This is a genomic window from Escherichia marmotae (assembly GCF_002900365.1).
GTDB classification, from domain to species: domain Bacteria; phylum Pseudomonadota; class Gammaproteobacteria; order Enterobacterales; family Enterobacteriaceae; genus Escherichia; species Escherichia marmotae.
In genome coordinates this window covers 56,857-114,346 of record NZ_CP025979.1, presented here as the reverse complement: position 1 = coordinate 114,346, position 57,490 = coordinate 56,857, and the positions used below count along the sequence as shown (strand labels likewise).

At 51.5% G+C, this 57,490-nt stretch carries 55 protein-coding genes (2 of these 55 running past the window's edge); 19 read left to right on the top strand and 36 right to left on the bottom strand.

Translation table 11 applies throughout. The annotated features are described in order from the left end of the window. The 6 genes in view from arnC to arnF are tightly spaced (at most 2 nt apart) and all read left to right on the top strand, a layout consistent with a single transcriptional unit that may run on beyond the window. A protein-coding gene (gene arnC / locus C1192_RS00615; protein WP_000459655.1) for an undecaprenyl-phosphate 4-deoxy-4-formamido-L-arabinose transferase crosses the window boundary here: on the top strand, window positions 1–219 show its 3' end. 750 nt of this gene lie to the left of the window's left edge; 219 of the gene's 969 nt are visible here — the last part of the coding sequence; its start codon lies beyond the left edge, outside the window; its stop codon occupies window positions 217–219. Next, window positions 219–2,195 carry a bifunctional UDP-4-amino-4-deoxy-L-arabinose formyltransferase/UDP-glucuronic acid oxidase ArnA gene (gene arnA, locus C1192_RS00610; protein ID WP_016262179.1) on the top strand — a complete coding sequence of 659 codons (1,977 nt, stop codon included), beginning with the start codon at window positions 219–221 and terminating at the stop codon, window positions 2,193–2,195. The genes arnC and arnA overlap by 1 nt, the downstream gene beginning before the upstream one ends. A 2-nt stretch (window positions 2,196–2,197) precedes the next feature. After that, window positions 2,198–3,091 carry a 4-deoxy-4-formamido-L-arabinose-phosphoundecaprenol deformylase gene (gene arnD / locus C1192_RS00605; protein ID WP_038355048.1) on the top strand — a complete coding sequence of 298 codons (894 nt, stop codon included), beginning with the start codon at window positions 2,198–2,200 and terminating at the stop codon, window positions 3,089–3,091. Further along, window positions 3,088–4,740: a lipid IV(A) 4-amino-4-deoxy-L-arabinosyltransferase gene (arnT, locus tag C1192_RS00600; RefSeq protein WP_038355047.1), complete on the top strand. Its 1,653-nt coding sequence runs from the start codon at window positions 3,088–3,090 to the stop codon at window positions 4,738–4,740. The genes arnD and arnT overlap by 4 nt, the downstream gene beginning before the upstream one ends. Next, window positions 4,737–5,072, top strand: a complete 336-nt coding sequence (arnE, locus tag C1192_RS00595) for a 4-amino-4-deoxy-L-arabinose-phosphoundecaprenol flippase subunit ArnE (protein ID WP_038355046.1) — start codon at window positions 4,737–4,739, stop codon at window positions 5,070–5,072. The genes arnT and arnE overlap by 4 nt, the downstream gene beginning before the upstream one ends. Further along, a complete protein-coding gene (arnF, locus tag C1192_RS00590; protein ID WP_016262180.1) occupies window positions 5,072–5,458 on the top strand; it encodes a 4-amino-4-deoxy-L-arabinose-phosphoundecaprenol flippase subunit ArnF in 387 nt (128 codons plus the stop codon). Before arnE ends, arnF begins: the two co-directional genes overlap by 1 nt. Here arnF and pmrD read toward each other — a convergent pair. From pmrD to C1192_RS00545, 9 genes are all read right to left on the bottom strand, one after another. Further along, the gene (pmrD, locus tag C1192_RS00585) at window positions 5,452–5,718 is read right to left on the bottom strand and encodes a signal transduction protein PmrD (protein ID WP_038355045.1); all 267 of its coding nucleotides are present in this window, start codon (window positions 5,716–5,718) and stop codon (window positions 5,452–5,454) included. The two genes, arnF and pmrD, sit on opposite strands and share 7 nt — an antisense overlap. Window positions 5,719–5,827: 109 nt before the next feature. Next, on the bottom strand, window positions 5,828–7,183 hold the full coding sequence (gene menE, locus C1192_RS00580) for an o-succinylbenzoate--CoA ligase (RefSeq protein WP_038355044.1): 1,356 nt from the start codon (window positions 7,181–7,183) through the stop codon (window positions 5,828–5,830). Next, window positions 7,180–8,142, bottom strand: coding sequence for an o-succinylbenzoate synthase (menC, locus tag C1192_RS00575; RefSeq protein WP_038355043.1), 963 nt, complete (start codon window positions 8,140–8,142; stop codon window positions 7,180–7,182). Before menC ends, menE begins: the two co-directional genes overlap by 4 nt. Next, the gene (gene menB / locus C1192_RS00570; protein ID WP_038355042.1) at window positions 8,142–8,999 is read right to left on the bottom strand and encodes a 1,4-dihydroxy-2-naphthoyl-CoA synthase; all 858 of its coding nucleotides are present in this window, start codon (window positions 8,997–8,999) and stop codon (window positions 8,142–8,144) included. The genes menC and menB overlap by 1 nt, the downstream gene beginning before the upstream one ends. Before the next feature lie 14 nt (window positions 9,000–9,013). Next, window positions 9,014–9,772 (bottom strand): 2-succinyl-6-hydroxy-2,4-cyclohexadiene-1-carboxylate synthase, encoded by a 759-nt coding sequence (menH, locus tag C1192_RS00565; protein WP_001516772.1) that lies wholly within the window; start codon window positions 9,770–9,772, stop codon window positions 9,014–9,016. Beyond that, entirely contained in the window at window positions 9,769–11,439 is a 1,671-nt protein-coding gene (gene menD / locus C1192_RS00560; RefSeq protein ID WP_038355041.1) for a 2-succinyl-5-enolpyruvyl-6-hydroxy-3-cyclohexene-1-carboxylic-acid synthase, read from the bottom strand. The genes menH and menD overlap by 4 nt, the downstream gene beginning before the upstream one ends. Before the next feature lie 88 nt (window positions 11,440–11,527). Beyond that, window positions 11,528–12,823, bottom strand: a complete 1,296-nt coding sequence (menF, locus tag C1192_RS00555) for an isochorismate synthase MenF (RefSeq protein WP_038355040.1) — start codon at window positions 12,821–12,823, stop codon at window positions 11,528–11,530. A gap of 78 nt (window positions 12,824–12,901) precedes the next feature. Then, window positions 12,902–13,207: a stress response protein ElaB gene (gene elaB, locus C1192_RS00550; RefSeq protein WP_000070671.1), complete on the bottom strand. Its 306-nt coding sequence runs from the start codon at window positions 13,205–13,207 to the stop codon at window positions 12,902–12,904. A 54-nt stretch (window positions 13,208–13,261) separates the two neighbouring features. Next, a complete protein-coding gene (locus C1192_RS00545; RefSeq protein ID WP_000568147.1) occupies window positions 13,262–13,723 on the bottom strand; it encodes a GNAT family N-acetyltransferase in 462 nt (153 codons plus the stop codon). Between the two features lie 64 nt (window positions 13,724–13,787). Between C1192_RS00545 and rbn the strand changes: the two genes are divergently transcribed. Then, a complete protein-coding gene (gene rbn, locus C1192_RS00540; RefSeq protein ID WP_000420121.1) occupies window positions 13,788–14,705 on the top strand; it encodes a ribonuclease BN in 918 nt (305 codons plus the stop codon). Window positions 14,706–14,826: 121 nt separating this feature from the next. On the opposite strand, the gene C1192_RS00535 is transcribed toward rbn, so the two are convergent. Beyond that, window positions 14,827–16,590 (bottom strand): vWA domain-containing protein, encoded by a 1,764-nt coding sequence (locus C1192_RS00535; protein WP_038355039.1) that lies wholly within the window; start codon window positions 16,588–16,590, stop codon window positions 14,827–14,829. A gap of 137 nt (window positions 16,591–16,727) precedes the next feature. Here C1192_RS00535 and C1192_RS00530 point away from each other — a divergent pair, with 137 nt between their 5' ends. Further along, window positions 16,728–17,699, top strand: coding sequence for a M28 family metallopeptidase (locus C1192_RS00530; RefSeq protein WP_001516775.1), 972 nt, complete (start codon window positions 16,728–16,730; stop codon window positions 17,697–17,699). 101 nt (window positions 17,700–17,800) lie between these two features. Continuing rightward, window positions 17,801–18,304, top strand: a complete 504-nt coding sequence (locus C1192_RS00525) for a YfbM family protein (RefSeq protein WP_000525379.1) — start codon at window positions 17,801–17,803, stop codon at window positions 18,302–18,304. Window positions 18,305–18,372: 68 nt separating this feature from the next. Here C1192_RS00525 and nuoN read toward each other — a convergent pair whose 3' ends face one another. The 14 genes from nuoN to lrhA form a co-directional block, all read right to left on the bottom strand. Then, on the bottom strand, window positions 18,373–19,830 hold the full coding sequence (gene nuoN / locus C1192_RS00520; RefSeq protein ID WP_038355038.1) for an NADH-quinone oxidoreductase subunit NuoN: 1,458 nt from the start codon (window positions 19,828–19,830) through the stop codon (window positions 18,373–18,375). A 6-nt stretch (window positions 19,831–19,836) separates the two neighbouring features. Then, window positions 19,837–21,366, bottom strand: coding sequence for an NADH-quinone oxidoreductase subunit M (nuoM, locus tag C1192_RS00515; protein ID WP_001516777.1), 1,530 nt, complete (start codon window positions 21,364–21,366; stop codon window positions 19,837–19,839). A gap of 163 nt (window positions 21,367–21,529) precedes the next feature. Next, window positions 21,530–23,371 carry an NADH-quinone oxidoreductase subunit L gene (gene nuoL / locus C1192_RS00510; RefSeq protein WP_001516778.1) on the bottom strand — a complete coding sequence of 614 codons (1,842 nt, stop codon included), beginning with the start codon at window positions 23,369–23,371 and terminating at the stop codon, window positions 21,530–21,532. Continuing rightward, the gene (nuoK, locus tag C1192_RS00505) at window positions 23,368–23,670 is read right to left on the bottom strand and encodes an NADH-quinone oxidoreductase subunit NuoK (protein ID WP_000612644.1); all 303 of its coding nucleotides are present in this window, start codon (window positions 23,668–23,670) and stop codon (window positions 23,368–23,370) included. The genes nuoL and nuoK overlap by 4 nt, the downstream gene beginning before the upstream one ends. After that, entirely contained in the window at window positions 23,667–24,221 is a 555-nt protein-coding gene (gene nuoJ / locus C1192_RS00500) for an NADH-quinone oxidoreductase subunit J (RefSeq protein WP_000393511.1), read from the bottom strand. The genes nuoK and nuoJ overlap by 4 nt, the downstream gene beginning before the upstream one ends. 11 nt (window positions 24,222–24,232) lie before the next feature. Continuing rightward, window positions 24,233–24,775, bottom strand: coding sequence for an NADH-quinone oxidoreductase subunit NuoI (gene nuoI / locus C1192_RS00495; RefSeq protein WP_000172749.1), 543 nt, complete (start codon window positions 24,773–24,775; stop codon window positions 24,233–24,235). Between the two features lie 14 nt (window positions 24,776–24,789). Continuing rightward, on the bottom strand, window positions 24,790–25,767 hold the full coding sequence (gene nuoH, locus C1192_RS00490; RefSeq protein WP_000220077.1) for an NADH-quinone oxidoreductase subunit NuoH: 978 nt from the start codon (window positions 25,765–25,767) through the stop codon (window positions 24,790–24,792). Beyond that, window positions 25,764–28,490 carry an NADH-quinone oxidoreductase subunit NuoG gene (gene nuoG / locus C1192_RS00485; RefSeq protein WP_001516779.1) on the bottom strand — a complete coding sequence of 909 codons (2,727 nt, stop codon included), beginning with the start codon at window positions 28,488–28,490 and terminating at the stop codon, window positions 25,764–25,766. Before nuoG ends, nuoH begins: the two co-directional genes overlap by 4 nt. 52 nt (window positions 28,491–28,542) lie before the next feature. Further along, complete coding sequence (nuoF, locus tag C1192_RS00480; protein ID WP_000789507.1) at window positions 28,543–29,880, bottom strand: NADH-quinone oxidoreductase subunit NuoF; 1,338 nt, start codon at window positions 29,878–29,880, stop codon at window positions 28,543–28,545. Continuing rightward, window positions 29,877–30,377: an NADH-quinone oxidoreductase subunit NuoE gene (gene nuoE / locus C1192_RS00475; protein ID WP_038355037.1), complete on the bottom strand. Its 501-nt coding sequence runs from the start codon at window positions 30,375–30,377 to the stop codon at window positions 29,877–29,879. Before nuoE ends, nuoF begins: the two co-directional genes overlap by 4 nt. Window positions 30,378–30,379: 2 nt before the next feature. Further along, window positions 30,380–32,182 carry an NADH-quinone oxidoreductase subunit C/D gene (gene nuoC / locus C1192_RS00470; RefSeq protein ID WP_016249005.1) on the bottom strand — a complete coding sequence of 601 codons (1,803 nt, stop codon included), beginning with the start codon at window positions 32,180–32,182 and terminating at the stop codon, window positions 30,380–30,382. Window positions 32,183–32,275: 93 nt separating this feature from the next. After that, on the bottom strand, window positions 32,276–32,938 hold the full coding sequence (gene nuoB, locus C1192_RS00465; RefSeq protein WP_000386733.1) for an NADH-quinone oxidoreductase subunit NuoB: 663 nt from the start codon (window positions 32,936–32,938) through the stop codon (window positions 32,276–32,278). A 15-nt stretch (window positions 32,939–32,953) separates the two neighbouring features. Beyond that, the gene (gene nuoA / locus C1192_RS00460; RefSeq protein ID WP_000062991.1) at window positions 32,954–33,397 is read right to left on the bottom strand and encodes an NADH-quinone oxidoreductase subunit NuoA; all 444 of its coding nucleotides are present in this window, start codon (window positions 33,395–33,397) and stop codon (window positions 32,954–32,956) included. 614 nt (window positions 33,398–34,011) lie between these two features. Then, entirely contained in the window at window positions 34,012–34,950 is a 939-nt protein-coding gene (gene lrhA, locus C1192_RS00455; protein ID WP_001516780.1) for a transcriptional regulator LrhA, read from the bottom strand. A gap of 922 nt (window positions 34,951–35,872) precedes the next feature. Between lrhA and alaA the strand changes: the two genes are divergently transcribed. Together alaA and yfbR are read left to right on the top strand one after the other, a co-directional pair. Further along, window positions 35,873–37,090 (top strand): alanine transaminase AlaA, encoded by a 1,218-nt coding sequence (gene alaA, locus C1192_RS00450; RefSeq protein WP_000074519.1) that lies wholly within the window; start codon window positions 35,873–35,875, stop codon window positions 37,088–37,090. An 83-nt stretch (window positions 37,091–37,173) separates the two neighbouring features. Beyond that, window positions 37,174–37,773 (top strand): 5'-deoxynucleotidase, encoded by a 600-nt coding sequence (gene yfbR / locus C1192_RS00445; protein WP_000813873.1) that lies wholly within the window; start codon window positions 37,174–37,176, stop codon window positions 37,771–37,773. Between the two features lie 70 nt (window positions 37,774–37,843). On the opposite strand, the gene C1192_RS00440 is transcribed toward yfbR, so the two are convergent. The 3 genes from C1192_RS00440 to C1192_RS00430 all read right to left on the bottom strand — a co-directional run bounded on the left by C1192_RS00440 (window position 37,844) and on the right by C1192_RS00430 (window position 40,918). Continuing rightward, window positions 37,844–39,676, bottom strand: a complete 1,833-nt coding sequence (locus C1192_RS00440; protein WP_001012850.1) for an SLC13 family permease — start codon at window positions 39,674–39,676, stop codon at window positions 37,844–37,846. Window positions 39,677–39,762: 86 nt separating this feature from the next. Then, window positions 39,763–40,413, bottom strand: a complete 651-nt coding sequence (hxpA, locus tag C1192_RS00435) for a hexitol phosphatase HxpA (protein WP_038355036.1) — start codon at window positions 40,411–40,413, stop codon at window positions 39,763–39,765. Window positions 40,414–40,423: 10 nt separating this feature from the next. Continuing rightward, window positions 40,424–40,918, bottom strand: coding sequence for a YfbU family protein (locus C1192_RS00430; RefSeq protein WP_000426118.1), 495 nt, complete (start codon window positions 40,916–40,918; stop codon window positions 40,424–40,426). A gap of 137 nt (window positions 40,919–41,055) precedes the next feature. Between C1192_RS00430 and C1192_RS00425 the strand changes: the two genes are divergently transcribed. Further along, on the top strand, window positions 41,056–42,384 hold the full coding sequence (locus tag C1192_RS00425; protein WP_103194760.1) for an IS4-like element IS4 family transposase: 1,329 nt from the start codon (window positions 41,056–41,058) through the stop codon (window positions 42,382–42,384). Window positions 42,385–42,439: 55 nt separating this feature from the next. On the opposite strand, the gene yfbV is transcribed toward C1192_RS00425, so the two are convergent. Continuing rightward, window positions 42,440–42,895 (bottom strand): terminus macrodomain insulation protein YfbV, encoded by a 456-nt coding sequence (yfbV, locus tag C1192_RS00420; RefSeq protein ID WP_000106629.1) that lies wholly within the window; start codon window positions 42,893–42,895, stop codon window positions 42,440–42,442. A 337-nt stretch (window positions 42,896–43,232) separates the two neighbouring features. Here yfbV and ackA point away from each other — a divergent pair, with 337 nt between their 5' ends. From ackA to yfcC, 3 genes are all read left to right on the top strand, one after another. Continuing rightward, window positions 43,233–44,435 (top strand): acetate kinase, encoded by a 1,203-nt coding sequence (gene ackA / locus C1192_RS00415; RefSeq protein WP_000095712.1) that lies wholly within the window; start codon window positions 43,233–43,235, stop codon window positions 44,433–44,435. A 74-nt stretch (window positions 44,436–44,509) separates the two neighbouring features. Next, window positions 44,510–46,654, top strand: a complete 2,145-nt coding sequence (gene pta, locus C1192_RS00410; protein ID WP_038354606.1) for a phosphate acetyltransferase — start codon at window positions 44,510–44,512, stop codon at window positions 46,652–46,654. A 176-nt stretch (window positions 46,655–46,830) separates the two neighbouring features. Beyond that, window positions 46,831–48,351 carry a putative basic amino acid antiporter YfcC gene (gene yfcC, locus C1192_RS00405; RefSeq protein ID WP_038354605.1) on the top strand — a complete coding sequence of 507 codons (1,521 nt, stop codon included), beginning with the start codon at window positions 46,831–46,833 and terminating at the stop codon, window positions 48,349–48,351. Between the two features lie 40 nt (window positions 48,352–48,391). Here yfcC and C1192_RS00400 read toward each other — a convergent pair whose 3' ends face one another. From C1192_RS00400 to C1192_RS00380, 5 genes are all read right to left on the bottom strand, one after another. Then, window positions 48,392–49,345 carry a transketolase family protein gene (locus tag C1192_RS00400; protein WP_000593041.1) on the bottom strand — a complete coding sequence of 318 codons (954 nt, stop codon included), beginning with the start codon at window positions 49,343–49,345 and terminating at the stop codon, window positions 48,392–48,394. Next, on the bottom strand, window positions 49,338–50,168 hold the full coding sequence (locus C1192_RS00395) for a transketolase (protein ID WP_038354604.1): 831 nt from the start codon (window positions 50,166–50,168) through the stop codon (window positions 49,338–49,340). The genes C1192_RS00400 and C1192_RS00395 overlap by 8 nt, the downstream gene beginning before the upstream one ends. Continuing rightward, window positions 50,165–51,553, bottom strand: a complete 1,389-nt coding sequence (locus tag C1192_RS00390; protein ID WP_001516785.1) for a PTS ascorbate transporter subunit IIC — start codon at window positions 51,551–51,553, stop codon at window positions 50,165–50,167. Before C1192_RS00390 ends, C1192_RS00395 begins: the two co-directional genes overlap by 4 nt. Before the next feature lie 22 nt (window positions 51,554–51,575). After that, the gene (locus tag C1192_RS00385) at window positions 51,576–51,848 is read right to left on the bottom strand and encodes a PTS sugar transporter subunit IIB (protein WP_000699821.1); all 273 of its coding nucleotides are present in this window, start codon (window positions 51,846–51,848) and stop codon (window positions 51,576–51,578) included. 79 nt (window positions 51,849–51,927) lie between these two features. After that, window positions 51,928–52,371 (bottom strand): PTS sugar transporter subunit IIA, encoded by a 444-nt coding sequence (locus tag C1192_RS00380; protein ID WP_000935564.1) that lies wholly within the window; start codon window positions 52,369–52,371, stop codon window positions 51,928–51,930. 251 nt (window positions 52,372–52,622) lie between these two features. Between C1192_RS00380 and C1192_RS00375 the strand changes: the two genes are divergently transcribed. Beyond that, complete coding sequence (locus C1192_RS00375; RefSeq protein ID WP_001516786.1) at window positions 52,623–53,642, top strand: LacI family DNA-binding transcriptional regulator; 1,020 nt, start codon at window positions 52,623–52,625, stop codon at window positions 53,640–53,642. A 6-nt stretch (window positions 53,643–53,648) separates the two neighbouring features. Here the strand turns inward: C1192_RS00375 and yfcD are convergent, their stop codons facing one another. From yfcD to yfcF, 3 genes are read right to left on the bottom strand one after another with little or no spacing between them, the layout of a single operon-like run. Continuing rightward, on the bottom strand, window positions 53,649–54,197 hold the full coding sequence (gene yfcD / locus C1192_RS00370) for an NUDIX hydrolase YfcD (RefSeq protein WP_000437936.1): 549 nt from the start codon (window positions 54,195–54,197) through the stop codon (window positions 53,649–53,651). 58 nt (window positions 54,198–54,255) lie between these two features. Beyond that, complete coding sequence (gene yfcE / locus C1192_RS00365) at window positions 54,256–54,807, bottom strand: phosphodiesterase (RefSeq protein ID WP_038354603.1); 552 nt, start codon at window positions 54,805–54,807, stop codon at window positions 54,256–54,258. Window positions 54,808–54,862: 55 nt separating this feature from the next. Then, the gene (gene yfcF, locus C1192_RS00360; RefSeq protein WP_000042426.1) at window positions 54,863–55,507 is read right to left on the bottom strand and encodes a glutathione transferase; all 645 of its coding nucleotides are present in this window, start codon (window positions 55,505–55,507) and stop codon (window positions 54,863–54,865) included. 134 nt (window positions 55,508–55,641) lie between these two features. On the opposite strand from yfcF, the gene yfcG reads away from it, so the two are divergent. The 3 genes in view from yfcG to C1192_RS00345 are tightly spaced (at most 56 nt apart) and all read left to right on the top strand, a layout consistent with a single transcriptional unit that may run on beyond the window. Further along, entirely contained in the window at window positions 55,642–56,289 is a 648-nt protein-coding gene (gene yfcG, locus C1192_RS00355) for a GSH-dependent disulfide bond oxidoreductase (RefSeq protein ID WP_038354602.1), read from the top strand. Window positions 56,290–56,345: 56 nt separating this feature from the next. After that, the gene (gene folX, locus C1192_RS00350) at window positions 56,346–56,708 is read left to right on the top strand and encodes a dihydroneopterin triphosphate 2'-epimerase (RefSeq protein WP_016249014.1); all 363 of its coding nucleotides are present in this window, start codon (window positions 56,346–56,348) and stop codon (window positions 56,706–56,708) included. Window positions 56,709–56,728: 20 nt separating this feature from the next. Continuing rightward, a protein-coding gene (locus tag C1192_RS00345) for a TIGR01777 family oxidoreductase (protein WP_001028302.1) crosses the window boundary here: on the top strand, window positions 56,729–57,490 show its 5' portion. 132 nt of this gene lie beyond the right edge of the window; the window shows 762 of its 894 coding nt (coding positions 1–762); the start codon lies at window positions 56,729–56,731; its stop codon lies beyond the right edge, outside the window.

Sequence of the window (57,490 nt, the reverse complement as noted above, 5' to 3'; positions counted from 1 at the left end):
GCGGTACTACTGGTGATTTTACGCCTGACGTTCGGACCGCAGTGGGCGGCAGAAGGCGTCTTTATGCTGTTTGCCGTACTGTTTACCTTTATTGGCGCTCAGTTTATCGGCATGGGATTACTCGGTGAATATATTGGCCGGATCTACACCGATGTCCGCGCCCGCCCCCGCTATTTTGTGCAGCAAGTTATCCGTCCATCCAGCAAGGAAAATGAATAATGAAAGCCGTCGTTTTTGCCTATCACGATATGGGTTGCCTGGGTATTGAAGCCTTGCTGGCTGCCGGTTACGAAATTAGCGCCATTTTTACTCATACCGATAATCCTGGCGAAAAAGCATTTTATGGTTCGGTCGCTCGCCTGGCGGCGGAAAGAGGGATTTCGGTTTACGCGCCGGATAACGTTAATCATCCTCTGTGGGTGGAACGCATTGCCCAACTGTCACCTGATGTGATTTTCTCTTTTTATTATCGCCATTTGATCAGCGACGAGATTTTGCAACTTGCCCCCACTGGCGCGTTTAATCTGCATGGTTCGCTGTTACCGAAATATCGCGGCCGCGCGCCACTGAACTGGGTACTGGTGAACGGTGAAACGGAAACTGGCGTTACGTTGCATCGGATGGTGAAACGTGCCGATGCCGGAGCCATTGTTGCCCAGCTACGCGTTGCCATTGCACCGGACGATATCGCCATTACGCTGCATCATAAATTGTGCTACGCCGCGCGTCAGTTGCTGGAACAGACGTTACCCGCCATTAAACACGGTAATATTCTGGAAATCGCCCAGCGCGAGAACGAAGCCACCTGTTTTGGTCGCAGAACGCCAGATGACAGCGTCCTTGAGTGGCACAAACCGGCATCCGTACTGCATAACATGGTGCGTGCCGTTGCCGATCCGTGGCCTGGCGCCTTCAGCTATGTAGGCAATCAGAAATTCACCGTCTGGTCGTCACGCGTGCATTCTCATGCGTCCACAGCACAACCGGGGAGCGTGATTTCTGCTGCACCGCTGTTAATTGCCTGTGGCGATGGTGCGCTGGAAATTGTCACCGGACAGGCGGGCGATGGAATTACTATGCAAGGTTCGCAATTAGCCCAGACGCTAGGGCTGGTTGAAGGTTCAAGACTTAACAGTCAACCTGTTTGCACCGCCCGACGCCGTACCCGGGTGTTGATCCTCGGGGTGAATGGCTTTATTGGCAACCATCTGACAGAACGCCTGCTGCGCGAAGATCATTATGAAGTCTACGGGTTGGATATCGGCAGCGACGCCATTAGTCGTTTCCTTAATCATCCGCATTTTCACTTTGTCGAAGGTGATATCAGCATTCATTCTGAATGGATTGAGTACCACGTCAAAAAATGTGATGTCGTATTGCCGCTGGTGGCGATTGCCACACCGATTGAGTATACCCGCAACCCGCTGCGCGTATTTGAACTCGATTTTGAAGAGAATCTGCGCATTATCCGTTACTGCGTGAAGTACCGTAAGCGAATTATCTTCCCGTCGACCTCGGAAGTTTACGGGATGTGTAATGATAAATATTTCGACGAAGACCATTCTAATTTGATCGTCGGGCCGGTGAATAAACCGCGCTGGATTTATTCGGTATCAAAACAATTGCTTGACCGGGTGATTTGGGCGTACGGCGAAAAAGAAGGATTGCAGTTTACCCTCTTCCGGCCGTTTAACTGGATGGGGCCACGGCTGGATAACCTTAATGCAGCGCGAATTGGCAGTTCGCGCGCCATTACACAACTCATTCTAAACCTGGTAGAAGGATCGCCAATTAAGCTGATTGATGGCGGAAAACAAAAACGCTGCTTTACTGATATTCGGGACGGCATCGAAGCACTGTTTCGCATTATCGAAAACACGGGAAATCGCTGTGATGGCGAGATTATTAATATCGGCAACCCCGATAACGAAGCGAGCATTGAAGAACTGGGCCAGATGCTACTGGCAAGCTTTGAAAAACATCCTCTACGCCATCACTTCCCACCGTTTGCAGGCTTTCGCATCGTCGAAAGTAGCAGCTACTACGGTAAAGGATATCAGGACGTGGCACATCGTAAGCCTGGCATCCGCAATGCCCGCCGCTGCCTGGATTGGGAACCGAAAATTGATATGCAGGAAACCATCGATGAGACGCTGGATTTCTTCCTGCGCACTGTCGATCTTACGGATAAATAATCATGATCAAAGTGGGCTTACGCATTGATGTTGATACCTTTCGCGGCACCCGCGAAGGCGTGCCGCGTCTGCTGGAAATCTTGAGTCAGCATAATATTCAGGCCAGCATTTTTTTCAGCGTCGGCCCCGACAATATGGGCCGTCATCTCTGGCGGCTGGTGAAGCCGCAGTTTTTGATGAAGATGTTGCGATCAAACGCAGCGTCGCTTTATGGCTGGGATATTCTGCTGGCAGGCACTGCATGGCCAGGAAAAGAGATTGGCCACGCCAATGCCGACATCATTCGTGAAGCGGCTAAACACCACGAAGTTGGCCTGCACGCCTGGGATCACCACGCCTGGCAAGCCCATAGCGGTAGCTGGGATCGGCAAACGATGGTGAACGATATCGCGCGTGGTCTTCACACACTGGAAGAGATTATTGGCCAACCGATAACCTGTTCCGCCGCCGCTGGCTGGCGAGCCGATCAACAGGTGATTGAGGCAAAAGAAGCGTTCCATTTGCGCTACAACAGCGATTGTCGCGGAGTAATGCCGTTTCGTCCGTTGCTCGAATCAGGAAAACCGGGTACAGCACAAATCCCGGTGACGTTACCCACCTGGGATGAAGTCATTGGCCGGGATGTGAAAGCGGAAGATTTTAACGGCTGGCTGCTCAACCGCATCCTGCGAGAGAAAGGGACGCCGGTTTATACCATTCATGCAGAAGTCGAAGGCTGCACTTATCAGCATTATTTTGTCGATCTTCTGAAACGTGCCACCTGTGCAGGTATTACGTTTTGCCCTTTAAGCGAGTTGTTATCAGAGACTTTGCCACTCGGGCAAGTTGTCCGCGGAAGTATTGCCGGACGTGAAGGCTGGCTCGGTTGCCAACAAGCTGCGGGAACTCGTCCATGAAATCTGTTCGCTATTACGCAGCATTCTTTGCGTTTATCACTGTCTATTATCTCTTGCCGATTAATTATCGTCTGCTCTGGCAACCCGATGAAACGCGTTATGCGGAAATCAGTCGGGAAATGTTGGCCTCCGGCGACTGGATTGTGCCCCATCTGTTAGGGCTACGCTATTTCGAAAAAACCATTGCCGGATACTGGATCAACAGTATTGGGCAATGGCTGTTTGGCGCGAATAACGTTGGTGTGCGGGCAGGCGTTATCTTTGCGACCCTGTTAACCGCCGCGCTGGTGGCCTGGTTTTCTCTGCGTTTATGGCACGATAAGCGTCTGGCACTACTCGCCGCAGTGGTTTATCTCTCGCTGTTTATTGTCTACGCCATCGGCACTTATGCGGTGCTCGACCCATTCATTGCATTCTGGCTGGTGGCGGGAATGTGCAGCTTCTGGCTGGCAATGGACGCGCAAACCTGGAAAGGCAAAAGCGCGGGATTTTTACTGCTGGGGTTAACCTGCGGCATGGGGGTGATGACTAAAGGTTTTCTCGCCCTCGCCGTACCGGTATTGAGCGTGCTGCCGTGGGTAGCCATGCAAAAACGCTGGAAAGATCTCCTTATTTACGGCGGGCTGGCTGTTGCCAGTTGCGTACTGACTGTTCTTCCCTGGGGGCTGGCAATAGCACAACGGGAGCCTGACCTCTGGCATTACTTTTTCTGGGTTGAACATGTTCAACGCTTTGCGATGGATGATGCCCAACATAAAGCCCCGTTCTGGTACTACTTGCCTGTCATCATTGCCGGTAGTCTGCCGTGGCTGGGATTGCTCCCCGGCGCGCTGCGCGCAAGCTGGAAAAACCGTCGTCATTCCGCAACCGTCTATCTCTTGAGCTGGGCGGTGATGCCGCTGCTGTTTTTCTCTGTCGCCAAAGGTAAATTACCGACCTATATTCTCTCCTGCTTTGCGCCTCTGGCAATGCTGATGGTGCATTACGCTTTGCTGGCAGCAAAAAATAATCCTCTGGCGCTGCGGATTAATGGCTGGATTAACATCGCTTTTGGCGTCACTGGCATTATTGCCACGTTTGTTGTTTCGCCCTGGGGACCAATGGGCACGCCTGTCTGGCAGACTTTCGAAATCTATAAGGTCTTTTGTTCCTGGTCGATTTTTTCGCTGTGGGCATTTTTCGGTTGGTACACCTTAACGAATGTGGAAAAAAACTGGCCCTTTGCGGCGCTTTGTCCGTTGGGGCTGGCGTTGCTCGTGGGATTTGCGATCCCCGACAGAGTCATGGAAGGGAAACACCCGCAGTTTTTTGTTGAGATGACGCAAGAGTCACTCCAGCCGAGCCGCTATATTCTTACTGATAGCGTCGGTGTTGCCGCTGGTCTGGCATGGAGCCTGCAACGCGACGACATCATCATGTATCGCCAGACGGGTGAATTGAAATATGGTCTTAATTACCCGGATGCGAAAAGCAGATTTGTCAGCGGCGATGATTTTGCCAAATGGCTAAATCAGCATCGACAGGAGGGGATTATTACACTCGTGCTTTCGGTTGACCGCGATGAGGATATCAACCGTCTCGCCATTCCACCTGCAGATGCCGTCGATCATCAGGGGCGTCTGGTACTCATTCAGTATCGCCCCAAATGATCTGGCTGATTTTAGTCTTTGCCAGCCTGCTTAGCATAGCCGGGCAACTCTGCCAGAAACAGGCAACTCGCTTTGTGGCGGTAAGTAAACGGCGCAAACATATTGCACTGTGGCTGACGCTGGCATTGGTGTGCCTCGGGCTGGCAATGGCACTCTGGCTACTGGTATTACAGAACGTGCCGGTAGGCATTGCCTACCCGATGTTGAGCCTGAATTTTGTCTGGGTGACGCTGGCAGCAGTAAAACTGTGGCACGAACCGGTGCCTTTTCGCCACTGGTGTGGGGTGGCATTCATTATTGGCGGCATTGTGATCCTGGGGAGTACGGTGTAATGGGTCTGATGTGGGGATTATTCAGCGTCATTATTGCTTCCGCTGCACAATTAAGTCTGGGTTATGCAGCGAGTCATCTGCCGCCGATGACGCAATTATGGGATTTTATCGCAGCGTTTTTTACTTTTGATTTCGGTGCCCGAATGCTGGTTGTCGGCCTGGTTGGTTATCTGATCTCCGTTTTTTGCTGGTATAAAGCGTTACATCAACTGGCACTCAGCAAAGCCTACGCCTTACTGAGTGTAAGTTATGTACTGGTATGGATTGCATCAATGATACTTCCCGGCTGGGAAGGAACTTTTTCGCTGAAGGCTATGCTGGGCGTAGCCTGTATTATGTGCGGATTAACGCTGATTTTCATGCCGATTGCAAAACAACGTTACTGATGTTTTTCACCAGATTTACACTGTCGTTCCCACTCATCAGGACTATAACTGCTTGCCGAGAGGACTTTCACCGTGTGCTGCTTTTCCCGGTTAATGCAATAAAGCGCATCCTGTAGAGGAGAAAGCAGGTCACCTGATTTAACGCTAAAGTCAGTTTGCACTTCAGCAATCATTTTTATCGTGCCGCCAGCATCACAAAGCTTCAGTATGTGTCTGTTATCTTGCTTATCACTGCACGATTTTTTGACCAGCCATTCCATTACACCATCCTGTTTAATAAGAACTTTCACATTAATTTACAGATTAACAGATAAACTCTTTATCAACGGCAATGGAATGGCAAAAATGAGGAGTGAAACGGATGCTCCATTACTGCTGGCGTTGCACCCACGCTTTTAACGCCTGGCGTGAAATTTTAATGCCGCCGTTTTTCAACTCTGGCGGCAGCATAAGCCAACGCACTGGTTGCTGAAAACGCGCCAGCTTGTCTTTCACCCATTCGCTAAGATCAACACTTTGCTGGTCATACTCCACAACGGCTACCGGTCGATGACCAAACTCCTTGTCTGCAACGGGAACGATAAATACCTGCAAAACCGCCGGATGCGCAGCAATAACCCGCTCCACCTCTTCTGGCTGAATACCTTCGCCGCCGCTAAAGAACAGGTTGTCTAAGCGCCCGACAATAGTCAGCTTGCCATTATGCAGCTCACCACGATCGCGGGTAGCGTACCAGCCTTCGTCATTGACCAGCGGCACCAGTTGTCCGTTCCGCCAGTAACCCTCCGCCATGCTGGCTGCCCGTAGCCATACTTCATCCTTGACGATTTTGACTTCCCGCCCCGGCAACGGAAAACCGACATCAGCTAAACCGTCGGCTTCTTTCGCACACACCGTAGAGGCGAACTCTGTCAGGCCATAGCCGCAAAAGCAACGAATGCCCTGCCCGCGTGCCTGCTCCGTCAGTTCGACCGGAATTGCCGCGCCGCCAAGCAACACCGCTTTCAGGGAAACTGAACTGCGATTTACCAGCAATCGCCAGAGCTGCGTCGGCACCAGCGAGGCGTGAGTACAGCCTGCCAGCATTTGTTCCAGCGGTTGTTTGTCGCGTACCGTCATCCGCGCGCCAGCGTATAACCAGCGCCACAAAATCCCCTGACCGGAAACATGAAACAGCGGCAAAGAGAGCAACCAGTCATCGTGCTCACCAAAGGGGATCAGCGATAACACACCTTGCGCACTGGCAAGGTGTGCCTGGCAGGTATGGACAGCGGCTTTCGGCAAACCGGTGGAACCAGAAGTTAAGGTCATGGAGCACAAACGCTGCGGCTGCCACGAGGCAACGTATGCGCCTTCTCCTACCTGAATTTGCAGCGAAGTTAACGCTGGAAACGTGTTTTCTCCTTCCGGCACCAACGCGAATTGCAGAGTAAGATTGGGCAACAATTCCTCAAGCAACGGTTGCGGAAGCTGTGGGTTTACGGGCAAAACTCGCGCCCCACATTGTAGTAGCGCCAGCCAGACGAGCAGCGTTTGCGGTGTATTCCATGCCCGCAACATCACCCCGCTGCCTGCAACCACACCCTGCGCCACAAAACCCGAAGCCAACTCATCGACGCGACTACAAAGCTCGCGCCAGTTGAGTTGCTCGTTATTGAGACGCAAGGCAATGGCTTCTCCCCGCACTTGCCGCCAGTGACGCCACGGCCAGTCAGAGAAGATCATAGCAGCCGCTCCAGTGCATCCACTTCCACTAACGGCAGCGGGCTACCCGGCCAGCGACGAACCTGCTGCGCCTGCATCAGATCCAGCGTATCCAGCCCCGGAATAGTGTCGGGCGTTAACCAGGCGGCAACCCGCGCCAGTTGCGTTAAACCTAAACTCGACTCGATGGAAGAACTGATCACCGCCGTCAGCCCCAGCGCGTGGGCTGCCTGCACCTGTTCACGCACTTTCTCCAGGCTACCGGTTAGCGTGGGCTTGATAACCACAGCCCGAACCCCTTCTTCTGCCACAAAGGCAAAATCCGCCTCACGCAGACTTTCATCCCAGGCAATAGCGATGCCGGTTTCACGGGCAAACGCGCGCGAATCATCACGGGTTTTGCACGGTTCTTCAAGGAAGGCGATGCGGTCGCGGTAATCAGGGTTGACGTATTTCGCAAACTGCTGACCCTTCAGCGGAGTCCAGGCGCGATTTGCGTCAAGACGCAAATGCAGATCCGGAACCGCTTCCAGCAACAGATTCACCACCATGCCGTCGCGCACCGCTTCGTACAATCCCACTTTGACCTTCGCCACTTTCTCGCCAGGCATATCGGTAAGTTTGAGGAGCAGGTCGTCGGGATCGCCATTACACAGCGGCGCTGCACGGTAATTGGCTGCCTGCGGCAACGCATCAGTAAGCTCCGCCAGCGCACAGCTCACACCAAAGGCGACGGAAGGCATCTGCGGTAGCTCGCAATCACCTGCCAGCCAGTTATTTACCCAGGAAAGCAGCACGCTCTGCGCTTCTTCCCAGGTTTCCTGACTGAAACCCGGCAGTGGGGAGATCTCTCCCCACCCTTCACGCTCGCCCTCACGCAGGCAAACATACAGCCCGTCGCGGGTTTTTAACCGCCTGTCGCGCAGAACCACCCCCGCGTCCATGGGGATCTGCCAGCGGTATACCTGCGCGCTACGCATTACGGATTCCGTTTGAATTTGCTGAAATCAGGCTGACGTTTCTGGTTGAAAGCGTTACGACCTTCCTGACCTTCTTCCGTCATGTAGAACAGCATGGTGGCGTTACCTGCCAGCTCCTGCAGCCCCGCCTGACCATCACAGTCAGCATTCAGCGCGGCTTTCAGGCAGCGCAGTGCCATTGGGCTGTTTTGCAGCATTTCGCGACACCAGCGGACGGTTTCTTTTTCCAGATCCGCCAGCGGTACAACGGTGTTCACAAGGCCCATATCCAGCGCCTGTTTGGCGTCGAACTGACGGCACAGGAACCAGATTTCACGCGCTTTTTTCTGCCCGACAATGCGAGCCATATAAGAAGCGCCCCAGCCACCGTCGAAGGAACCAACTTTCGGACCAGTCTGACCGAAAATAGCGTTTTCAGCCGCAATGGTCAGGTCGCACATCATATGTAGAACATGACCGCCGCCGATGGAGTAACCTGCAACCATCGCGACAACCGGTTTCGGACAGGTACGGATCTGACGCTGGAAGTCCAGCACGTTCAGGTGATGTACGCCGGAGTCATCTTTATAGCCGCCGTAGTCGCCGCGCACTTTCTGATCGCCGCCAGAGCAGAATGCTTTATCGCCTGCGCCAGTCAGAATAATTACGCCGATGTTATCGTCATAACGCGCATCCGCCAGCGCCTGGATCATCTCTTTTACCGTCAGAGGACGGAAGGCATTGCGCACCTGCGGACGATTAATGGTGATTTTTGCGATACCGTCGGTGGATTTTTCATAACGAATGTCCTCGAAACCTTCGGAACAGTCGTGCCATTCAACCGGTGCGTAAAGCATTGCTTCATCAGGATAAATCATATTGTGTCCTTTAGTCAGAAACGCAAGATCTGCGCCAGACTTGCGATTACGCCAGCGGGATTTTCCCGGTGCGCGTTATGTCCGGCGCGAGGAATGACATGGCAGTCGGCAGCCAGTTCCGCTGCCAGAGCGCGGAATTTGCTGTCACGTTCACCACATAAATAATAAAACGTAAATGTGCGGGCGCTAAGGTTAGCACGTAAATCAGGCTGGACGGCGAGAGAAGTAGCCTCCAGCATGGCGGCAAGAGTTACACCGTTATTGTTGCTGCGCAGTGCCACCAGCTCCCGGCGTTGCTCATCGTTGAGCGAGGCAAAAACAGGTTGTTGATACCAGTCGGTAAATACCGCGGTTAACGGTTCTGAGCGAAAACGCTGCGCCCAGCGGTGATCGGAAAGCTGACGTTCTGCACGTTGTTCAGCACTTTGCAGCCCTGGATGCCCGCCTTCAACAATCACCCCACCAATCCCCGGCATCCCCTGACAAGCCGCCATCATCGCCACGCGTCCACCGAGGGAGTATCCCACCAGCCAGTAATTTAGTATGTTGTAACTAATAAGGGTGTTATGCAGCAAATCGGTGACATCAGCAAAACCATCAACGCTGATAGCCATTGAACCGCCGTGTCCGGGGAGATCCACATACAATCGCGAGTAGTCCGTAAACGCCTCGCCCACTTCCTGCCATTCGCGGCAATCTCCGGAAAAACCGTGCAGAAAAACCAGCCAGGGTAAACCTGGCTTGCCGTGTTTTGCCTGCGCATGCAGGATCATAAATGGCTTACCTGCGCCAGCAACTGCTGGAGTGTTTGCGCACCATCAGTATCGTTAACGACCATTTCAATCACGGTGGTGGTCGGGGTGCGCCATGCGCCAGCCAGAGCCGATTCAAACTCATCCCAGTTTTGCGGGCGATGATATTTCAGTTCGAACATAGCGGCAGCGTGCTCAAAATGAACGTTCTGTGGCATTAAATAAAAACGCTCACGCTCGCTTTTTGGTGTGGGAAGTAGCGAGAAGATTTGCCCGCCGTTATTGTTCACCACAATTAATACCAGCGGCGCGGAAACCTGGCGCAGCAAGGCCAGCGCGTTCAGGTCGTAAAGCGCCGAGAGATCGCCAACAATCGCCAGTGTCGGTTTACCGCTCGCCCGCTGAACGCCAGCGGCGGTCGAGATCAGACCGTCAATACCGCTGGCTCCACGGTTGCTGTAAACCGGGTAACCTGCCGGAAGTTGTGAGAGTGCGTCGATCAAACGCACCACCAGGCTGTTACCGACAAACAGTTGCCCCTGTTCCGGTAGGTATTCGCTGATGCGGTGCGCCAGTTGCGCTTCGCCAAATGCATCGCGACGGGTAACAACTGCCTGCATCGCCTGTTCAGCCAGACGCGGGATCTCCACGCACCAGGGCTGACGTTTTTCAGCCGGATGCAACTCCAGCCAGTCAGTAATATTGGCAATCAGCCGACGTCCACGGTGATGCGCCGGGTCGAGTCGCCCTTCGATGTTATCAACAATCCAGTATTCTTCCGGTTCACAATTCGCCTGCCATTGCAGTAACCGTTTTCCGGTCAGGCTACTACCCATCTGGATCACAATCTGCGCCTGCTGTAACTCGCCAATCGCTTTAGCATTACCTAACCACAAGTCGGCACACGGCAGCGGTTGCCCGGTTTGCGACAGCACGTCGCCAATCAGCGGCCAGCCAAGAGTTTGCGCCCACTGGGCAACTTTTTTGCCCTCTTCCGCACTCATGCGCCCCGCAACCACCACGCCGCGCTTTTGCCGCCAGAAGAACCAGTCGCGCTGTTTTTCGCTCTCCAGCCGAGGAGCTTCACGCAGCCACGGTTTATCGTCCTGCCACCAGTCGCCCAGCCGTTGTTGCCACGCCAGCCCCGTGTCGTCCATCTCGCCATACAGCGGTTCGGCAAACGGGCAGTTGATATGGACTCCCCCCGTATGCAGCGTACCTAAAGCGTGATCGATGGTGGAAACCAGCCAACGCGCAGGAATATCCTGGGTCGGGCGTGGTAGTGAAATGCTATGCGTGGGATGAGAAGCGAACATACCCGGCTGGCGAATCGCCTGATTCGCACCGCAATCAATCAGTTCCGGAGGACGATCGGCGGTTAACAGGATCAGTTTTTCTCCAGTTAACCCAGCCTCAATCAGCGCCGGATAGAGATTCGCTACCGCCGTGCCGGAGGTCACAATCACCGCCACCGGCTGTTTGCTGACCTTCGCCAGCCCCAGCGCCAGATGTCCCAGCCCACGCTCATCAAAATGGGTGTGATGAATGAATGCGGAATTTTCCGCTGCCGCCAGAGTTAATGGCGTAGAACGAGAGCCAGGGGCAATGCAGACGTGTCTGACGCCGTGACGTGTTAATGCTTCCAGAATGACCGCCGCCCAGCGTCGGTTAAATGCGCTTACTGACATGAGTTTGTCCGGTATCAATATTGCGGCTAAGTATAGAGAGCTACAAAATTAGATTATTGATATGAATCGATAATGATGCGACTCATTACTATTCCATTTGTAATAAAGTCCGCAGTCCTGCCGCTTTGTTGTCGATTTCCTGCCACTCTTGCTCGGGATCTGAGCCACGGACAATACCTGCTCCGGCATACAGACGCACTACATTGTCACTGATTTTTGCCGAGCGCAGGGAAACGCAGAATTCACTTTGTTGTAGAGAAAGATAACCCGCAGAGCCAGCGTACCATTCACGGGTAAACGGTTCGTGTTGCGCGATAAACTGCCGCGCCAGATCGCGCGGTAAGCCTGCTACGGCTGCCGTTGGCTGCAACTGATGCAAGCAAACCTCGTCGTCTGCTTTATTGAGTGAAGTCCAGATGCAGCGACGCAGATGTTGTACTTTTCGCAGGCGAAGTACCTGCGGCGGCAAAACATCCAGTGTCTGGGTATCAGACTGTAATCGCTGGCAGATATCTTCCACCACCAGCATGTTTTCACGTTGGTTTTTATCATCCGCCATCAGCCACTCGGCCAACCGCTGCGCCTGTTTATCGTCGGGGTCATTTGCCACCGTTCCGGCAAGGGCTTCAGTGCGCAGCGCTTTGTCACGCCGCCGCCATAGTCGCTCAGGCGTTGAGCCGAGAAATGCGCTTTCGCCATCAAAGCCCATGTAGAAATGGTAACAGTTAAGATTCAGTCGACGGCTGGCAGCCATCATTGCCGCCGCATTGACCGGACTTGCAAAATGCAGATCTGTCGCCCGCGCCAGTACGACTTTATCCAGCTCACCTTCCGCAATGGTGTCGGTCGCCAGTTTAATTAACCGCGTCCAGCCCGATTTGTCTGGCCAGTGGTTTTCTTGTGGAGTGGTTAAATGCAACGCGGGCAACGGTTTGGTATTCGCCAGTGTAGTAATGAATTCTTTTGCCTGATTTGCGTCATTCTGAAGGGACGTTTCGCTGAAAAGGGTCAGGCGAAAGCTCGCTTTTCCCGCACAGCGCCGCCATTCCAGACGCGGCAAAAGTAAATGACCTTGTGACGGGTCAAACGCATTCAGCCCCCAAATGCGTAAGTCGGGATGTTCCGGGTACTGACGAAGAAAACGTTGTGCCTGGTCCAACGACGTAAAGCTGGCAATCGCGCCCAGCACCGCGGCCTCTTCATCACCATTACGTTGTTGCCAGTAGAATTGCGGATACGTTTGCTGACTGGCCAACCAGCTTAAAGCATCAAAAGCGTCATTAAGGGGGAAAGGAACATCGAAAACCCGAATGCCGGGTGTCGCCGGAATCTCTTGCGACAAATGGCGCAGTAGATTTCCCAGCGCCGTAGTAAGTGATTGCACGCGGACCTCTCCCTGTTAAAAGCCTCACATTATACGGGGTACTGCACAAAAAATGCAGTACCCCAGTGTAGGGAGGTTTTAACGGCGTGCCAGCAACAGTCCTAATACCAGTCCAACGGCCGCGCCCACACCAATCCCCTGCCAGGGTTTTTCATGGACGTAGTCATCGGCACGATATACCGCCTGCTTCGCCCGATAGTAATAGCTGTCGGAAGCCTGACTTACCCTTTTTTTCACATCATCCAGCGCCTTTTCTGCCCGCGCCTTTAGCTCAACATATTTTTGATCGGCGGGATCGCCAGAGGAGCGTAGCACCTCTTCCAGTGTTTCACTCAGTAACGTCAGGTCGTCATCGATACGTGTATCACTAAATTGATTAGACATTCTCGTTCTCCATTTACGTAAAACCTGCCACTAACTATAGACAACTGTTATCAATCACGCCTGATTAACCTCGCGCGCCATCCCGATATGCGGAATACCATCTTCCTCATAAATATCGGTCACTGGAATGAAACCAAATTGCTCATAAAAGTTTTGTAAGTGCGCCTGCGCCCCCAGATAAATCGCCTTGTCCGGCCAGTGGCGCGTACATGATTCCAGCGCCTTGCTCATCAATTGCTGACCGATTTTTTCGCCGCGTAAGGCTTCGCTGACAATCACCCGACCAATCACCACCGGTTCGAGATCATCATCACTTTTCAGGATCCTCGCATACGCCACCAGTGTCCCGTGATGCCAGCCGAGAAGATGGCGATTTTCTCCTACCAAATCATCACCGTCGATATCCTGATAAGGGCAGTTTTGCTCCACCACAAATACCGCGCAGCGTAGTTGTAATAAGGCATAAAGCTGAGAAACAGATAAATCAGAATGATGCAGATCTTGCCAGTCGATCATGGAAGGCTCCTTTGTTCTGTTTGCTTTATACTAGCTGGAATATTTTCAGCAGCGTGATGAACTCATGGAATTAATTTTTTTAGGTACTTCAGCGGGGGTTCCGACCCGAACACGGAATGTCACGGCAATATTGCTTAATCTGCAACATCCAACGCGAGCCGGGCTTTGGTTATTTGACTGCGGTGAAGGTACACAACACCAGATGTTGCACACAGCATTTAACCCCGGAAAACTGGACAGGATTTTTATAAGCCATTTACATGGCGATCATCTCTTTGGCTTGCCTGGGTTGCTATGCAGTCGTTCCATGTCAGGCATTGTGCAACCCTTAACCATTTATGGTCCGCAAGGTATCCGTGAATTTGTTGAGACAGCGTTACGCATTAGTGGCTCGTGGACTGATTATCCACTGGAGATTATTGAAATTAGTGCAGGCGAAATTCTTGATGATGGCTTGCGTAAAGTGACAGCTTATCCGATGGAACATCCGCTGGAATGTTACGGCTATCGTATTGAAGAACATGATAAACCTGGCGCGCTGAACGCCCGGGCGTTAAAAGATGCCGGTGTACAACCCGGTCCGTTGTTTCAGGATTTGAAAAAAGGCAAAACAGTCACGCTGGAAGACGGTCGGCAGATTAACGGCGCTGATTATTTAGACGCGCCTACACCGGGTAAATCAATCGCCATTTTCGGTGATACCGGCCCTTGCGATGCCGCAATCGACCTTGCTAAAGGTGTCGACATAATGGTTCACGAAGCGACGCTGGATATGGCGATGGAGGCCAAAGCCAACAGTCGCGGCCACAGCTCCACACGCCAGGCGGCGGCACTGGCCCGTGAAGCTGGTGTCGGTAAACTAATCATTACCCATGTTAGTTCGCGCTATGATGATAAAGGCTGTCAGCACTTGTTACACGAATGTCGGTCGATTTTCCCGGCAACCGAACTGGCGAGCGATTTCGCGGTGTTTAGCATTTAAGTCGAAAGCGGTGGTTAGTTGGCAGATTAATTTAATGATGCCAACGCACTTATTTGACGTATTTTTCATCTGTTTGCCGAATACGCTTGATGTCGATATCCGGCAAACAGATTTATCATTTTTAGTTTTGTGAATTGTCCAGACCTTCCGCCAGCCCAATCAGGCGAATAAATTCCGCTCTGTAGCCTTGTTGATCCGGTCCTTTCGCTTGCCGCGCCCACTGTTCGATCTGCTGCCAGGATGTATTATTCAGGTATTCAGAACCGCGCAATTTTTGCCCAAACGCAGCGACTGCTGCGCGAAAACGCATATCTTCTGAAGGTGCGTTTATTGTGGGTGCCAACGGGAATTCAACTAACTGACTTTCTTTTCCCTGCGGGTATTTCCAACGAATCTTTAACCAGGCCAGTTCTTTCGCTTTATCTGATTTCGCTGATTTGTTATCCGGGGCATAGCGTAACTTATCAATTGATGCTTTTTGCCCATTCAGCGTTAATTCGAATAACAACGTTATATGTTTACCTGCGCCAATATCCCCCGCATCAACGTTGTCGTTATTAAAATCCTCCGCCCGAAGTTGGCGCTTTTCATAACCAATCTGACGGTATTCCGTTACCCACGCGGGGTTAAACTCTATTTGCGCTTTGACATCTTTTGCTACGGTAATCAACGTCTGCCGCATTTCACTGTTCAACACTTTCTGCGCTTCAGAGAGGGTATCAATGTAGCTGTAGTTGCCGTTACCAACATCGGCAATTCGCACCATCATTGCCTCGTTGTAATTGTCATCCCCCACGCCAAGCGTCGAAAGAGTAACACCGGACTCCCGCTGTTTTTTGACCATTGATTCAATCGATTTTGGATCGTCAATACCAACGTTAAAGTCACCGTCAGTGGCCAATAAAATGCGATTGATGCCGCCCTTAATAAACCCCTTCGCCGCCTGCTGATAAGCCAGTTCCAGCCCGGCACCGCCATTGGTACTGCCTTCCGCATCCAGCGAATCAATCGCGGCATTAATTTCTGACTTGTGATTCCCTGAGGTAGAAGGCAACGCAATACGGGAGTCGCCAGCGTAGGTTACGATGGCAATGTTATCCTGCTCACGAAGTTCTTTGACCAATAATTTCAACGAAGACTGAATAAGTGGCAAACGTTCACTAGAAATCATTGAACCAGAAGTGTCGATAAGAAAGACCAGATTAGAAGCTGGTAACTCTTCACTTTTGCGATCTTTCGCCAGGATATCAACTTTCAGCAATGTTCGCTGCTCATTCCAGGGCGCAGATGCCAGTTCGTAGCGCATAGCGAAAGGTATTGGCTTAGTGGCGGGAACAGGCTCTTTATTATTGCTTTTATCATTAATAACCCAGTCTGACGGAAAATAATTGACCATCTCCTCCACTCGCACAGAGTCTGGCGGAGGTAACAGCCCTTGATTGAGGAAACGCCGTACATTTGCATAGCTGCCGGTGTCGACGTCAAGGCTAAACGTCGCCAACGGGTTTTGCGCTACCTGCTTAACCGGATTATCATCGAACTGCTGGTAGCGAGCTGTTCCTGGATTTGCGATACGTGTAGCTTTTGCTTTAGCCGCTCTTTCAAATGTTGGCGCTTCCTGCAATCGCCCCTGCAAAGCCTGTTTGTCTGAGGATTGTTGCGCTTCATGCTGGGCTAAGGTTTTTGCTTTCGCGTCTGCAGCGGCTTTAGCGGCGGCGGCTCTTTGCTCCGCCACTTTTGTTGCCGCTTGTTGCGCGGCAAGTACTTGCTGGTCTGTGGGTGTAGTAGATTGTTGTTGCTGACTTTCCTTATCATCAGATTCCGGCCCACATCCTGACAAAATCAAACTACTAATAAGCAACATGATTATATTTTTATTTCGCATATAAAATCCTTTTAAATAAACTCAGCTACCAGACATAAAATAGACTCTTTGTATAATCCGACCAATCTTAATAAAATACAATCCCGAAACCCATAACAAATAATGATTCAACAACAAAAACCATTAATAATTTGTATATGAAAAAAATAACTTTTCCCTTTTTTATATTGTTCTTGCTTTCACTTCCTCTAATTGTTTTTTATCAACCTTGGGTCAATGCATTACCGCCAACTCCCCGGCACGCAAGTCCCGAGCAATTAGAAAAAACAGTTCGTTACTTTACACAAACTGTGCATCCACGTAGTGCTGACAATATTGATAATCTGAATAGATCCGCAGAGTATATAAAAGAGGTCTTTGTCAGTAGCGGTGCCAGAGTTACCGTGCAGGACGTCCCCATTACTGGTGGCCCCTACAAAAACATTGTTGCTGATTACGGTCCTGCCGATGGATCGCTGATTATTATTGGGGCGCACTATGATTCCGCAACCAGTTATGAAAACGACCAATTAATCTATACGCCAGGCGCGGATGATAACGCCAGCGGCGTCGCCGGACTACTGGAGCTGGCACGTTTGTTACAGCAGCAAGCGCCGAAAACAGGCGTTCAACTAGTCGCCTATGCGTCGGAAGAACCGCCCTTCTTTCGTAGCGATGAAATGGGGAGCGCGGTACACGCCGCTTCGCTTGAGCGTCCGGTGAAATTAATGATAGCGCTGGAGATGATTGGTTATTACGACTCCGCATCCGGGAGTCAGGATTACCCTTACTCTGTCATGTCCTGGCTTTATCCCGACCGTGGTGATTTTATTGCAGTGGTTGGCAGAATGCAGGATATCAGCGCTGTGCGTCAGGTAAAATCTGCGTTGTTATCAGCAACAGAGTTGCCTGTTTATTCTATTAACGCACCGGGATTTATTCCCGGTATCGATTTCTCCGACCATCTCAATTACTGGCAGCAAGATATTCCTGCCGTCATGATTACAGACACTGCGTTTTATCGAAATAAACAATATCACCAGTCTGGCGATACTGCAGACAGACTCAATTACCAGAAAATGGCGCAGGTAATTGATGGCGTTATTAGTTTGTTGCATAACAGTAAATAATAAAAATTTCTCGAGGCAGCTCCAGAAAAATGACTGCTGTAATTTTATTTTGTGGCATCTGATTTAAGATGCGAAAAATGAAATTCAACGGAGGAAAACAAATGGGAATGATTGGTTATTTTGCGGAAATTAATTCAGAAAAGGTTAACCAACTGCTTGAGTCTACTGAAAAACCTTTGATGGACAATATTCACGACACGCTTTCAGGTTTACGCCGACTGGATATTGATAAGCGCTGGGATTTTTTACATTTTGGCCTGACAGGTACCTCTGCTTTTGATCCCGCGAAGAATGACCCGCTAAGTCGTGCCGTGCTTGGTGAACACAGCCTCGAAGATGGCATAGATGGTTTCCTGGGATTGACCTGGAATCAGGAGTTAGCCGCGACAATCGACCGCCTGGAAGCTCTGGATCGAAGTGAGCTGCGTAAACAGTTTTCCATTAAGCGACTCAATGAAATGGAGATTTATCCGGGAGTGACCTTTTCAGAAGAGTTAGAGGGGCAACTCTTTGCGTCGATCATGCTTGATATGGAGAAGTTGATTAGCGCGTATCGACGTATGCTGCGACAAGGGAATCATGCGCTGACGGTTATTGTTGGGTGATGGTGTCAAAGGCACCATAAAAAAACCGCCGAACATGTCGGCGGCTTTCTGACTTACGAACTGACTGCTTACATCAGCGGCATTGCCAAACGTACAATGCTAATCAGCGGTTGCGGCCATACACCCAGCACCAGTACCAACAGTGCGGAGATCAGAACCACGATGCCGCCTGCCGTGTACTGCCAGTCTGACGGTGCATCACGGTTTGGCTGTTCTGAACCATGAAGGTACAGGCTCACCGCCACGCGCAGGTAGTAGTAGAGGCCGATTGCCGAACCGACAACCACAGCGCCCACCAGCCACCACAGGTGCGCCTGAACACCAACCGTCAGCACGTAGAACTTACCGATAAAGCCCAGCGTCATCGGGATACCGGCCAGTGACAGCATCATCACCGTCATCACCGCCGCGAGGATCGGACGATGCCAGAACAGTCCGCGGTAAGAGAACAGGGAATCAGCATCCGGGCCACGATACGGGCTGGACATCAGGCTGACCACACCGAACGCGCCGAGGCTGCTGAACAGATAACCGGCGAGGTAAACCCCTACCGCTTCCATCGACATCTCGCCGGTTTGCAGCGCAATCAGTGCCACCAACAGATAACCGAGGTGAGAGATAGACGAGTAACCGAGCAGACGTTTGATATTGGTCTGGCTCAGCGCCATCAGGTTACCGAAGATGATGGAGGCAAAGGCGATAATCGCCAGCACCACGCGAATCGCTTCGCTGTCGCCCACCGGTGCGTAAAGGAACAGACGCATCACCACGCCGAAGATAGCGATTTTGCTCGCCGTCGCCAGGAAGGTGGAAACCGGCGCAGGCGCGCCCTGGTATACGTCTGGTGTCCACAGGTGGAACGGCACCAGAGAAAGTTTGAAGCCGAGGCCGACAATCATCAGGCCAAAACCCGCCAGTAACAGCGGCTCGTTGAGCATACCATCACCGAGGTTTTTACCCAGCGCGACGAACGACAGGTCGCCAGACTGCGCGTACACCAGCGCCATACCGAACAGCAAGAAAGAAGACGCTGCGGCAGAAAGAATGGTGTATTTGATACTGGCTTCCAGCGAACGTTTCTGGCGGAAAGCGTAACCGACCAGGCCAAACAACGGCAGAGAGATCAGTTCGATACCGAGGAACAGAGACGCCAGATGGTTGGCATTCGCCAGCAAGATCCCACCCAAGGCGGCAATTAACACCAACAGGTAGAACTCGTCCTTATTGTCGTTATAACCTTCAAGCCACGGGTAGGCAAAAGTACAGGTGGCGAGGCTCGCCAGAAGTACCAGCCCGGTGTAGAGCATGGCGAAACCATCAACACGCATCAGCGGCGTGACGTCCATAGCGCCCGCCTGGCCAACAAACCAGAGCGAAACCAGTGCCGCGTTAAGCCCAATGACCGACAGCGTGGCGTTGAGGAAGTGATTGCGTCGCCACGCAATGGACAGCATCACAACCACCACCGTCAAGCCGACGATCAGCAACGGTAGCAGTGCGATCAGGTTTTGTGGAGTTATTGTCATGGCGATTTACGGCCTTGTAGTAGTAACGGAATTAACAAACCACTGCTGGATATTGCCAATCGCGGAGTGCGAGGTATCCAGAATCGGCTGCGGCCAGAAGCCCAGCAGTACCAGCAGCACCACCAGCAACAGGATCATAAACAACTCACGCAGCGACATCCCTGGCAGTTCCTGGCTGGCAATCTCGCTTTTCGCCTTACCGAAGTAAGCGCGATGCAGCATTGCCAGCGAATAAACAGACGCAAAGACCAGCCCAAAAGTAGAGATAACGGTAATGACCGGGACGACCTGGAAGCTGCCGAACAGAATCATAAATTCACCGACGAAGTTACCAGTGCCCGGCATCCCAAGCGTTGCCACAGCAAAGAACAGCGACAGTGCTGGCAGCCATTTCATTTTGCTCCACAGACCGCCCATCATGCGCATGTCACGGGTGTGGATACGTTCATAGAGCTGACCGCAGAGAATAAACAGACCCGCCGCCGACAAGCCGTGCGCAATCATCTGAATAACCGCGCCCTGATAGGCCAACTGGCTGCCGGTATAGATAGCAATCAGCACGAAGCCCATGTGGGAAACCGAGGTGTAGGCGATCAGACGTTTGATATCAGTCTGGGCAAAGGCCATCCACGCACCGTAGAAGATGCCGATAACACCCAGCCACATCGCGATTGGCGCAAACTCTGCCGACGCGTTCGGGAACAACGGCAGGGAGAAACGCAGCAGACCGTAAGCGGCGGTTTTCAGCAAGATCCCCGCGAGGTCAACGGAACCGGCAGTCGGTGCCTGGGAGTGGGCATCTGGCAACCAACCGTGCAGTGGAACCACCGGCATTTTCACCGCAAAGGCGATGAAGAAGCCCAGCATCAACAGATATTCCACACCGCTGGACATTGGCGTATTCAGCAGCTCTTCATAGTTGAAGGTCCAGACACCAGTCGCATTGTAGTGAACGAAGACCAGCGCCAGGATAGCGATCAACATCACCAGACCACTCGCCTGGGTGTAGATGAAGAATTTGGTTGCCGCCGTGATACGCGTTTTACCGTCAGAAGCTTTATGCCCCCACAGTGCGATCAGGAAGTACATCGGCACCAGCATCATTTCCCAGAAGAAGAAGAACAGGAACATGTCGATGGCAAGGAACACGCCGATAACACCGCCCAGGATCCACATCAGGTTGAGGTGGAAGAAGCCCTGATATTTTTCGATCTCATTCCACGAGCAAAGTACCGCCAGCACGCCGAGCAGACCTGTCAGCACGACCATCAGCAACGACAGACCATCAATGGCGAGGTGAATAGAGATTCCAAAACGCGGGATCCACGGCATGTCGAATTCAGACTGCCACTGCGGAATTCCGGCGGATTGCGTCAGTGAATAACCGCCCTGCAACCACAGTTGCAGCGACAGCGCCAGCGTCAATCCCATGGTGATTAGCGCGATCCAGCGCGGCACCTTTACGCCAAAGCGTTCGGTCTGCCAGCACAGGAAGCCGCCAATAAAGGGAATTAATATTAGCCAGGGTAGTAACATGGCGATCTTTATTCCTTGTAAAAGTCCCGTCAGGACCGGATTTTCAACGAATTCTCACGACAGAAAATTCACTTCGGATTGGGGGAGTGTCGGATGCGCCGCTGTAGTGGCTTATCCGACCTACGTTCTTATATGCCCGAGGGCAAATCCCACAATCCTTAACTCAACGCAGTACCATCAACAGTGCCAGCACCACGACCGCACCGATGCTCATGGATGCCACATACCAGCGCAGGTAGCCGTTCTCACTGAGCAACAGACCTTTACCCGCAAAGCGCGAGAGGATCGCCGGGATGTTCATCATTGAGTTCAGCGGATCGCGTTTCAGCAACCAGGCGATCCCCAGGAACGGTTTGACGAACACTTTGTCGTACAGCCAGTCAAAGCCCCAGGCGTTGTACCACCAGGTCCCCAGCAGACGACCCGGTGCACTGTTGGCGATAGAAGTCACCAGAGTACGTTTACCCAGCCACAGCCAGGCTGCCAGCAAAATGCCAACAACCGCAACCACGCCAGAGGTAATTTCCAGGGTCAACATACTGCCGTGTGCCAGCTCCGTGGTTTGCGGAAGCACGCCCTGCAGCGGCGGTACAATCAGTGCGCCAACGAAGGTGGAAAGGATCAGCAGCACAATCAGCGGCAGGCTGTGGGTGATCCCTTTCACGGCGTGAGCGTGAATTTGTTCTTTTCCGTGGAAGACGATGAAAATCATACGGAAGGTGTAGAGCGAGGTCATAAACGCACCGACCAGACCAGCCACCATCAGATTGATATGACCATTCGCCATCGCACCCGCGAGGATCTCATCCTTACTGAAGAAGCCCGCAGTGACCAGCGGCAGTGCCGACAGCGCCGCGCCGCCCACCAGGAAGCAGAGATAAACCAGCGGAATAGATTTACGCAGACCGCCCATCTTGAAGATGTTCTGTTCGTGATGACAGGCCAGAATGACAGAACCGGATGCCAGGAACAGCAGCGCTTTAAAGAATGCGTGGGTCATCAAGTGGAAAATCGCCGCATCCCATGCCTGCACGCCAAGCGCGAGGAACATGTAGCCAATCTGACTCATGGTGGAGTAAGCGAGAACACGTTTGATGTCGGTCTGTACCAGCGCAGCAAAACCAGCCAGCAGCAAGGTAACCGCCCCGACAATACCCACCAGATGCAGAACTTCCGGGGTCATCAGGAACAGGCCGTGGGTACGGGCGATCAGGTAAACACCTGCGGTTACCATGGTTGCGGCGTGGATCAGCGCAGAGACAGGCGTCGGGCCAGCCATCGCGTCGGCAAGCCATGTCTGCAACGGCAACTGCGCAGATTTACCAACCGCACCACCCAGCAGCATCAGCGTCGCCCACATCAGCATGTTATTGCCGTCTGCAAAGTGCGCCGGTGCCAGTTCCACCATTTCGCGGAAGTTCAGCGTGCCCAGTTCGTTGTAGAGAATGAACAGCGCGAAAGCGAGGAACACGTCACCGACACGGGTCACGACAAACGCTTTCATTGCCGCGGCACCATTCTTCGGATCGGTGTAATAGAAACCGATCAGCAGATAGGAGCACAGGCCCACGCCTTCCCAGCCGAGGTACATCAGCAGCAGGTTGTCGGCCAGAACCAGAACCACCATGCTGGCAATGAACAGGTTGGTGTAAGCGAAGAAGCGAGAGTAGCCCTCTTCACCACGCATATACCAGGAGGCGTACATGTGGATCAGGAAACCCACACCGGTGACCACTGAGAGCATGGTCAGTGACAGGCCGTCCAGCACCAGGTTGAAACCGATGTTAAAGTCGCCTACCGACATCCACGTCCACAGCGGCTGGCTGTAAGCCTGCTCACCGTTAGCGAAGAAATCGACGCCGATAAAAGCAGTCACCAGCGCAGCCAGGCCCACAGAGCCAACGCCAACGATCGCTGAGACATTTTCAGACCAGCGTCCGCGAGAGAACGCCAGCAGAATGAAGCCAATTAATGGCAAAATAATGGTTAAGGCAAGCATGTTCATCCGCGCATCTCACTTACTGAATCGATGTTCAGGTTCTGGCGACGACGGTGAAGTTGCAGCAGCAGCGCAAGACCGATACTCGCTTCCGCCGCCGCGAGGCTGATGGCAAGAATGTACATCACCTGACCGTCGGTCTGGCCCCAGTAGCTCCCGGCGACCACAAAGGCCAGCGCGGAGGCGTTAATCATGATTTCCAGACCAATCAGCATAAACAGCAGATTGCGACGGATAACCAGACCGGTTAAGCCAAGAACGAACAAGATTGCCGCGAGGATCAGTCCATGTTGTAAGGGGATCATGCGTGCTCCTCCGTTTTTCTTTTCGCGCTGTCGTCTTTGCGATTGCTCAGCACTTCACCCGCACGCTCTTCGCGACCGACGTGGAAGGCCACAACCAGACCGGCCAGCAGCAGCATAGAGGCCAGTTCAACCGCCAGCACGTAAGGCCCAAACAGCGTAATACCCACTGCTTTGGCGCTGATTGGCGTACCATCGATACCCTGATCGTTAACACCGAGAATGGCGTAAACAATCACCACCAGCATGATGGCCGACAAAATTGCCGGACCAATCCACACCTGCGGTTTCAGCCACTGGCGTTCCTGTTCGATTTCCGAACCGCCCAGGTTGAGCATCATCACCACGAACACGAACAGCACCATAATGGCACCCGCGTAGACAATAATTTCCAGCGCACCGGCAAAGTAAGCGCCCAATGAGAAGAACACCCCGGAAATCGCCAGCAGCGAAATAATCAGGTACAGCAGTGCGTGTACCGGATTGGTATGGGTGATCACTCGCAAGGTCGCAAGTATGGCTATCAGGCCACAGATATAAAAAGCGAACTCCATTGCCCCTCTCCTTACGGTAACAGGCTCTTGACGTCGATAGGCTTGGCTTCGTTCTCTGCTTCGCCCTTATCTTTGCCGTCGATTGCCATACCTGCCATCCGGTAGAAGTTATATTCCGGGTATTTGCCCGGACCGGAGATCAGCAGATCCTCTTTCTCGTAAACCAGATCCTGGCGTTTGTATTCCCCCATCTCGAAATCCGGGGTTAACTGAATCGCCGTGGTCGGACAGGCTTCTTCGCACAGACCACAGAAAATGCAGCGTGAGAAGTTGATGCGGAAAAATTCCGGATACCAGCGACCGTCTTTGGTTTCTGCTTTTTGCAGCGAGATACAGCCGACCGGGCAGGCTACTGCGCAGAGGTTACAGGCTACGCAACGCTCTTCGCCGTCCGGATCGCGGGTCAGAACGATACGACCACGATAACGGGGCGGCAGATAGACCGGCTCTTCCGGGTACATTCGCGTTTCGCGCTTGGCGAACGCGTGCAGGCCGATCATCCAGATACTACGAACCTGGGTGCCGAAACCTACTAACAATTCTTTTAAGGTCATGGTCTTAGTGCCCCTTATTGCGCCTGCCAGAGAATGACAGCCGCCGTTACCAGCAAGTTGATCAGCGTCAGCGGCAGGCAGATTTTCCAGCCGAAGGACATTACCTGGTCATAACGCGGACGCGGCAACGACGCACGAATCAAAATGAACATCATCATAAAGAACGCAGTTTTCAGCGCGAACCAGATGAATGGCGGTAACAACGGGCCTTGCCAGCCACCGAAGAACAACGTCACCATCAGTGCGGAGATGGTCACAATCCCGATGTATTCACCCACGAAGAACAGGCCGAATTTCATCCCGGAATATTCAATGTGGTAACCATCCGCCAGTTCCTGCTCGGCTTCCGGCTGGTCAAACGGGTGACGGTGACATACCGCCACGCCCGCGATGGCAAAGGTAATAAAACCAAAGAATTGCGGGATGACGTTCCATACATGCGCCTGGCTGTTAACGATGTCGGTCATGTTGAATGAACCGGCCTGCGCCACCACGCCCATCAGGGAAAGCCCGAGGAACACTTCGTAGCTTAGGGTCTGCGCAGAAGCACGCATCGCACCCAGCAGCGAGTATTTGTTGTTACTTGACCAGCCCGCAAACAGCACTGCGTAAACCGCCAGACCTGCCATCATCAGGAAGAACAAAATCCCGATGTTCAGGTCGGCAACCACCCAACCCGGACTGACTGGCACAATCGCAAAGGCCAGCAGCAACGAGGTAAAGGCGATCATCGGCGCAAGGGTAAAGATGACGCGATCCGAGAATTTCGGGATCCAGTCTTCTTTAAAGAACATTTTGATCATGTCCGCGACCAACTGAAGCGAACCGCCCCAGCCAACACGGTTAGGTCCGTAACGGTTCTGGAACAGCCCCAGCAGACGACGTTCACCAAAGCTCATGAATGCCCCGCAGGTGACAACCACCAGCAAGATCACCACCGCTTTGAGGATGGTCAGCAGGATCTCAATCAGTTCCGGTGATAACCAGGTCATTGTTGTGCCTCCTTGAGATCCTCAAGATGCGCGCCAGCCAGCACCGGGGCAATGCCGGACATGCCCATCGGCAAGCCCACCTGCCCTGCCGTCAGCCCTTCTGCGATTTCAACCGGTAGCGTGACCGTGTTGCCATCGTAACTAAAGGAGACGCGAGTACCCGCATTCACGCCCAACTTCGCGGCATCTGCCGGGTTGAGTTTGATATACGGCTGCGGCATACGGCTCTGGAATACCGGAGCACGCTGTGACAGTTCATCGCTGCCAAACAGATGGTAGTACGGCGCGATACGCCATTTCCCTTCCTGCGGCTGGAAGCGTGCCGGTACGCTGGTGAAGTAATCCAGACCGTTTTCGCTGGCTTCAAACAAACGCACGCCCGGATCGCCAAAGCGCAATTTGCCACCCACTTCGTCCTGGAATTTGTTCCACGCCTGCGGGGAGTTCCAGCCCGGTGCCCAGGCAAACGGCACTTGCGAACGGTGCGCGGTCGGCTGGTTGTTACCTTCCATCGAGAAGGTGAACATGGTGTCGATATCCTGCGGCTGACGCGGTTCATGAACGCTGATATTGGCGCGCATGGCGGTACGACCACTGTAACGGTGCGGCTCACGAGCCAGTTTCTGACCACGAATGCGGAATGTCGCATCCGGCGCGGCATCTTTGATGCCAGCAAGTTCCGGGATCTTCGCCACGACGGCGTCAATCACATGGTCGAGCTGCGTCCAGTCCACTTCTCGACTCAGCAGCGTACTGTGCAGCGAGTGCAACCAGCGCCAGCTTTCCAGCATCACCGTTTTGCTGTCGTAGTAAGACGGATCGTAAACCTGGAAGAAACGTTGAGCACGACCTTCGTTGTTGATCACCGTACCGTCGCTTTCAGCAAAGCTGGCAGCGGAAAGCACCAGATGGGCGTTTTCCATAATCGCCGTGCGCTGATGGTCAACCACCATCACCAGCGGCGCTTTTGCCAGCGCGGCGTTCACGCGGGTCGCGGAAGCGTGACGATGTAGATCGTTTTCCAGCACCACCACTGCATCGGCGCGTCCGGTTTCCAGTTCGGTCAGGGCTTCTTCAAGCGAACCGCCGCCCATAATGCCCAGCCCCATACTGTTTACGGAACGGGCAATCATAGTGATACCTACGTCAGCGCCGCGACCTTTCAGGGCTTTCGCTACGTTAGCTGCAGCCTGAATCACTTCTGTGCTACCGGCGTTAGTGCCGGAGATAATCAACGGTTTCTTCGCACCAGCCAGTGCCTGCACGATGACGTCGATTTTGCTTTGCAGCTCCGGCTCGATACCGTCAACCGCTGGTGCAGAGTTGTCCAGCGCGTGGGCGATGGCAAAACCTAAACGCGCCTGATCTTCAACCGGTGCGCGGTAAGTCCACGCCGCGATGTCATCCAGGCGGGTGTCATCAACGTTAGTAACAAACAGCGGGTGCTTGGCACGTTGGCCAATGTTGAGGATTGCCGCAATCTGCCAGTCAGCCACTTTCTGTGCTGCCGCCATTTCGCGCGCTTTGCCTTTTACTGCCTGACGAACCGCCAGCGCGACGCGTGCCCCGGTCTGTGTAACATCTTCGCCCAGCACCAGTACTGCATCGTAAGATTCGATTTCACGCAGTGCCGGAGTATAAATGCCGCCTTCACGCAGCACTTTCAGCGCCAGTTGCAGACGTTCCTGCTCACCGTGAGCGATACCGGTGTAGAAGTTTTCTTCGCCAACCAGTTCACGCAGCGCAAAGTTGCTTTCCACGCTGGCACGCGGAGAACCGATGCCGATGACTTTCTTCGACTGACGCAGAATATCTGCCGCACCTTGCATCGCCTGCTCGGCGTTGAGGGTGATGAAATCATCGCCACGACGCTGTACCGGCTGACGTGGACGATCCTTCAGGTTGACGTAGCCGTAGCCGAAACGACCACGGTCGCAGAGGAAGTAATGGTTTACCGTACCGTTGTAACGGTTTTCGATACGACGCAGTTCACCATAACGTTCACCCGGGCTGGTGTTACAACCGATGGAACATTGCTGGCAGATACTCGGCGCAAACTGCATATCCCATTTACGGTTATAACGCTCGGAGTGCGTTTTATCGGTGAATACGCCGGTCGGGCAAATTTCCACCAGGTTACCGGAGAACTCGCTTTCCAGGGTGCCGTCTTCCGGGCGACCGAAGTAAACGTTGTCGTGCGCGCCATAAACGCCCAGATCCGTACCGTCAGCGTAATCTTTGTAGTAACGCACGCAGCGGTAGCAGGCGATGCAGCGGTTCATTTCATGAGAGATGAACGGCCCCAGATCCTGATTGCGGTGGGTACGTTTGGTGAAACGGTAGCGACGGAAGGTATGCCCGGTCATCACGGTCATATCCTGAAGATGGCAGTTACCACCTTCTTCACAGACCGGACAGTCGTGCGGATGGTTGGTCATTAACCACTCGACCACACTTTCACGGAACTGTTTCGCTTCTTCGTCGTCAATGGAAATAAAGGTGCCATCGGAAGCCGGTGTCATACAGGACATCACCAGGCGACCACGCGTGTCTTCCGCGTTTTGGTATTGCTTCACCGCACACTGGCGGCAAGCACCGACGCTTCCCAGCGCCGGATGCCAGCAAAAGTAAGGAATATCAAGGCCCAGAGACAGACAAGCTTCCAGCAGGTTGTCCGCTCCGTTGACCTCGTATTCTTTGCCGTCTACATGAATTGTAGCCATTAGCATGCTTCCAGTTTTCTCAGTCATAGACTGAGCGTTAATCGAAATTCGGTTACCAGCGCTCTTTCAGCAGGTTCGGCTGAATCCCATTAATCAAATGGGTATTGCTGAACGGCTGTTTGATTCCCGCTTCAAATTCTTCACGGAAATATTTGATGGCGCTCTGTAACGGCTCCACTGCACCTGGTGCGTGGGCACAGAAGGTTTTACCCGGGCCTAAGAATCGACACAGTTGCTCAAGTGTTTCGATATCGCCAGGCTGACCTTCGCCACGCTCCAGTGCACGCAGAATTTTCACACTCCACGGCAGACCATCGCGGCACGGCGTACACCAGCCACAGGATTCACGGGCGAAAAACTCTTCCAGATTACGTACCAGCGACACCATGTTGATCTCGTGGTCAACGGCCATCGCCAGCGCCGTACCCAGACGGCTACCCGCTTTACCGATACTTTCGAACTCCATCGGCAGGTCAAGGTGCGCTTCTGTCAGGAAGTCAGTGCCCGCGCCGCCTGGCTGCCAGGCTTTGAATTTCAGCCCGTCACGCATACCACCAGCGTAATCTTCAAGGATTTCACGCGCGGTAGTACCGAACGGCAGTTCCCACAGACCCGGATTTTTCACCCGACCAGAGAAGCCCATCAGCTTGGTGCCAGCATCTTTGCTTTTCGAGATGTTCTGATACCACTCCACGCCGTTAGCGAGGATCGCCGGAACGTTACACAGGGTTTCGACGTTGTTAACACAGGTCGGTTTGCCCCATGCGCCTGAGGTTGCCGGGAATGGCGGCTTCGAGCGCGGGTTAGCGCGACGCCCTTCCAGAGAGTTGATTAACGCAGTTTCTTCACCGCAGATGTAGCGTCCTGCCCCGGTATGGACGAACAGTTCGAAATCAAAACCTGTTCCCATAATGTTTTTACCGAGCAGCCCCGCTTCGGTCGCTTCGGCAATGGCACGACGCAGATTCACTGCCGCTTCGATATATTCGCCACGCAGGAAGATGTAGCCGCGATACGCTTTCAGCGCAAAGGCAGAGATCAACATACCTTCCACCAGCAGGTGCGGCAGTTGCTCCATCAACAAACGGTCTTTATAGGTGCCCGGTTCCATTTCATCGGCGTTACACAGCAGGTAACGGATGTTCATGGATTCGTCTTTCGGCATCAGGCTCCACTTCAGGCCAGTAGAGAAGCCCGCACCGCCGCGCCCTTTCAGACCGGAATCTTTGACCTGATTGACGATTTCGTCCGGAGAAAGCCCGGTCAGCGCCTTACGCGCCCCTTCGTAACCGTTTTTGCTGCGGTATTCGTCCAGCCACACCGGCTGTTTGTCATCGCGCAGACGCCAGGTCAGCGGATGCGTTTCGGGAGTACGGATAATGTTTTTCATTTATACCGCTCCAGCAGTTCAGGGATCGCTTCCGGGGTCAGATGCGCGTGAGTGTCCTCATCGATCATCATGTTTGGCCCTTTGTCGCAGTTCCCCAGGCAGCAGGTTGGCAGCAGCGTAAAGCGACCGTCAAACGTCGTTTGCCCTAGTTTGATATTCAGTTTTTTCTCCAGCGCCGCCTGAATTCCCTGGTAACCGTTGATGTGACAAACCACGCTGTCACAATAGCGGATCACATGGCGACCCACCGGCTGGCGGAAGATCTGGCTGTAGAACGTTGCCACACCTTCAACATCGCTTGCCGGAATACCCAGAACGTCAGCGATCGCGTGGATCGCGCCGTCCGGCACCCAGCCACGCTGCTTCTGAACGATTTTCAGCGCTTCAATGGACGCCGCACGCGGGTCTTCGTAGTGGTGCATCTCGTGCTCAATCGCTTCACGCTCTGCCGCACTCAGCTCAAAAGCCTCGGTTTGTGGTTGTTGATTCTCGTGCATAATTAGCGGTCCACATCTGACATAACAAAATCGATACTGCCCAGATAAACAATCAGGTCAGACACCAGGCTGCCGCGGATCGCCGCCGGAATTTGCTGCAAATGCGCATAACTCGGGGTGCGGATACGGGTGCGATAACTCATGGTGCTACCGTCACTGGTCAGGTAGTAACTGTTGATCCCTTTGGTCGCCTCAATCATCTGGAAGGACTCATTGGCAGGCATCACCGGCCCCCACGACACTTGCAGGAAGTGGGTGATCAGGGTTTCGATATGTTGCAGCGTGCGCTCTTTCGGCGGCGGCGTAGTCAGCGGGTGATCCGCTTTGAACGGGCCTTCCGGCATGTTGTTGAGGCACTGCTCAAGAATGCGCAAACTCTGGCGCAGCTCTTCCACTTTCAGCATTACGCGGGTGTAGCAGTCAGAAACGCCACCACCGACCGGGATTTCAAAGTCGAAGTTTTCATAGCCAGAATAAGGACGCGCCTTACGCACGTCGAAGTCGATCCCGGTGGCACGCAAGCCAGCACCTGTGGTGCCCCACTCCAGCGCCTCTTTCGCGCCGTAGGCGGCAACGCCTTTGGAACGGCCAATCAGGATGGTGTTACGCAGCGCGGCTTTCTCGTAAGAAGCCAGACGTTTCGGCATCCAGTCAAGGAACTCACGCAGCAAGCGATCCCAGCCTCGCGGCAGGTCATGCGCCACACCGCCAATACGGAACCACGCCGGATGCATACGGAAACCAGTGATTGCTTCCACCAGATCGTAGATTTTCTGACGATCGGTAAAGGCAAAGAACACTGGCGTCATTGCACCGACGTCCTGAATAAAGGTGGAGATATACAGCAGGTGGCTATTGATGCGGAACAATTCGGAAAGCATTACGCGGATTACGTTAACGCGATCCGGCACGGTGATCCCGGCCAGTTTTTCTACCGCCAGCACGTATGGCATTTCGTTAACGCAACCGCCGAGGTATTCGATACGGTCGGTGTACGGTATGTAGCTATGCCAGGACTGGCGTTCGCCCATTTTCTCCGCGCCACGGTGGTGATAGCCGATGTCTGGTACGCAGTCGACAATCTCTTCACCATCGAGCTGCAGAACGATACGGAAAGCCCCGTGCGCCGACGGGTGGTTCGGACCGAGGTTGAGGAACATGAAGTCCTCGTTTTCGGTGCCGCGCTTCATCCCCCACTCTTCCGGTTTGAAGGTCAGGGCTTCCATCTCCAGATCCTGTTTGGCTTTGGTCAGCTCAAACGGCGAGAATTCGGTAGCACGCGCCGGGTAATCTTTACGCAGCGGGTGACCTTTCCAGGTTTGCGGCATCATGATGCGACGCAAGTTCGGGTGACCGTCGAAAGTAATGCCAAACAGATCCCAGGTTTCGCGCTCATACCAGTTGGCGTTCGGGAACAGTTTGGTAAAAGTCGGCACATGTAGATCGTTTTCTGCCAGCGCCACCTTTAGCATGATGTCGCGGTTGCGCTCGATCGAAATCAGATGGTAGAAAACGGAAAAATCGGCGGCAGGTAACCCTTCGCGGTGTGTGCGCAAACGCTCGTCCATGCCGTGTAAGTCAAACAGCATGACGTAAGGTTTCGGCAGTTTCTTTAAGAAATCGCCAATTTCCAGTAATTGTTCACGCTTGATCCACACAACGGGAACCCCGGTGCGAGTCGCCTGAACAGTAAAGGCATCCGGCCCAAAACGGTTGCGCAGTTCGCCAATCACCGGATCATCAAGATGATCACGGGTCTGCCAGGCGGGTTCTTGCGCGGTTAAGTCGGTCATATTGTTCACCATTGCATATTGTCCGTGGTGACTGTCGGCGTAGTTAACTTCGCGAAATAGATTTAGGAATAAGCGAAGAAAAATGCCTTTGCCGACAGGCGCAAATTAAATCTCGTCAGGTGTGCGCAGGTTGGTAACGGCAATGCGTTCACCGCGCTTGCGTTCGCGCTCTGATTGCATATTGGCGCGATATACGCCCTGATCGCCAACCACCCAGGAGAGCGGGCGACGTTCTTTGCCGATAGATTCCTGCAATAGCATCAGTGCCTGCATGTACGCTTCAGGACGCGGCGGGCAACCCGGGATATACACATCAACCGGAATGAATTTATCAACACCCTGCACAACGGAATAAATATCGTACATACCGCCGGAGTTCGCACATGCGCCCATGGAGATAACCCACTTCGGCTCCAGCATCTGGTCATAGAGACGCTGAATAACTGGCGCCATTTTGGTAAAACAGGTTCCAGCCACCACCATCAGGTCAGCCTGACGCGGCGAAGCACGCAATACTTCTGCGCCAAAACGCGCCACGTCATGAACCGCGGTAAACGAGGTCACCATCTCAACGTAACAGCAGGAAAGACCGAAGTTATACGGCCAAATTGAGTTTTTACGACCCCAGTTAACCATGTCATTGAGCTTGCCCATAAACACGTTTTTATTAACTTCTTGCTCCAGAGGGTCGGTTACGATCTCCTGCTTTTGCAGGGGGTAACGGTCGTTCTCACCGTTGGGATCTATGCGGGTGAGCGTATAATCCATCTTAATGCCTCGCGGTTAGCGTTGACGATTAGCGATACTGTTCGTTTCCGGGTTCACACGCTCGCGGCGTGAACGCGCGGGCGTCCAGTCCAGCGCGCCAATACGCACCAGATAAACCAGACCTGCCAGTAACACAAAAATAAAAATTGCCGCTTCTACAAAGCCAATCCAGCCGCTTTCGCGAATGGAAGTTGACCATGCGAACAGATACAGCGCTTCAACGTCGAAGATAACGAAGAACATGGCCACCAGATAAAACTTGGCAGACAGGCGTAAGCGGGCGGAGCCGACCGAGTCGATACCTGATTCAAACGGCACGTTTTTTGACCTCGCGCGCGCGCGACCGCCTAAAAACCAACCGCCAATCAACATCAGGCAACACAGGCCAATGGCAACGATAAGAAAGATAGCGAATGCCCAGTGATGAGCGATGACTTCAGTGGATGTTGACATACTCATTGCTTACTCATCAAAAGTAGCGCCAGATTCACTGCTCTTCACGGCAGATGGACGCCACATCGATTCATGGGGAGGAATAAAAAAAACCTTACAATCGCTGTAGAAACTATTTTATACAGCTAATTGATGTGGTCTTTTACTCCTTTCTATAACCTTTTGTCAACTTTAACAAAGGCTTCTTCACATTAATTTACATGATATCAACAATTTTTGCATTTAATGCCTTTACCCCCAGATTGTTGACAACTCCAGGAAAATTAGATGTTGTTGAATCGTGTCCGTTGTGAAGCAATGGAAAAAATACGGGTCTATTTTGACAGGAATTGGTGACGATTCCTCCCCCCAAAAGAGAGTATTTTCTTGATCTGTGACACGCTTTTGTTAATCCATAACAAAAACACAGCAATAATTTTACTCATTTTTTAACATTATTGTAGCAGGAGATTTTTTTCAGGCGATTTTTTGTTCGTTAGCGTGGGGAATGGCTGGTGATTGAAAAATGAACATTTTTGTTCGTTGTCGGGAACATTCGTAAGGTTTTATTGTAAAAAAAAGCCACTGGCGTTTTATTAATCACCAATGGCGTTTTTTACTGAATTGTTATTGCCTAGAGATTATTCGTAATCCCCTTCAATCAACAGGGAATCGTCCCCTTCCTGAGCAGTCAACGGGTTGTATTGCCACGGGTTGTGATAACTCTCCATGGCCTGGTATATCACCTGCGCCAACTCATTGTCGCAGGACGGATCATAGCACAGCAAATATTCGGTATCTGGTAGTGGTGGTAAACCATCTACCGCACTCAAAACGCGCAGGTCAGGACTCATCATCTCAACCGGTCTTGCCGTCACACCAAGGCCCGCTTTTACTGCAGCACGAACCGCCGGTAGCGTAGAGGCGACATAAGCCAGACGCCAGGGAATATCCGCTTTATTGAGCGTTGCCAGAACCATGTCACGGAACGGACTAGGATCATCCAGCAGCACAAGAGGGATCGGTTCACCTTTTTGCAATACATATTCCGCAGCGCAATACCAGTGTGTTGGAGAAGTACGCAGATTCAACGCCTTAAAGGTATCAGGACGATGAGTGGTAACCATTAAATCCACTTCCTGGGACTTCAGCATTTCTGCCATATAGGCATTGCGCTTAACGCGGACATCCAGCGCAAGTTTCGGATAAACCGAGCTTACGCGATTGAGCAGGAAAGGTAAGATCGTATCAGCAGATTCATCTGAAGCACCGATAGTTAACACGCCCTGAAGATTACTGAACATCAATGATGAGCAAGCCTCATCATTGAAACGCAGGATTTTCCTGGCGTAGCCAAGAAGCTGAATACCATGTTCAGTCAACAGTTTGTTGCGACCATGCCGAGCGAACAGTTCTTTCCCAACGAGTTGTTCCAGACGTTGCATTTGCTGACTAACAGCGGACTGAGTACGACACACAGCGGAAGCTGCGGCAGCAAAAGTGTTCAGATCGGCAACAGCAACAAATGTTCTCAGCAGATCGAGGTCGAGGTTAATTATCGGACGATTTGCACTTATCATATATTATCACTTACTGGCGGCTCATACTGAGCTGGTTAATGCTGTGCACACACAAACAAGCAATTCCATTTGTAATGTGCCTCCCTGGCAGTTTCATCCGGAACCCGGACGAAAGTAAAAATGCATATGAGTTGCACTAAAAAATGTGGCTCACATTGTTCCGTTATAATGCCTGAAGTAGATCACAGAATATATCTTCAGGAATCGCATATCTATTAAGTTACTCACTCTTTTCTATTTATGACATGCGCGAGTTTGTGTAAATGTAAATGTTGGTCCTTGCTCCACTCTCTCGCAACGGTGCGGCTCGAACATGAGCGCGAACAAATAGCGAGAGTAAGCCTGCATCAAAGCAGGTGTTCCGTCATTAAAGCAAGCATTTTACCCTAAAAACCTTTTATTTATAAGGGTCATTGCGAATTATCTGATGCAAAGTTATGTTATGTTAGGCAAAGTAATCTTCTATTATTAATATGCACAACAAAGTCTTTTTGAATATTAAATAATAATTAATTAGCACCACCTGCATACATTAATTCCTCTTAACAATAATTTCCTCCGTCACCACCTATATGCCCCACCGGCGATCACTACTCTGTTAATGTTTCACTTATAACGAAAATATCATGAATGCTTTATGTTCGTGATTTCTTAAACCGAAGAAATTTTACACATTTATCTAACAGGTAAAAAAACCACATCCTGAATTAATATACAGAATAAATCACTACTAAATCTCATTTATTAAGTATATGCATCTTATTATTTAACGATTATTAAGTTATTGACAGCACAATTCCGCTTTCTCTCCTGGCAAAATCTTGTTCTGCAGAACTTCAAAACGCCGCCTCGGGGGAGTACATTGTTCTAAGCTGACTTCCACGGCAGGGAGTGGCGATAACAGCAAAAAAGGTCAAGATTCATGTCACCCATTGAAAAATCCAGCAAATTAGAGAATGTCTGTTATGACATCCGTGGTCCGGTGCTGAAAGAAGCAAAACGCCTGGAAGAAGAAGGTAATAAGGTATTGAAACTGAACATCGGCAACCCAGCCCCGTTCGGTTTTGACGCTCCCGATGAGATTCTGGTTGACGTGATACGCAACCTCCCGACAGCTCAGGGTTATTGCGATTCAAAAGGCCTCTATTCTGCGCGTAAGGCTATCATGCAGCATTACCAGGCACGTGGCATGCGTGATGTTACCGTGGAAGATATTTACATCGGAAATGGTGTATCGGAGCTTATCGTTCAGGCAATGCAAGCATTGCTGAACAGTGGGGATGAGATGTTGGTTCCTGCACCTGATTACCCGCTATGGACAGCGGCAGTTTCGCTCTCAGGCGGTAAAGCGGTGCACTATCTTTGCGATGAATCCTCTGACTGGTTCCCGGATCTCGATGACATTCGCGCCAAAATTACGCCACGCACGCGCGGCATTGTTATTATCAACCCGAACAACCCAACAGGCGCGGTTTATTCCAAAGAGCTATTAATGGAGATTGTGGAGATTGCGCGTCAGCATAACCTCATTATCTTCGCTGATGAAATTTACGATAAAATCCTCTACGACGACGCCGAGCATCACTCGATCGCGCCGTTGGCTCCTGACCTGCTGACCATTACCTTTAACGGGCTGTCGAAAACGTATCGTGTTGCGGGATTCCGCCAGGGCTGGATGGTGCTGAACGGGCCGAAAAAACACGCCAAAGGTTATATCGAAGGTCTGGAAATGCTGGCCTCAATGCGGCTGTGCGCCAACGTTCCCGCGCAACACGCGATACAGACAGCGCTGGGCGGCTATCAGAGCATCAGCGAGTTTATCATGCCGGGCGGGCGTCTTTACGAGCAGCGTAACCGTGCGTGGGAGTTGATTAATGATATTCCTGGCGTTTCCTGCGTAAAACCTCGCGGCGCGCTATACATGTTCCCGAAAATAGACGCCAAACGCTTTAATATTCACGACGACCAGAAAATGGTGCTGGATTTCCTGTTGCAGGAAAAAGTTCTGCTGGTACAGGGAACCGCATTTAACTGGCCGTGGCCGGATCACTTCCGCATTGTCACGCTGCCGCGTGTTGATGATATCGAACTGTCCTTGAGCAAGTTCGCTCGTTTCCTTTCTGGTTATCATCAGTTGTAATCTTAAATTCACTGCCGGAGATTGCATCCGGCAGTGTTATCCCCCCACAATGACCTCATGATGCCATCACTCGTAAGGTCGCTATGAAACAGAGCCATTTTTTTGCCCACCTCTCCCGCCTGAAGCTCATTAACCGCTGGCCGTTGATGCGTAACGTGCGGACTGAAAATGTGTCCGAACACAGTTTGCAGGTAGCGATGGTCGCCCATGCGCTGGCAGCCATCAAGAATCGCAAATTTGGCGGCCAGGTTAATGAAGAACGTATCGCGTTGCTGGCAATGTACCACGATGCCTCTGAAGTGCTCACTGGTGATCTTCCTACTCCGGTGAAATACTTCAACTCGCAAATCGCCCAGGAATATAAAGCCATTGAGAAAATCGCTCAGCAAAAACTGGTCGATATGGTTCCGGAGGAGTTGCGGGATATTTTTGCACCATTAATCGATGAACATGCGTATAGCGATGAAGAAAAGTCGCTGGTTAAACAGGCAGATGCGCTGTGTGCGTATCTGAAATGCCTGGAAGAACTCGCAGCCGGCAATAATGAGTTCTTACTGGCAAAAACGCGGCTGGAAACGACGCTTGAATCACGCCGCAGTCAGGAGATGGACTACTTTATGGAAGTGTTTGTTCCCAGCTTCCATCTGTCTCTCGATGAGATTAGCCAGGATTCACCGCTGTAAGCCGACGTAGGCCTGATAAGACGCGCCAGCGTCGCATCAGGCCTACGTCGGTGGCGACATCAGGAGCTCGTCAAAACGGAAACAGCATCGGGATCATCACCACGCAAACCGCCATCACAATAATGGTAAACGGAACCCCCAGCTTCACAAAATCACTGAAGCTGTAATTCCCCGGCCCTAAAACCAATGTGTTAACGGGTGAAGAGACTGGTGTCATAAAGGCAGCGGATGCTGCCATCGCCACAACCATGGCAAAAGGATAAGGCGATACGCCCATAGTTTTGGCAGCAGCCAGCGCAATCGGGGCCATCAACACCGCCGTCGCAGTGTTAGAGATAAACAAGCCTATAACCGCCGACAAGACAAACAAACAGACCAGCATCATATGCGGCCCGTAACCACCGCCAATATCCATTAATCCTTTCACCGCCAGCGCGACGCCACCGGTTTTTTGCAATGCCACAGCAAACGGCATCATCCCAACGATCAAAATAATGCTCGGCCAGTGAATAGATTTATAGGCACTTTCAGCATCGATACAGCGGAATTTGCCCATCAGCAGGCAGGCAATGATAGCCGCAACTGGATTAGGAATTTCATCGGTCAACATTAACGCCACCATCAACACCAGACAGAAAATGGCATGGGGTGCCTGACTGTGAGCGGGCGATGCTTCACTCACCTCTTCCGGTAAGTTTAACGCCACAAAGTCGCGGCCTTGTTTTGCCAACATACCGATAAGCTTCCAGTTACCGACCACCAGAATAATGTCACCCAACAGCAGAGGCTCATCCGCCAGCGAACCTTCCAGCGCCACACCGTTGCGTTTCAGCCCCACCACATTTAGTCCGTAGCGGGTACGAAAGCCAATTTCACGCACCGATTTGCCAATAAGCTCTGACTCGGGAATTAATGAAATTTCTGCCATACCGACATCAAGAGCCTGATCGGAAAAATACTCGCCGCGCAAAACCATCGGCTCCAGCAATTGTTCACTACAAAATTGACGGAGATCGACGTCAGCCGCAGACATATCAATAAGCAAAACGTCACGCGCGCGGAATTCAGACACCCCGTTCACGTTCACGATAACGCGACGAAAACGCCGCCAGCGTTCAACACCAATGACGTTTGCGCCATAACGTTCACGCAATTTGAGATCGTCCAGTCGTTGGCCAATCATCGGTGAACCGGGACGAATAGCCAGACGACGCGCACGCCCGGTAAGACGGTATTCACGAATGAGATCGCGGAAGGTGCGACGCGTCCAGCCTTCGCGCTGCGGAGCCTGGGTATCCCCTTTTAGCATAAAGCGCATCACTAGCATGTATAAAATGCCAAGTACCAATACGACCAGGCCAATAGGGGTTACGCTAAAGAAACTGAAACCATGATAGCCTTCACGTAGCAGCTCACTGTTCACCACCAGGTTAGGCGGCGTCGCCACCAGCGTCATCATGCCGCTTATCAGTCCGGCAAAACTCAATGGCATCATCAGGCGCGACGGCGACGTCTGCATACGCATAGCAACACTTAACACAACAGGAATAAAGATAGCGACGACGCCGGTTGAACTCATAAACGCGCCAAGACCGGCAACTGTCAGCATCAGTAAAACCAACATTTTGATTTCACTGCTGCCCGCAACTTTGACCAGCCATGTCCCCATCACGGTTGCAACGCCTGTACGAACTAAACCATCGCCAATAATAAACAGGGCGGCGATCAGCACAACGTTAGGATCGGAAAAGCCGGAAAAGACTTCGGTGATAGTCAGCGTACCGCTTAATGCAAACGCGACAATGACAAACAAAGCGACAGCATCCATACGCACTCTGCCCGTCGCAAACAAGACTATCGCAATCGCCAGCAATGAGAGAACCCAAATCAATTCACCGTTCACAACGTATCCTTGTTAATTGAGGGGGATGGTTTGATTCTGCCACAAAAAAGCCCCGTAGGGACGGGGCTAAATCATGATCTGGCGTTTCACGCAATAATAACGTCACCATTTGGCTGTTTGGTCACGGTAATTTGCTCCAGACTATGAAGGACCAAATCTACCTCATTCAGACGCGGAGTGTCTGCCGGTGCATTAACAGCAATAACATGGCAACCTGCCGCCAGACCAGAAAGCAAGCCAGCGGGAGCATCTTCCACTACCACGCATTCCTGCGACGCAAGCCCCAGCAGTTGCGCGCCTAACAGATACGCATCCGGCTCAGGTTTTCCACGCTTAACCCGTTCAGCGGTAACAAACACCTCCGGCGCAGGAAGTCCGGCCACTTTATGGCGCGCTCGCGCAACTGGCATAGAACCTGAAGTGACAATTGCCCACGGAATACCCGCTTTATTCAAATGATTGAGTAAAGCTATCGCCCCCGGGAGCGCGGTAATGCCTTCGGTTTCCGTGGCCTCGATTTGTTCCAGACGCGTAAACTCGGCGGCAATTTCTGCCTCGGTTTTCCCCGCCATAAAGTGACGCAGAGACGTTATTGCCTGTTTACCGTGAATAAAAGCAAGCACCTCTTCCGGCGTTAGCCCATGCCGTTTCGCCCAGTTGCTCCACGCCCGCTCTACCGCAGGCAGGGAGTCCACTAACGTACCATCAAGATCAAACAGAAAACCTTTGCACCGCACGCAGGCCTCCTCAGGCGTTAATGATTTGATTAATTTCGTTGGTACTCAAATGATACTGACGCGGGCAGGAATGCCAGACGTTCAACATGCGCTGATATTTCTCCCACATTGGTGTCTGGGCATTAAAGCCATGAGTTCCAGCGTCAAAATGCGTGTAACGCCCTTCGACATTAACCATAAAGCGTACATAACCGAGATAACGCGCTTCAGTAGCGGCGTCGAAGCCGAGGAAAGTGACACGGCGTTCATCGATAGCTTGCTGATCCTGCAAATTAGACCAGGAAACATGCAGCGCGTGATACATCTCCATAATGTCGATGATAGTGCGGCAGGTTTCTTCTTTCAGCTCGCCAAACTCGCGATCCAGCTCGCGCATCTGTAACCCATAGCCACGCTCAATGATTGTTTGCAAGCGACGGTAACGTTCAGCATTTGCCGGATCGAGCATAGTCATCATTTTGTACTGGTTAGACAAAATAAGACGTTGCGCGTTGGTCATTTCCATTGTTGACTCCTGTATCACTTTACTACGGTGAAAGAAAAGAAGGCCGATGTCTGTAATGCCGATCAGTTAAGGATCAGTTGACCGATCCAGTGGCTGTGTAAGAATCCGGAAACGCTCACTCGTTTCCGGATTTTTTTATGCTCATTGGACAGGCCCTTGATTTGGTATCCCGTTACGATTCTCTGCGTAACCCACTGACTTCTCTGGGGGATTACCTCGACCCCGAACTCATCTCTCGTTGCCTTGCCGAATCAGGTACTGTAACGCTACGCAAGCGCCGTCTTCCCCTCGAAATGATGGTCTGGTGTATTGTTGGCATGGCGCTTGAGCGTAAAGAACCTCTTCACCAGATTGTGAATCGCCTGGACATCATGCTGCCGGGCAATCGCCCCTTCGTTGCCCCCAGTGCCGTTATTCAGGCCCGCCAGCGTCTGGGAAGTGAGGCTGTCCGCCGCGTGTTCACGAAAACAGCGCAGCTCTGGCATAACACCACGCCGCATCCGCACTGGTGCGGCCTGACCCTGCTGGCCATCGATGGTGTGTTCTGGCGCACACCGGATACACCAGAGAACGATGCAGCCTTCCCCCGCCAGACACATGCCGGGAACCCGGCGCTCTACCCGCAGGTCAAAATGGTCTGCCAGATGGAACTGACCAGCCATCTGCTGACGGCTGCAGCCTTCGGCACGATGAAGAACAGCGAAAATGAGCTTGCTGAGCAACTTATAGAACAAACCGGCGATAACACCCTGACGTTAATGGATAAAGGTTATTACTCACTGGGACTGTTAAATGCCTGGAGCCAGGCGGGAGAACACCGCCACTGGATGATCCCTCTCAGAAAGGGAGCGCAATATGAAGAGATCAGAAAACTGGGTAAAGGCGATCATCTGGTGAAGCTGAAAACCAGCCCGCAGGCACGAAAAAAGTGGCCGGGGCTGGGAAATGAGGTGACAGCCCGCCTGCTGACCGTGACGCGCAAAGGAAAAGTCTGCCATCTGCTGACGTCGATGACGGACGCCATGCGCTTCCCCGGAGGAGAAATGGCGGATCTGTACAGTCATCGCTGGGAAATCGAACTGGGATACAGGGAGATAAAACAGACGATGCAACTGAGCAGGCTGACGCTGAGAAGTAAAAAGCCGGAGCTTGTGGAGCAAGAGCTGTGGGGTGTCTTACTGGCTTATAATCTGGTGAGATATCAGATGATTAAAATGGCAGAACATCTGAAAGGTTACTGGCCGAATCAACTGAGTTTCTCAGAATCATGCGGAATGGTGATGAGAATGCTGATGACATTGCAGGGCGCTTCACCGGGACGTATACCGGAGCTGATGCGCGATCTTGCAAGTATGGGACAACTTGTGAAATTACCGACAAGAAGGGAAAGAGCCTTCCCGAGAGTGGTAAAGGAGAGGCCCTGGAAATACCCCACAGCCCCGAAAAAGAGCCAGTCAGTTGCTTAACTGACTGGCATTAGGCCGATGTCTGCCTTCTTTTATATGCGTAATCAGGGATCAATTACAAATCATCAAGGAAAGTTTTATCCAGTTGTTTGAAGGCGCGCTTAAGCGTGTCAGCTAATGCCTGATAGTCAGGCTTGCCTTCTACCGGTGCTAACGCTTGCCCGGCTTCCTGCAATTTACCGCGAACTTCATAAAACCAACTCAGGATCGCTGGCGGTAATGGCGTAACGGAACGCTTGCCCAGCCACCACAATCCCTGCATCGGTAAACTCAGAGCGAACAATGCTGTAGCAACTGCCGGACCAAGCTGACCGCCCAGCGCAATCTGCCAGCAGAGAGTAAATACGGCGATCGGCGGCATAAAGCGGATCGCATAACGCGTCATCTTAATAACGCGATTTTCAACAAACACCGGGGCAAGGCGTTTTTCTAGCGGCCACGTCTTTGAGTAGTGCTGTCCCCGGCGGAACAAACTAAAAAAATTAACAGAACGATTATCCGGCGTTGACATGCTTCACCTCAACTTCACATATAAATATTCAAAAATTTGTGCAAATTCACAACTCAGCGGGACAACGTTCAAAACATTTTGTCTTCCATACCCACTATCAGGTATCCTTTAGCGGCCTGAAGGCCTAAGTAGTACATATTCATTGAGTCGTCAAATTCATATACATTATGCCATTGGCTGAAAATTACGCAAAATGGCATAGACTCAAGATATTTATTCCATCATGCAAAAAAAATTTGCAGTGCATGATGTTAATCATAAATGTCAGCGTCATCATGCGCTACGCTCTATGGCTCCCTGACGTTTTTTTAGCCACGTATCAATTATAGGTACTTCCATGTCGAGTAAGTTAGTACTGGTTCTGAACTGCGGTAGTTCTTCACTGAAATTTGCAATCATCGATGCAGTAAATGGTGAAGAGTACCTTTCTGGTTTAGCCGAATGTTTTCACCTGCCCGAAGCACGCATCAAATGGAAAATGGACGGCAATAAACAAGAAGCGGCTCTAGGTGCAGGCGCCGCTCACAGCGAAGCGCTCAACTTTATCGTTAATACTATTCTGGCACAAAAACCAGAACTTTCTGCGCAACTGACTGCTATCGGTCACCGTATCGTACACGGCGGCGAGAAGTATACCAGCTCCGTAGTGATCGATGAGTCTGTTATTCAGGGTATCAAAGATGCAGCTTCTTTTGCACCGCTGCACAACCCGGCTCACCTGATTGGTATCGAAGAAGCACTGAAATCTTTCCCGCAACTGAAAGACAAAAACGTTGCTGTGTTCGACACCGCGTTCCACCAGACTATGCCGGAAGAGTCTTACCTCTACGCCCTACCGTACAACTTGTACAAAGAGCACGGCATTCGTCGTTACGGCGCACACGGCACCAGCCACTTCTATGTAACCCAGGAAGCGGCGAAAATGCTGAACAAACCGGTAGAAGAGCTGAACATCATCACCTGCCACCTGGGCAACGGTGGTTCCGTTTCTGCTATCCGCAACGGCAAATGCGTTGACACCTCTATGGGTCTGACCCCGCTGGAAGGTCTGGTAATGGGTACTCGCTCTGGCGATATCGACCCGGCTATCATCTTCCACCTGCACGACACCCTCGGCATGAGCGTTGACGCAATCAACAAAATGCTGACCAAAGAGTCTGGCCTGCTAGGTCTGACCGAAGTAACCAGCGATTGCCGCTATGTTGAAGACAACTACGCGACGAAAGAAGACGCGAAGCGCGCAATGGACGTTTACTGCCATCGCCTGGCGAAGTACATCGGTGCATACACTGCGCTGATGGATGGTCGTCTGGACGCAGTTGTATTCACCGGTGGTATCGGTGAAAATGCCGCGATGGTTCGTGAACTGTCTCTGGGCAAACTGGGCGTGCTGGGCTTTGAGGTTGATCATGAACGCAACCTGGCTGCACGTTTCGGCAAATCTGGTTTCATCAACAAAGAAGGCACCCGCCCTGCTGTTGTGATCCCGACCAACGAAGAGCTGGTTATCGCGCAAGACGCCTGCCGCCTGACAGCCTGATTCCACACCGCCAGCCCTGCTGGCGGTGCTGTTTTGTAACCCGCCAAACTGGCGGTAACGAAAGAGGATAAACCGTGTCCCGTATTATTATACTGATCCCTACCGGAACCAGCGTCGGTCTGACCAGCGTCAGTCTTGGCGTGATCCGTGCAATGGAACGCAAAGGCGTTCGTCTGAGCGTTTTTAAACCTATCGCTCAGCCGCGTACCGGTGGCGATGCGCCCGATCAGACAACGACTATCGTGCGTGCGAGTTCTTCCACCACGACAGCCGCTGAACCGCTGAAAATGAGTTACGTTGAAGGTCTGCTTTCCAGCAATAAGAAAGATGTGCTGATGGAAGAGATCGTCGCGAACTACCACGCCAACACCAAAGATGCCGAAGTGGTTCTGGTTGAAGGTCTGGTCCCGACACGTAAGCACCAGTTTGCCCAGTCTCTGAACTACGAAATCGCCAAAACGCTGAACGCGGAAATCGTCTTCGTTATGTCTCAGGGCACTGATACCCCGGAGCAGTTGAAAGAGCGTATCGAACTGACTCGCAACAGCTTCGGCGGTGCCAAAAACACCAATATCACTGGCGTTATCGTTAACAAACTGAATGCTCCGGTTGATGAGCAGGGTCGTACTCGCCCGGATCTGTCTGAGATTTTCGATGACTCTTCCAAAGCGAAAGTCAACAATGTTGATCCGGCGAAGCTGCAAGACTCCAGCCCGCTGCCGGTTCTCGGCGCTGTGCCGTGGAGCTTTGATCTGATCGCAACTCGTGCGATCGATATGGCACGCCACCTGAACGCCACCATCATCAACGAAGGCGACATCAACACTCGCCGCGTGAAATCTGTGACTTTCTGCGCACGCAGCATTCCGCACATGCTGGAGCACTTCCGTGCCGGCTCTCTGCTGGTGACTTCCGCAGACCGTCCTGACGTACTGGTTGCCGCTTGTCTGGCTGCAATGAACGGCGTAGAAATCGGTGCTCTGCTGCTGACTGGCGGCTATGAAATGGACGCGCGCATTTCTAAACTGTGCGAACGTGCTTTCGCTACCGGCCTGCCGGTATTCATGGTGAACACCAACACCTGGCAAACCTCTCTGAGCCTGCAAAGCTTCAACCTGGAAGTTCCGGTTGACGATCACGAGCGCATCGAGAAAGTTCAGGAATACGTTGCTAACTACATCAACGCTGACTGGATCGATTCCCTGACTGCAACTTCCGAACGCAGCCGTCGTCTGTCTCCGCCAGCGTTCCGTTATCAACTGACCGAACTGGCACGCAAAGCAGGCAAACGTATCGTTCTGCCGGAAGGCGACGAACCGCGTACCGTTAAAGCAGCCGCTATCTGTGCCGAACGTGGTATCGCAACGTGCGTACTGCTGGGTAACCCGGCAGAGATCAACCGCGTTGCAGCGTCTCAGGGCGTAGAACTGGGCGCAGGCATTGAAATCGTTGATCCAGAAGTGGTTCGCGAAAACTATGTTGCTCGTCTGGTCGAACTGCGTAAGAACAAAGGCATGACCGAAACTGTTGCACGCGAACAGTTGGAAGACAACGTGGTTCTCGGCACGCTGATGCTGGAACAGGATGAAGTTGATGGTCTGGTTTCCGGTGCTGTTCACACCACCGCAAACACCATCCGTCCGCCGCTGCAGTTGATCAAAACTGCACCGGGCAGCTCTCTGGTATCTTCCGTGTTCTTCATGCTGCTGCCGGAGCAGGTTTACGTTTACGGTGACTGCGCGATCAACCCGGATCCGACCGCAGAACAACTGGCTGAAATCGCAATTCAGTCTGCTGATTCCGCCGCTGCTTTCGGTATCGAACCGCGCGTGGCTATGCTCTCCTACTCCACCGGTACTTCTGGTGCAGGTAGTGACGTAGAGAAAGTTCGCGAAGCAACTCGTCTGGCTCAGGAAAAACGTCCTGACCTGATGATCGACGGTCCTCTGCAGTACGACGCTGCGGTAATGGCTGACGTTGCGAAATCTAAAGCGCCGAACTCTCCGGTTGCAGGTCGCGCTACCGTGTTCATCTTCCCGGATCTGAACACCGGTAACACCACTTACAAAGCGGTACAGCGTTCTGCCGACCTGATCTCCATCGGGCCGATGCTGCAGGGTATGCGCAAGCCGGTTAACGACCTATCCCGTGGCGCACTGGTTGACGATATCGTCTATACCATCGCACTGACCGCGATTCAGTCTGCACAGCAGCAGTAATCTCGTCATTATCCGCAGATATCTGAACCGGAAATAGTCACTATTTCCGGTTTTTTATTCTCTTAATTTGCATTACTCCTTTCTGATTATCTTGCTTAACTGCGCTGCATCAATGAATTGCGCCATCTCACTTTGCATACTTACCACTTTGTCTTGTGCAAGGGAAAATTTGCGCTATGTCCGCAATAACTGAATCCAAACCAACCAGAAGATGGGCAATGCCCGATACGTTGGTGATTATCTTTTTTGTTGCTATTTTAACCAGTCTCGCCACCTGGGTTGTTCCGGTGGGAATGTTTGACAGTCAGGAAGTGCAATATCAGGTTGATGGTCAGACGAAGACTCGCAAAGTTGTAGATCCTCACTCATTTCGCATTCTGACCAACGAGGCAGGCGAACCCGAGTATCACCGAGTACAACTGTTCACGACGGGAGATGAACGCCCCGGTTTGATGAACTTCCCGTTTGAAGGGCTAACCTCTGGCTCGAAATATGGGACAGCCGTTGGCATCATCATGTTTATGCTGGTGATTGGCGGCGCGTTTGGTATCGTGATGCGCACAGGAACCATTGATAACGGGATTCTCGCGCTTATCCGCCACACTCGAGGGAATGAAATTCTTTTCATTCCGGCACTGTTTATTCTCTTTTCGCTCGGCGGTGCGGTATTTGGCATGGGGGAAGAGGCCGTCGCCTTTGCCATCATCATTGCCCCACTAATGGTACGCCTGGGTTACGACAGTATTACCACCGTCCTGGTAACCTACATCGCAACGCAAATCGGTTTTGCCAGCTCGTGGATGAACCCGTTCTGCGTGGTTGTCGCCCAGGGGATTGCTGGCGTTCCTGTCCTTTCCGGCTCCGGGTTGCGCATTGTGGTGTGGGTTATCGCCACTCTGATTGGCCTCATCTTTACCATGGTGTACGCCTCACGGGTGAAAAAGAATCCTTTGTTGTCACGCGTGCATGATTCCGATCGCTTCTTCCGCGAAAAACAAGCTGATGTTGAACAGCGGCCGTTCACTTTCGGTGACTGGCTGGTATTGATTGTCCTGACCGCCGTCATGATCTGGGTGATTTGGGGCGTGATCGTTAACGCCTGGTTTATTCCAGAGATTGCCAGCCAGTTCTTCACTATGGGTCTGGTGATTGGCATCATCGGCGTTGCCTTCCGCCTTAACGGTATGACCGTTAACACCATGGCCTCGTCATTTACCGAAGGGGCGAGAATGATGATTGCTACTGCACTGCTGGTCGGTTTTGCCAAAGGGATTTTACTGCTGGTTGGCAATGGCGAAGCGGGTGATGCCAGCGTGCTGAATACTATTCTCAATAGCATTGCCAATGCCATTAGCGGCCTGGATAACGCGGTCGCGGCCTGGTTTATGCTGCTCTTCCAGGCGGTATTCAATTTCTTTGTGACATCCGGTTCTGGTCAGGCAGCGTTAACCATGCCGTTACTGGCACCGCTTGGCGATCTGGTCGGCGTTAACCGTCAGGTTACCGTGCTGGCGTTCCAGTTTGGCGATGGCTTCAGCCATATCATTTACCCGACCTCGGCTTCGTTAATGGCGACGCTCGGTGTTTGCCGGGTAGATTTCCGTAACTGGCTGAAAGTGGGTGCAACACTGCTTGGACTGCTGTTTATTATGTCCAGCGTCGTGGTGATAGGCGCTCAGTTAATGGGTTACCATTAAGTCAATAATCCCCTTGCCAGTCTCTGGCAAGGGGAACTGATTACAATAGCTCTCTGGCTGCCGCCACAATATCATGCGCGGTTAACCCGTACTCTCTCTGTAAAAAGTCCTGAGTTCCAACCTGACCATAACGCTCCTTCACGCCCACGCGACGCATTGGTATTGGGCAACTTTCGACTAATACCTCGGCAACGGCTGACCCTAGCCCATTGTGAATACTATGGTTTTCACAGGTCACAATACGCCCCGTTTTCTCGGCATAATTTTTAATCAACATTCGGTCAACAGGTTTAAGAGTAAACATATCAATTACTGCCGCACTTACACCGCTCTGTTCCAGTTGACGTGCGGCCTCCAGGGCTTCAGCCACCATAATGCCATTAGCAATCAGCGTGATGTCAGTACCTTCACGCAGTACATTGCCTTTACCAATAGAGAAGGTTGTCCCAGGAGAATAAATACTTGTCGCTTGCTTACGGATCGTACGAACCCAGTAAAACCCATCAAGCTCTACAAGCTGGCGTAAAATATCACTAAACATCACCGCATCGGTCATCTCCATCACCACCGAATGCGCCAGCCCACGCACAATTCCCATATCTTCAAATGACATATGTGTCCCGCCATTGTGGCAAGCGGTAACACCCGCATCAGAAGCAATCACTTTGACATTAGCACGCTGGTAATCAAGCGACATAAAGAGCTGATCAAAACAGCGACGACTGGCAAATGCGGTAAAGGTATGCACGAATGGCTTGCGCCCGGTTAAGGCCAGCCCTGCAGCGGTGCCGATAACATTAGCTTCCATAATGCCGCAATTAATGACGTACTGTGGATAATCCCGCGCCACGCTGTCCATTGCCATGGAACTCATTAAATCAGCCTCAAGGGCAATGACAGAATTACCGTTTTCAATCTGTTGCGCAATAAAGCCTGCATAAATTTTGCGCATCTCGATGCTGTCTTTTTGTCCTGCCGGTGCGAGCTTAATCATGCATGGCCTCCAGTTGGCGAATTGTTTCGTTTAGCGTCTCCTTCATTTCTTCCGTGAGGCGTAAATGATGAGAATTACTGAGTTGCTCAAGACACGCTACCCCCTGCCCTTTGATACTATCGAGAATGACTACTCTCGGTCTGGCCTCGGCTGGTAGAACAGGTTTAACTACATTCAACAACCCCTCAATATCATCGCCCTTCACTGTCACGACATCAAAACCGAAAGCGCGAAATTTTCCTTCTAAATCAAATGGATTAATAATTTCATCCAGTTCGCCATCAAGCTGCTGTTTGTTCCAGTCCACAAACACAGTGAGATTATTCAAACGATGATGAGCAATAAACTGGAAGGCTTCCCAACATTGGCCTTCGTTAAGTTCACCATCGCCAACAATACAAAAAACCCGATTCTTGCGCCCCGCCAGTTTATGCGACAGCGCCATCCCTCCTGCAATGGATATCCCCTGCCCCAGCGATCCTGTAGTGGCATCAACACCACGCGTTTTTAGCCGATCCGGATGACTTGGTAAGCGAGTTCCGTTCTGATTTAAGGTGCTTAATTCTTCCAGTGGAAAATAACCTTTCAGCGCCAGAGTACTGTAGAGCGCAGGTCCGGCATGCCCTTTTGACAATACAAAATAGTCACGATCAGGCCAGTCGGGATCAGCAGGATCAATTTTCATCACCGCGCCATAAAGAACTGCCAGCGTTTCCACAACAGACATGCTGCCACCATAATGACCAAAGCCAAGATGAGTTAATGATTTAAGCGTCTGGATACGAATATCCCGTGCAAGTTGTGTCACTTCTTTAACATTCATGATTTGGCTCCGCTCTTCTCCTGCACTTTGGCAGCGAGTTTGTTATTGGCGAAAATGTTCCAGGCAACCAGCAGCACAAATAGCGCTACTACAAGTCCGGTTATGGCAAAAGGCGAGAGATAACGTGCCAGGTTTCCGAGAACGATGCCGACAGCACCAAAATCCGCATCGGAAAAGGTCGTATTTGCAAAGCCTATCGCCCCCAGAACTGGCAATAACAGCACTGGCAGGAAGGTAATCAATAAACCATTCGCAAAAGCACCAATCATCGCGCCGCGACGCCCACCCGTAGCATTACCAAATACACCCGCAGTTGCTCCGGTGAAGAAGTGAGGAACGACACCAGGAAGAATCAGCACCAGTTTCATCTGTCCCAACAAAAATAGCCCCACCAAACCACCAAGAAAGCTAAATAAGAAGCCAACTAACACTGCATTTGGCGCATACGGATACACAACCGGACAATCGAGGGCGGGACGCGCATTCGGCACCAGCTTTTCTGAAAATCCGGTAAATGCCGGAACAATTTCAGCAAGGATTAAACGCACACCTTGCAGAATGATAAATACGCCTGCGGCGAAGGTGATGGCCATAATAATGGCGTAGACAAGGTAGTTTTGACCGCCACTAAACTGGCTTTCAACGTACTCGCGCCCCGCACTGATCGCCATGATCAGATAAATCACCATCATCGTAAGGGAAATAGAGATGGAGCTATCGCGCAGGAAGCTCAGATTTTTGGGCAAATTCATCTCTTCGGTGGAACGCGAACCTTTACCGCACATGCTGCCAATCCAGCCAGAGAGTACATACCCCAAAGTACCAAAGTGACCAAAAGCGATTTCATCATTCCCGGTAATACGCCTCATGTAACGTTGTGCTAACGCAGGGAAAAACGCCATCACTAATCCCAGAATAAGAGAACCGGTAAATACCAGTGATATACCTTCAAAACCAGCCACTGTCAGAATCACACCAATCATGCAGGCCATATAAAATGTGTGGTGTCCGGTCAGAAAAATATATTTCAGGCGGGTAAAGCGGGCAACAATAATATTCGCTACCATACCAAATGCCATAATAAGCGCCGTCGACGCGCCATATTTTTCCAACGCAATAGAAACAATAGCCTCATTATTCGGAATGATACCCTGAATATTAAAGGCATGTTCAAACATACTACCCAGCGGATTTAAAGAACCAACCAGAACAGTGGCACCACCGCCCAGAACAATAAATCCGAGAATGGTTTTAATTGTGCCTTTAACAACATCTGAAAATGCTTTTTTCTGAGCAACCAGACCGATTAAGGCAATCAAGCCGACCAGTACCGAGGGTACTTTGAGTATATCAACAACAAAATTCAGCGTTTCAAGGATAAACATATCCACCTCGCTTTAATTAAGGTTATTGTTTTGCGAACCAGTTACGCAGTTGCGTTTCAAGTTCATTAATATCAATGATGTTGTTGATAACCACCAACTGACTTTCCGGTACGCTGGCACTGGCGGCAATATCTTTAGCCATCACAAATAAATCGGCAGCCCCTGGCGTTGCTGATGAGAGATCGGAATGTTCCACTTCCGCTTCTATCTCCATTTTTTTCAGAACTTTTTTAATATTCATTTCGACCATAAAACTACTACCAAGCCCTGAGCCACAAATAGCCATAATTTTCATTATATTCACCATGTTAAGTTGTAGAAGTTCTCATCACGCAACGGCGTAATGTTGTGACAAGACTGAATTTTGAATGTGATTAGAATCGTGAAATTATCGTTTTTATTTCCTCCAGGTTGCGAGCCTGATGCAATTCCTGTAAATCCTTCTCACTGGAGAATAACTCAGCCAGTGCAGATATCATTTCGATATGGCTGTGTTTATCTGGTGCGGCAAGTAAAATGATGACATCTACAGGATCAAATTCCTCTGCATTAAAACTGACACCTTCTTCGAGTTTTAATAATGATAACCCCAATCCTTTTGCACCTTCTTCTGGTCGGGCATGGGGCATTGCCAGCCCAGGCGCCAGGACATAATAAGGCCCCAGTTTTTCATGTTGTGTTTTTATCGCACTGAGATAATCCGTCGTAATTATCTCCGCCTCCAGTAACGGTCTGGCACAAATATCTAATGCTTGCTGCCAGGTTGTGACATTCTTTCGTAATGCGATTGTTGAATCAGAAAGCCAGGTATTAAGCACTTGTCCTCCTCATTTTCCGTGTCAATGAGCAGACTTTAAGCAAGCAACGGCGGCATATCTGAGATCAATCTCACAAAGATAGCGCTATCAGTATGTATCATTCATATTTGTGATAGCGCTATCAAAACGGATTTCACTGATGAAATCCAAACTTCTACCAGAAATTAAGGGGTATACTCTGCTACCAACAGGAAGCCGTTGATGATAAGTAAAAAAAGATCTCCATATGTAGTCGCTGAGCAGGATTTTGTATGGCAATAACCCGAAAACGTCGTAGTACTGGTAAAGTCACTATCGCCGATGTCGCGCAACTCGCAGGAGTTGGCACAATGACTGTATCCAGAGCGTTACGCACTCCCGAACAAGTTTCCGATAAACTGCGGGAGAAGATTGAAGCCGCAGTTAATGAATTAGGGTACATGCCCAACCTCACTGCAAGCGCGCTGGCATCGGCATCTTCGCACACGATTGCAATGGTCGTACCAAACCTGGCTGAAGCAGGATGCACGGAAATGTTTGCCGGGCTGCAACATGTACTACAACCAGCGGGATATCAGATAATCCTGGCTGAGTCACGCCATCGTCTGGAGCAAGAAGAAAAACTGCTGGAAACTCTGCTGGCTTCTAATATCGCCGCAGCGATTTTGCTCAGTGTTGAGCATAATAATACCGTGCGTAACTGGCTCAAAAATGCCTCGATTCCCGTTATGGAAATCGGTGCCATTCGTACCGATCCGATTGATATGAACATTGGCATTGATAATGTCGCAGCAATGTTCGAACTGACGGATATGCTGGTACAACGTGGTTATCAGAATATCGGTTTGCTATGCGCCAACCAGGAACAGTGGATCTTTCAGCAGCATTTACAGGGATGGTATAAAGCTATGTTACGCCATCATATGTCTCCCAACCGTGTTATTAACGCTGCTCTGCCACCGGTTTTTTCCACCGGAGCATCACAATTACCGGAATTTTTACTCGCATGGCCGGAACTGGATGCCCTGGTATGTGTGTCAGATGAGTTGGCCTGCGGTGTTCTGTATGAATGTCAACGAAGACGCATCAAAGTACCAGACGATCTCGCCGTAGTGGGATTTGGTGACAGTGACGTTAGTAAAGTTTGCCAACCACCATTAACAACAATGGCCGTTCCTCACAGGAAAATTGGTCTGGAGGCAGGAAAGGCTTTGCTGGAACGAATTAGAGAAGGTAACTGGAGCGATCAGGTACTCATCGCTCCCAGTTTGTGTTTACGTGAAAGCTGCTGAAACTTATTAAGCCTCTTCTGGATCTTCTTTCGTTTCTACTTCATTCCTGGCATTGCGCTTCATCCACAATGCCAGGGCTTTCAGCGAGTCTGGTGTGAACTCATCGCAACGTGCGGTAATTTCTTCCGGCGTCAGCCAGCAAACCTCACTGACTTCATCTTCCTGGAGAGCGAAAGGGCCGTGGGAGACACAACTGAATAACGCGCCCCAGACACGGCAATTTTTATCTTCGAAATAGAACTGCCCGTGCTCGGCAAAGGGGACTCCGGCAATGCCCAACTCTTCTTCCGCCTCGCGACGTGCGGATTCCAGCAGTTGTTCATCGGCCTGGACCACGCCACCTGCGGTCGCATCTAACATGCCGGGTAAAAAGTCTTTTGTCTCGGTACGACGCTGCACAAGAATTTTGCCCATACCATCATGTACAACGATGTAAGTTGCACGATGGCGCAGACACTGTGCCCGCATTTGTTCCCGGCTGGCTTGTGCAATGACTTCGTTCTCTTCATTGACAATATCCACCCATTCAGTACTTGCCAAACGACGCTGTTCCATTATCAGGAAACCTTCTTTTTCTGGCGCTCTTACGGCGCATTTTGAGTTGTGGGGTAAATTACGGATTAATCGCGACCTGCGCAATGATACTTTGATCATTGAGTGCGATTACGCTTAGTACGTCATCATCCAGCGTGCCATAACTCGCCGGATAGCCGCCTTTCGGAATGCTTACCGAACCGGGGTTAAAGTGGAAAATATCCCCCCGCTTTTCCGCTACTGGTAGATGGGTATGACCATACACCAGCACGTCGTTCTGGTTTAAAGCAGGCAGATTATCCGGGCCAAACAGATGGCCATGCGTCAAAAACAGACGTTGTTTTTCCAGTAACACCTGTTGCCACGGCGCGGTTACCGGGAAATGCAGTAGCATTTGGTCCACTTCGCTGTCGCAGTTGCCGCGCACGGCGATAATGTTATGCGCCATCTCATTCAGCCGTTCGGCTACTTTGGCTGGCGCATACCCTTCAGGCAGGGCGTTTCGCGGACCATGATTCAGCACGTCTCCGAGAATCACCAACCACTGGGCACCGCTTTGGGCAAATAAATCCAGAACACGTTCCGTCGCCGGTAACGACCCATGAATGTCCGATGCAAACATCAGTTTCATCACTCACTCCTCGTCGAAAAAACGTAAGCTATGATACTGGATTCTGTCGTTGCTATCAGCCAGATTGCTTTGCTGAAAGTGCAATAAAACGCTGAACTGAAGCCCGCTGCCACTGGAATGCCGCATAATCCACCAGACGTTCCGACACCTCATCACCATGTAGTACCAGACGATTAATCATTAACGCTAAATCAGTATCCGCAATACACCATTCGCCAAACAGATTCGGCTGACCATGCGCCAGTAAATGTTCTGCCATCGCGAACAGTTTCTCCGCGCTGGCTTTTCCCATTGCCGATAGTGGCGCTTTCTTCGCACCAGCAAAAACGACATCCGTAGAACGTTCTTCGCGGATGGGCATCAGATCGCTGCGTAGCCAGGCCTGAATCTGCCGTGCCCGCGCCCGGTGTTGTAAATCAAGCGGATAAATACGCTCCCAAGTCGGCGGCGCAAAACAGTCTTCCAGATATTCTGCAATGGCAGAGGATTCACTCAACTCAAAATCATCAATTTGTAACAACGGCACGCGCCGTGTCTGCCCATAACCTTGCCACGTCGGCTGCAAATGTTCACCGCTGTCGAGGTCGATGGTCTTCATATGAAAAGGCAGACCTTTTTCCTGCAACGCCACCCAGGCGGATAACACATAAGGGGAGAAAAAATGGGCATCTGACCAAAGCGTGATAGCGGGTTTACTCATTATGTCCTCAGCGATAAATGGGCTTGCTATCAAACTATAGAGCCTTTTTGTCACCGTTACGTGATGAAAACTCACACAAGTCACCACGGTTTCTATACTTGAGATGTTCAGATTATTAGATAACCGGAGCTGCGATGATCGATCTCTATTTCGCCCCCACACCGAATGGTCACAAAATCACGTTGTTTCTCGAAGAGGCAAGGCTGGATTATCGCTTAATCAAAGTTGACCTCGGTAAAGGCAGTCAGTTTCGCCCGGAGTTTTTGCACATTTCACCGAACAATAAAATTCCGGCAATTGTCGATCACTCCCCAATTGACGGCGGCAAACCATTAAGCATGTTTGAGTCGGGGGCTATTTTGTTGTATCTGGCAGAGAAAACAGGGCTCTTTTTGAGCCATGAACCGCGTGAACGCGCCGCCACATTACAGTGGTTATTCTGGCAGGTTGGCGGCCTGGGGCCGATGCTCGGGCAAAATCATCATTTTAACCACGCTGCACCACAAAGCATTCCTTACGCAATTGAACGTTATCAGGTTGAAACCCAACGTCTCTATCACGTACTGAATAAGCGGTTGGAAAACTCCCCCTGGTTGGGCGGAGAAAACTACAGCATTGCAGATATTGCCTGCTGGCCGTGGGTCAATGCCTGGGCTCGCCAGCGCATTGACCTCGCGATGTATCCGGCAGTAAAAAACTGGTATGAGCGAATCCGTTCGCGTCCTGCTACCGGGCAGGCGCTGCTAAAAGCGCAAGTAAATGATGAGATTTCGAATAGTTAACAGAACCGGGTTCTCGTGTATTATTTAATCCTAAATAAAACAACGGAGAACCTGCAATGGCACAACCTGCCGCTATTATTCGTATAAAGAACCTTCGTTTACGTACGTTTATCGGAATTAAAGACGAAGAGATTAACAACCGTCAGGATATTGTTATCAACGTTACGATCCACTACCCCGCCGATAAAGCGCGCACCAGCGAAGATATTAACGACGCGCTGAATTATCGCACCATTACTAAAAACATCATCCAGCATGTAGAGAATAACCGTTTCTCTTTGCTGGAAAAATTAACTCAGGATGTGCTCGATATCGCACGTGAACATCACTGGGTGACGTATGCTGAAGTGGAGATCGATAAACTTCACGCGCTGCGCTACGCCGATTCGGTATCAATGACCTTGAGCTGGCAGCGTTAACCGCCATATCGGGAGGCTGCATGAATATAGTGATCACCGGAGGGACGGGATTAATTGGTCGTCATTTAATCCCTCGTTTGCTGGATTTGGGGCATCTGGTCACGGTGGTGACGCGTACTCCGCAGAAAGCCAGCTCCGTCCTCGGCCCTCAGGTGACACTATGGCAAGGGCTTGCCGATCAACGCAATCTCAACGGCGTGGATGTGGTGGTCAACCTGGCTGGTGAACCCATTGCTGATAAACGCTGGACTCACGAGCAAAAAGATCTCCTCTGTCAAAGTCGCTGGAATATCACGCAAAAACTGGTGGATTTGATTAACGCCAGTGACTCGCCGCCGTCAGTGCTTATTTCAGGCTCGGCGGCGGGATATTATGGCGATTTAGGTGAAGTGGTGGTCACCGAAGAAGAACCGCCGCATAACGAATTTACCCATAAACTCTGTGCCCGCTGGGAAGAAATAGCTTGTCGGGCACAAAGTGACAAAACACGAGTATGCCTGCTACGAACCGGTGTGGTGCTGGCACCAGATGGCGGTATCCTCAGCAAAATGCTGCCACCGTTTCGCCTTGGTCTGGGAGGTCCGATTGGCTCCGGTCGGCAGTATCTGCCTTGGATTCATATTGATGATATGGTTAACGGTATTCTCTGGCTGCTGGATAACGATCTGCGGGGACCATTTAATATGGTTTCGCCATATCCGGTACACAATGAACAATTTGCCCACGCGCTAGGCCATGCACTGCATCGCCCGGCGATTATGCGCGTCCCTGCCGCAGCCATT

What these genes read in the sequence shown, in the direction of transcription:
- nuoE (WP_038355037.1), bottom strand. Translation starts at nt 30,377, where the DNA reads ATGCACGAGAATCAACAACCACAAACCGAGGCTTTTGAGCTGAGTGCG.
- nuoB (WP_000386733.1), bottom strand. Translation starts at nt 32,938, where the DNA reads ATGGATTATACGCTCACCCGCATAGATCCCAACGGTGAGAACGACCGT.
- folX (WP_016249014.1), top strand. Translation starts at nt 56,346, where the DNA reads ATGGCACAACCTGCCGCTATTATTCGTATAAAGAACCTTCGTTTACGT.
- C1192_RS00430 (WP_000426118.1), bottom strand. Translation starts at nt 40,918, where the DNA reads ATGGAAATGACCAACGCGCAACGTCTTATTTTGTCTAACCAGTACAAA.
- menC (WP_038355043.1), bottom strand. Translation starts at nt 8,142, where the DNA reads ATGCGTAGCGCGCAGGTATACCGCTGGCAGATCCCCATGGACGCGGGG.
- nuoN (WP_038355038.1), bottom strand. Translation starts at nt 19,830, where the DNA reads ATGACAATAACTCCACAAAACCTGATCGCACTGCTACCGTTGCTGATC.
- rbn (WP_000420121.1), top strand. Translation starts at nt 13,788, where the DNA reads ATGGAATTAATTTTTTTAGGTACTTCAGCGGGGGTTCCGACCCGAACA.
- C1192_RS00400 (WP_000593041.1), bottom strand. Translation starts at nt 49,345, where the DNA reads ATGATTAAGCTCGCACCGGCAGGACAAAAAGACAGCATCGAGATGCGC.
- nuoC (WP_016249005.1), bottom strand. Translation starts at nt 32,182, where the DNA reads ATGGTGAACAATATGACCGACTTAACCGCGCAAGAACCCGCCTGGCAG.
- yfcE (WP_038354603.1), bottom strand. Translation starts at nt 54,807, where the DNA reads ATGAAACTGATGTTTGCATCGGACATTCATGGGTCGTTACCGGCGACG.
- menB (WP_038355042.1), bottom strand. Translation starts at nt 8,999, where the DNA reads ATGATTTATCCTGATGAAGCAATGCTTTACGCACCGGTTGAATGGCAC.
- C1192_RS00390 (WP_001516785.1), bottom strand. Translation starts at nt 51,553, where the DNA reads ATGTTTATCCTTGAAACGCTGAATTTTGTTGTTGATATACTCAAAGTA.
- C1192_RS00545 (WP_000568147.1), bottom strand. Translation starts at nt 13,723, where the DNA reads ATGATCGACTGGCAAGATCTGCATCATTCTGATTTATCTGTTTCTCAG.
- nuoH (WP_000220077.1), bottom strand. Translation starts at nt 25,767, where the DNA reads ATGACCTGGTTATCACCGGAACTGATTGAGATCCTGCTGACCATCCTC.
- yfcF (WP_000042426.1), bottom strand. Translation starts at nt 55,507, where the DNA reads ATGAGTAAACCCGCTATCACGCTTTGGTCAGATGCCCATTTTTTCTCC.
- menD (WP_038355041.1), bottom strand. Translation starts at nt 11,439, where the DNA reads ATGTCAGTAAGCGCATTTAACCGACGCTGGGCGGCGGTCATTCTGGAA.
- arnD (WP_038355048.1), top strand. Translation starts at nt 2,198, where the DNA reads ATGATCAAAGTGGGCTTACGCATTGATGTTGATACCTTTCGCGGCACC.
- arnF (WP_016262180.1), top strand. Translation starts at nt 5,072, where the DNA reads ATGGGTCTGATGTGGGGATTATTCAGCGTCATTATTGCTTCCGCTGCA.
- menE (WP_038355044.1), bottom strand. Translation starts at nt 7,183, where the DNA reads ATGATCTTCTCTGACTGGCCGTGGCGTCACTGGCGGCAAGTGCGGGGA.
- arnA (WP_016262179.1), top strand. Translation starts at nt 219, where the DNA reads ATGAAAGCCGTCGTTTTTGCCTATCACGATATGGGTTGCCTGGGTATT.
- nuoA (WP_000062991.1), bottom strand. Translation starts at nt 33,397, where the DNA reads ATGAGTATGTCAACATCCACTGAAGTCATCGCTCATCACTGGGCATTC.
- ackA (WP_000095712.1), top strand. Translation starts at nt 43,233, where the DNA reads ATGTCGAGTAAGTTAGTACTGGTTCTGAACTGCGGTAGTTCTTCACTG.
- elaB (WP_000070671.1), bottom strand. Translation starts at nt 13,207, where the DNA reads ATGTCTAATCAATTTAGTGATACACGTATCGATGACGACCTGACGTTA.
- lrhA (WP_001516780.1), bottom strand. Translation starts at nt 34,950, where the DNA reads ATGATAAGTGCAAATCGTCCGATAATTAACCTCGACCTCGATCTGCTG.
- C1192_RS00385 (WP_000699821.1), bottom strand. Translation starts at nt 51,848, where the DNA reads ATGAAAATTATGGCTATTTGTGGCTCAGGGCTTGGTAGTAGTTTTATG.
- C1192_RS00525 (WP_000525379.1), top strand. Translation starts at nt 17,801, where the DNA reads ATGGGAATGATTGGTTATTTTGCGGAAATTAATTCAGAAAAGGTTAAC.
- C1192_RS00395 (WP_038354604.1), bottom strand. Translation starts at nt 50,168, where the DNA reads ATGAATGTTAAAGAAGTGACACAACTTGCACGGGATATTCGTATCCAG.
- arnT (WP_038355047.1), top strand. Translation starts at nt 3,088, where the DNA reads ATGAAATCTGTTCGCTATTACGCAGCATTCTTTGCGTTTATCACTGTC.
- yfbR (WP_000813873.1), top strand. Translation starts at nt 37,174, where the DNA reads ATGAAACAGAGCCATTTTTTTGCCCACCTCTCCCGCCTGAAGCTCATT.
- arnE (WP_038355046.1), top strand. Translation starts at nt 4,737, where the DNA reads ATGATCTGGCTGATTTTAGTCTTTGCCAGCCTGCTTAGCATAGCCGGG.
- nuoL (WP_001516778.1), bottom strand. Translation starts at nt 23,371, where the DNA reads ATGAACATGCTTGCCTTAACCATTATTTTGCCATTAATTGGCTTCATT.
- yfcC (WP_038354605.1), top strand. Translation starts at nt 46,831, where the DNA reads ATGTCCGCAATAACTGAATCCAAACCAACCAGAAGATGGGCAATGCCC.
- alaA (WP_000074519.1), top strand. Translation starts at nt 35,873, where the DNA reads ATGTCACCCATTGAAAAATCCAGCAAATTAGAGAATGTCTGTTATGAC.
- nuoK (WP_000612644.1), bottom strand. Translation starts at nt 23,670, where the DNA reads ATGATCCCCTTACAACATGGACTGATCCTCGCGGCAATCTTGTTCGTT.
- nuoM (WP_001516777.1), bottom strand. Translation starts at nt 21,366, where the DNA reads ATGTTACTACCCTGGCTAATATTAATTCCCTTTATTGGCGGCTTCCTG.
- C1192_RS00530 (WP_001516775.1), top strand. Translation starts at nt 16,728, where the DNA reads ATGAAAAAAATAACTTTTCCCTTTTTTATATTGTTCTTGCTTTCACTT.
- nuoF (WP_000789507.1), bottom strand. Translation starts at nt 29,880, where the DNA reads ATGAAAAACATTATCCGTACTCCCGAAACGCATCCGCTGACCTGGCGT.
- yfcG (WP_038354602.1), top strand. Translation starts at nt 55,642, where the DNA reads ATGATCGATCTCTATTTCGCCCCCACACCGAATGGTCACAAAATCACG.
- menH (WP_001516772.1), bottom strand. Translation starts at nt 9,772, where the DNA reads ATGATCCTGCATGCGCAGGCAAAACACGGCAAGCCAGGTTTACCCTGG.
- nuoJ (WP_000393511.1), bottom strand. Translation starts at nt 24,221, where the DNA reads ATGGAGTTCGCTTTTTATATCTGTGGCCTGATAGCCATACTTGCGACC.
- nuoI (WP_000172749.1), bottom strand. Translation starts at nt 24,775, where the DNA reads ATGACCTTAAAAGAATTGTTAGTAGGTTTCGGCACCCAGGTTCGTAGT.
- nuoG (WP_001516779.1), bottom strand. Translation starts at nt 28,490, where the DNA reads ATGGCTACAATTCATGTAGACGGCAAAGAATACGAGGTCAACGGAGCG.
- yfcD (WP_000437936.1), bottom strand. Translation starts at nt 54,197, where the DNA reads ATGGAACAGCGTCGTTTGGCAAGTACTGAATGGGTGGATATTGTCAAT.
- C1192_RS00375 (WP_001516786.1), top strand. Translation starts at nt 52,623, where the DNA reads ATGGCAATAACCCGAAAACGTCGTAGTACTGGTAAAGTCACTATCGCC.
- C1192_RS00535 (WP_038355039.1), bottom strand. Translation starts at nt 16,590, where the DNA reads ATGCGAAATAAAAATATAATCATGTTGCTTATTAGTAGTTTGATTTTG.
- pmrD (WP_038355045.1), bottom strand. Translation starts at nt 5,718, where the DNA reads ATGGAATGGCTGGTCAAAAAATCGTGCAGTGATAAGCAAGATAACAGA.
- C1192_RS00425 (WP_103194760.1), top strand. Translation starts at nt 41,056, where the DNA reads ATGCTCATTGGACAGGCCCTTGATTTGGTATCCCGTTACGATTCTCTG.
- yfbV (WP_000106629.1), bottom strand. Translation starts at nt 42,895, where the DNA reads ATGTCAACGCCGGATAATCGTTCTGTTAATTTTTTTAGTTTGTTCCGC.